Below are 45181 nucleotides of genomic sequence, written 5' to 3'. Positions count from 1 at the left end.
GCCGTCGAGCGGCTACTCGACGGCCCGGGTGGAAGCAGCATCACCTCGCCCAGTGGGCGAGTTTCACCGGCAACGCTCCTTCGAGGAGAGGACAGCACCTCATGCTGCGCTCACGCAAATCCGCAGTCGGCTGGGCCGTCGCCCTGGCCCTGACGGCCGCCGGCCTGACCCCGGCGAGCCCGGCCGCCGCCCGACCACAGCCCGCCCGGACGATCGACTGGCGGCCCTGCGCCACTGACACCAGCGCCGAGTGCGGCACCCTGTCGCTGCCGGTGGACTGGAACCGACCCGGGGGTGAGCGTTTCGACCTGTCGCTGGCCCGCCGGGTCGCCGACCCGGCCACCCGCGAAGGCGCGCTGGTCTTCGGCCCCGGCGGGCCGGGCGACAGCGGGGTCGACCGGGTGGTGGACGGCAGCTCCCGATTCAGCGCCGACCTGCGGGCCCGGTTCGACATCGTCAGCTTCGACCCACGCGGCACCGGCGGCAGCCACCCGGTGGTCTGCGCCCGGGACCTGCTCGCCCGGCAACCGCAACTGATCGCCGACCAGGCGCAGTTCGACGCCACACTGGCCGACAACGCGCTGCTGCGCGCCGACTGCCGGGCCCGCACCGGGGCGCTCTACGACCACGTCGACACCACCAGTGCCGCCCGCGACCTGGACGCGGTCCGCGCCGCGCTCGGCGAACGGCAGTTGACCTTCCACGGCAGCTCGTACGGCACCCTGCTCGGGCAGCGGTACGCCGAGCTGTACCCCGACCGGGTCCGGGCCATGGTGCTGGAGGCCACGATGGACCACAGCCTCGGCACCCGCGCCTTCCTGGACACCCAGGCCGCCACAGCGGAGGGCGCGTTCGACGAGTTCGCCGCCTGGTGTGAACGGTCCACGGCCTGTGCCCTGCACGGCCGGGACCTCCGGTCGATCTGGGCCGGGCTGCACGTGCGGGCCGAGCAGGGCCTGCTGACCGACCCGAAGCGGCCCGGGGTGGTGCTGACCCCGTTCGAATTGAGCCGGCTCACCCACAAGGAGTTCTACGACACCTGGCGGTGGCCGGGCCTGGCCGAGTGGCTGGGCAGGATGGATGCCGCCACCGCCATGCGAAGCGCCGGCCCATCGACCGCCGACGCCGTGGCTCCGTACCCCTTCGCGGTTTTCTGTCAGGACTGGAGCCTGCCGGTGCGCGACTACCGCGAGTACGTCGGACATTTGCGCCGGGCGGCCCGGCTCGCGCCGGACCTGCGCTACCCGCCGGCGCTGTTCGCCCTGGTCACCTGCCTGGGCGCCCCGACGCCGGTGGCCAACCCGCAGCATCGGCTACGGGTCCACACCGATGTGCCGCTGCTGCTCGCCGCCACAGTGCACGACCCGGCCACTGGCTACGACTGGGCGCGCAACGTGGCACGGCAGTTGGGCCGGCACGGCGCGGTGCTCACCTACCAGGGGTGGGGGCACGGCAGCTACAGCAGCAGCCAGTGCGTGCAACGAGCCGTCGACTCGTATCTGACCGATCGGGTGGTGCCCGCCCGGGGTGCCAGCTGCCCGGCCGTCGAACCCGAGGTGTGACCGCCGCTGCCGGCCGCCGGGCGCCCGGCGGCCGGCAGCGCTGTGCTCAGCGGCTGTGGTAATTGTTGCCAAAGCGGCAAGGCGACGTCGCTCAGCCCTGCCCGGTCAGCCGGGCCGCCCGCACCTCCAGGTAGCGCTGCTCTGGCCGGCTCGTGGTGCCCCGCGCCGCCACCAGGTACGCCTCCCGCGCCGCACCGACCTCCCCGGCCAGCTCCAACAGGTGAGCCCGGACGGCGGCCAGCCGGTGGTGCCCGGCCGTGCGTTCGTCGGCGTCCAACGGCGTGAGCAGGGCGAGGCCGGCCCGGGGCCCGTCGACCATGGCCACCGCCACCGCCTGGTTGAGGGTGACCATCGGGTTCGGCGCGATCCGGGCCAGCAGTCGGTAGAGCGCGACGATCTGCCGCCAGTCCGTCTCCACCGCCGTCGACGCCTCGGCGTGCACAGCGGCGATGGCCGCCTGGAGCTGGTACGGGCCCGGCGGCGACCAGGTCAGCGCCTCGGTGATCAGCGCTACCCCCTCCGCGATGGCGGCGGCGTCCCACCGGGAACGGTCCTGCTCCGCCAGCGGCACCAACTCCCCGTCCGGCCCCACCCGGGCCGCCCGGTGCGCATCGGTCAGCAGCATCAGCGCCAGCAGCCCGGTCACCTCGCCGTCGTCGGGCAGCAGCCCGCGCAGGATGCGAGCCAGCCGGATCGCCTCGCCGGTCAGCTCGGCCCGGCGCAGGTCCTGGCCACTGGACGCGGTGTAGCCCTCGTTGAAGATCAGGTAGAGCACCCGCAGCACCGTGCCCAGCCGCTCGCCCCGCTCGGCCGGCCCGGGCATCGTGAACCGTGCCCCGGCAGCCTCGATCCGCTGCTTGGCCCGTCGGATCCGTTGACTCATCGTCGCCTCGGGCACCAGGTGCGCCCGGGCGATCTGGGCGGTGCTGAGACCGCCGACCGCCCGCAGGGTGAGCGCCACCTGCGCCGAGCCGGGCAGCGCCGGGTGGCAGCAGAGGAACAGCAGCGTGAGGGTGTCGTCGTCGGCCGCAACGGTGGGCTCCGCGTCCGCCGCGGGCGCCACCCCGGCGTACGCCGGCTCGCGCCGCGCCACCGCCACCTCACGGTCCCGGCGCGCGCTCTCGCTGCGCCACTCGTCGGTGAGCCGGCGGGTGGCAACGGTGAGCAGCCAGGCGCGCGGGTTGTCCGGCACGCCCTGCCCGGGCCACTGCGTCGCGGCGGCGAGCAGCGCCTCCTGGACCGCGTCCTCGCACCTGTCGAACTGTCCGTGCCGACGGACCAGCAGGCCGAGGACCTGCGGCGCGAACGTGCGCAGCAGATCCTCGACCGTCCGGTCCTCGGTCACATCTCCGTCCCGGCCTCGTCCATGATCGGGCGGACCTCCATCGCGCCGCCGTACCGGACGTCCGGCCAGCGGGCCGCAATCTCGGCAGCCCGCTGCGGGGTGTCGCAGTCGACGGCCAGGTAGCCGGCGAACTGCTCCTTGCTCTCCATGAACGGGCCGTCGAGGACCTCGGGGCTGCCGTCCACGAGCCGCACCGTCAACGTCTGCGACGGATTCGCCAACGCCTGGCCGCCGATCAGCTCGCCGGTCTCGGTCAGCTCCTTCATGATCTCGTCGACCTCACCGAAGAGGGCGGTGCGCTCCTGCTCGCTCAGACTCTCGGTGAAGCCGGGCCGGTTCCAGATCAGCAGCATGTACTTCACGGCGATTGCTCCTCAGGCTCTGGTCACACCCCGATCGGGGCGCGACTCACCGGAGGGTCGGAGCCCATCCCCCGATCCCTACCGCGTACCGAAGAAAATCGCAGAAACATCCGCCGAGGGCGTTCCCACGCCGGACGGTTCAGCGCGGATCGGGTCGCCCGGGCACCTGTCGGGGCTTCCGGGCGCCCCCGACGTCCAGCGAGGCCCGGTCGGCGGCCGAGGTGCCGGACGACCAGCCCTCGGCGTCGCGCACGCTGAGCCGGTGCCGGGTGACGCCGGGGAAGAGCGAGTCCAACCGCTCCCGGACCGCCTCGCCCCGCGCCGCGAGCACCGGCAACAGTCGTTCCGCCCCCGCCGTCTCGGCCGCCGCCTCGTCCGCCGCGGTGGTCGCCGCCTCGGTGGCCGTGCGCAGCCGCTCGCCGATCCGCAGCGCGAACGCGTTGAGGAAGGACTCGTCCCAGACCTTCGTCCGCCGCCCCGACCCCGGCCGACGCTCGGCACGGCCACGCAGCATCGCCGCCGTGGCCTGGACCAGCAGCGACGTGTAGAGCAACTCGACCGCCACCAGATCGGCCGGCCAGCCCAGCACTGTGGCGAAGCCCAGATCGTCGGACCAGACCGCCTCGCACCGGTTCGCCGCCGCCACCTCCTGCACCAGCAGCGCCTTCGCGCCCGCGTACGGGGCGTCGGTGCTCAGACGTACCCCGCCGGGCAGGTCACCGCGCTCGGACCCGGCCGCCAGCAACGCCTCGTCGATGCTGTGCCGGGCGATCAGCTCCTGGGCCTTTCCCGTCAGTGCCTCCGCCTCCGCCGGGAAGGTCGTCGACTCGGCCTTCGCCAGCAGCGCCCGCACCCGATCCAGCATCGGCGACCCGCTGCGAGCCGTGCCCGCCGTGCGGGGCAGTGCCGCGCCGCTCGTGCCCGGCGGTGGGCGCAGCACCGCGATCGGCGGCAGGCTCTCCACCAGCGCGAGAGCGTCCACTGCCGAGCGGAGCGCGTCGGCCCGGTCCAGACCCTCCTGGCTGGCCCAGCCGGCCACCACGCTGCCGTCGGCCTTGGTAACCGCCAACTCGCGTAGCTGGTCGTCCCACCAGGCCGGGACCGGCTCGGCCTGGTCGCGCCGCTGGGCGGCCATCGCGGCACGGACCAGCCGCGCCGCGCGGCCGTCGAGCCGTCGACTGGTGATCCGGTCCACGTCGACCGGCTGCCAACCGCGCGGCCAGAGCCGACCCAGTGCGCGGACCAGGCGACGCAGCAGAGCGGCATCCACCGCCGTGCTGCCGTCCGCGGCGCCGGTGCCGACCATCAGTTGGTCCAGCTGCCGTTCGGCCTGCCGTACGTCAGTGCCGCGCACCGCCGCGAGCGCGTTGGCGACGAGTTCGTCCGCGTCCGGCACGGGCACCTCCTTCTCGGGATCTGGCTGTCGCTGCCCCTCCAGGCTCCATGATCATGCCGTCAGTGGTCCGGGAGCCACGAAACGGGGATGTACCCCGGCTCCTTGGGCCTTCCCACGGCTTCAGTCCGACATGTTTCATGTGGTTCGGGGTATTTACGGCCCGTTCCGAGCTGACTGCGAGGTGTGTGGTGGTCGAAGCGAGCCTGCCGAGGACCCGGACCGCCGACGTTCGTTCCTCCACCCTCGTCGGCGTCCTGATCGGCATCGCGATCATGGCCGCGGTGGACGAGATCGTCTTTCACCAACTCCTCGCCTGGCACCACTTCTACGACCGCTCCACCCCATCGGTGGCGCTGCTCTCGGACGGGCTGCTGCACGCCGCCGAGGTGATCGCCCTGGTCGGCGGGTTCTTCTGGTTCGCCGACCTGCGTCGACGGCGTGCCCTGTCGAGCCGGCTCGCCTGGGGTGGCTTCCTGCTCGGCGCCGGAGGATTCCAGCTCTTCGACGGGATCGTCGACCACAAGGTGCTGCGGCTGCACCAGATCCGCTACGGCGTACACCTGGTGCCGTACGACGTGGTCTGGAACGTGGCCGGCGCGGTGCTGCTGCTGGCCGGCGTGGCTGTCCTGTGGCGTGCCCGTTCCCGCCGGCCCGACGCCGGCCCCCGATGACGGCGGTCGGGCCGCTGGCGCACGCCGGACACGGTGTGGCCGGGCCGACCTGGTTCCCGCTGGTCCCGGTCGCGTTGTTGGCGGTCGCTTACGTGCTGGCCGCCGTGCGGGACCCGCGGGGGTGGGACCACCGGCGGACCGCCTCCTGGCTGGTCGGCTGCGCCCTGCTGGCGGTCGCCGTCGGGCCGCTCGCCCAGCTCCCCGACAATCCGAGCGGGCACATGGCGCAGCATCTGCTGCTCGGCATGCTGGCCCCGCTGGGGCTGGTGCTCGCCGCCCCGGTGACGCTGCTGCTGCGGGTCGCGCCGCCGCCGGCGCGCCGAGCGGTCGGCCGGCTGCTGCGTGCCCGCCCGCTGCATCTGCTCGCCCACCCGGCCACGGCCGCGCTGCTGACCACCGGCGGGTTGGCGTTGGTGCTGCTCACCCCGCTGTACGCGGCGGCCGAACGGCAACCAGTCCTGCACCACGCCGTGCACCTGCACTACCTGGCCGCCGGGTACCTCTTCGCCTGGTCGTTGGCCGGGCCGGACCCGGCGCCGCGTCGCCCCGGGCTGGCGGTACGGGTCGGCGCGTTGCTGGCCGCGTCGGCCGGCCACGCCGTGCTGGCCAAGTACCTGTACGCCCAGGCCGAAACCCTCCCGCCCGACCTCACCGACCGCGACCCGGAAGCGTTCCGCTCGGCCGCCCAACTCATGTACTACGGCGGCGACCTGGCCGAGCTGCTCCTGGCCGCAGCCCTCTTCGCCACCTGGTACCACTCCCGCCGCCAACCCCGCCCCCACCCTCGCCCCCGCCCCGCCCCGCCCCGTCCCGCCCCGCCCCCACCCCCGCCCGTCGCCGTTGATCAAGAGGTTTGCGTCACCGGAAGGCGATTTCCTGACGCAAACCTCTTGATCAACAAGGTGAGGGGGTCGGTCAGGGGCGCTGGGGCCAGTGGGTGAGGATCTCCTCGACGGGTAGGACGTCCTGCTCCGGGTTGGGTGCCGGGGTCGGCCGGTCGGTCGGGGTGCGGTCGAAGCGGGGTGCGGGGGCCGGCTGGATCTCGCCGCCCACCTCGACGAACGTGCCCCGGGCCGCGTTGTGCGGGTGCGCGTGCGCCTCGCCGGGGGCGAGCACCGGCGCGACGCAGGCGTCCAGGTCGGCGAAGACCGCCGTCCACTCGTCCCGGGTGCGCTCGGCGAACCGTTCGGTGAACCGGCGGCGCAGCTCGTCCCAGCCGCTCGGGTCGTACTGGGCGGGCAGGTCCGGGTCGTCGGCGAGGCCGAGGCCGGTGAGCAGTACGGCGTAGAAGGCCGGTTCCATCGCGCCGACCGCCATGAATCCACCGTCGGCGGTGGCGTACGTGTCGTAGAACGGGGCCCCGCCGTCGAACATGTTGCCCCCGCGTGGGGCGGCCCACAGGCCGGCGCCGAGCAGCCCGTGCAGGAACGAGGTGAGCAGCGCCGAGCCGTCCACCATCGCCGCGTCGACCACCTGGCCGACGCCGGAGCGCTCCCGCTCCAGCAGCGCGGCCAGCACCCCGACGGCGAGCAGCATCCCGCCGCCGCCGAAGTCGCCGAGCAGGTTCATCGGCGCGTACGGGCGTTCGCCGGCCCGTCCGAGCGGCTCCAACGCCCCGGCCACCGCGATGTAGTCGATGTCGTGCCCGGCTCGGGCTGCCAGCGGGCCGTCCTGACCCCAGCCGGTCATCCGCGCGTACACCAGTCGGGGGTTGCGGGCCTGGCACACCTCCGGCCCGATGCCGAGCCGCTCGGCCACCCCCGGCCGGTACGCCTCGACCAGCACGTCCGCGCGGTCGGCGAGGCGCAGCAGGTCCGCCACCCCGGCCGGGGACTTGAGGTCCAGCGCGGTGACCTGCCGGCCGCGTTGCAACGGCCCGCTGGTCGGTGCGGCCAGCCGGCCCGCTCCCGGTGCGCCCGGCCGGTCCACCCGCACCACGTCCGCGCCGAGGTCGGCGAGCACCATGCAGCCGAACGGCGCCGGGGCGAGGCTGGCCAGCTCGACCACGCGCACCCCGGCCAGCGGCCCGCCGCGGGCCGCCATCACGCGACGTCAGCCGGTTCGGCCCGAAGGGCGGCGAGCCGGTCGGCCAGGTCGGCGGGGGGCGTGAACCGGTCGCCGTAGCTGGCGGCCAGCTCGGTGGCACGGGCCGCGAAGCCGGCCGGGCCGCCCGTGTACTGCCGGACGTAGCGGATCACCCCGCCCGTCCACGCCGGGAAGCCGATGCCGAAGATCGAGCCGATGTTGGCGTCGGTCTCGGTGCGCAGCACCCCCTCGTCGAGGCAGCGCAGCGCGTCCAGCGCCTCGGCGAAGAGCATCCGCTCCTGAAGGTCGGTGAACGGCACCGCCCGACCCGCGTCGGTGATCAGGTCGGCGAGCCCGGACCACAGCCGGCCCCGGGCACCCTCGTCGTAGGAGTAGAAGCCGCGTCCGGCGGCGCGCCCCGGCCGGTCGTACGCGTCGACCAGCTCGTCCACCAGGCGGTGCGCCGGCAGCGGGCGGAACTCCTCGCTGGCCGCCTCGAACTGGCGGCGGATCCGTTGGATCAGCGTGAGACTGACCTCGTCGGCCAGCGCCAGCGGCCCGGTCGGGTAGCCGGCCTGGAGGGCGGCCTGCTCCACCGATGCGGTGGGGACACCCTCGGCGACCATGCCGACCGCCTCGTCGATGAACCTGCCGATCACCCGGCTGGTGAAGAAGCCCCGGCCGTCGTTGACCACGATCGGGGTCTTGCCGATCCGCCGGCCCAGGTCGAAGGCCCGGGCCAGCGCCACGTCCCCGGTCCGCTCGCCCACCACGATCTCCAGCAGCGGCATCCGGTCCACCGGAGAGAAGAAGTGCATGCCGATGAAGTCCGCCGGCCGGTCCACGCCGGCGGCCAGCCCGGTGATCGGCAGGGTGGAGGTGTTGGAGGCGAGCAACGCGTGGGGTGCCAGGACGGGTAGCACCTCGGCGAAGACCCGCTGTTTCAGCGCCGGGTCCTCGAAGACCGCCTCGATGACGGCGTCGCAGCCGGCGAGGGCGCCCGCCTGGTCGGTGGTGGTGATCCGATCCAGTACGGCGCGGGCGTCCGCCTCGGTCGTGCGGCCCTTGCGTACGGCGCGGGCCAGTAGGCGCTCGGCGTGTTCGCGGGCTCGGCCGGCGGCCTCCGGCGTGACGTCCTTGACCACGACGTCCAGCCCGGCTGTGGCGCAGGCGTACGCGATGCCCGCGCCCATCATGCCGGCCCCGAGCACCGCCACCCGGCGTACCGGTGCGGCGTCCACACCGGTCGGTCGGGCCGCGCCACCGTTGACGGCCTTCAGGTCGAAGAAGAACGCACCGATCATGTTCTTGGCGACCTGCCCGGTGAGCAGGCCGATCAGGTGCCGGGTCTCCACCGTCAGGGCGGTCTCCAGGTCGACCTGTGCGCCCTCGACGGCGGCGGCGAGGATCGCCTCGGGCGCGGGTAGCCGGGCACCCTTGAGCTGCTTGCGCAGCGTCGCCGGGAAGGCGGGCAGTTGTGCGGCCAGCGAGCGGCTCGCCGGGGTGCCACCCGGCATCCGATAGTCCGGCCGGTCCCACGGTTGCGCCGGGTGCGGGTTCGCCGCGATCCAGGCCCGTGCCCGGTCCAGCAGTTCGGCGGGCGTGGCGACCACCTCGTCGACCAGCCCGACCGACAGCGCCTCGGTCGGGCGCATCCGCCGGCCGGTGAGCAGCACCGTGGTCAGCGCGCCGGCCAGGCCGAGCATCCGCACGGTCCGGGTGACGCCACCCGCCCCGGGCAGCAGGCCCAGCGTCACCTCGGGCAGCCCGAGCCGGCTGCCGGGGGTGTCCAGCGCGATCCGGTGGTGGCAGGCGAGCGCGATCTCCAGGCCACCGCCGAGCGCGGAGCCGTTGACCGCGGCGACCACCGGTCGGCCCAGCGTCTCCAGCCGGCGCAGGTCCCGTTTGATGGCGCCGAGCAGGTCGGCCAGGTCGGGCGCGTCGGCACGGGTCGCCCGGATCATCTCGGGCAGGTCGCCGCCGGCGAAGAAAGTCGACTTCGCGCTGGTCACTATGACGCCGACGAGATCGCTCTCGGCCTCCAGCCGGTCCAGCACAGCGCTCATCGAGGCGGCGTACGCCCGGTTCATGGTGTTGGCGGACTGGGTGGGGTCGTCCAGGGTGAGCGTGACGATGCCGTCGGCGCCGCGGTCGTACCGGATGGTGTCTGTCATTGTCGTCCTCCGGGTCAGCAGCGCTCGAGAACTGTGGCGACGCCCATGCCGCCGCCGATGCACAGGGTCACCACGGCCCGGCGCAGGTCGCGGCGCTCCAACTCGTCCAACGCCGTACCGAGCAGCATCGCTCCGGTCGCGCCGAGCGGGTGGCCGAGCGCGATCGCGCCGCCGTTGACGTTCACCCGGTCCGGGTCGAGGCCCAAGTCGCGGACGTACTTGAGCACCACAGCGGCGAACGCCTCGTTGATCTCGAACAGGTCGATGTCGTCGACTGTCAGCCCGGCTACGGCCAGCGCCTTGTGGGTGGCCGGGATCGGGCCGGTCAACATCAGCGTCGGGTCCGCGCCGGTGACCGCAGCGCCGACGATCCGGGCGCGCGGGGTGAGGTTGAGATCCCGACCAACCTGTTCCGAACCGATCAGCGCCAACGCCGCGCCGTCCACGATGCCGGACGAGTTGCCCGCGTGGTGGACGTGCTCGATGGCCTCCAGCCAGTGGAACTTCTGCAACGCGACCGCGTCGAAGCCGGCCGCCTCACCCATCGTGGCGAACGACGGGGTGAGCTTGGCCAGCGCCTCCCGGGTCGTCTCCGGGCGCGGGTGCTCGTCGACGGTGAGGATGTCCAGGCCGTTGCCGTCGCGGACCGGCACCACCGAGCGGGCGAAGTATCCGCCGGCCCACGCCTTGGCGGCCCGCTCCTGCGACCGCAGCGCGTAGCCGTCCACGTCGTCGCGGGTGAAGCCCTCCAGGGTGGCGATCAGGTCCGCGCTGACGCCCTGCGGCACGAACGACGTGGCCAGCGCGGTCTGTGGATCGGTGGCCCAGGCCGCCCCGTCGGAGCCCATCGGCACCCGGGACATCGACTCGACCCCGCCGGCGAGCAGCAGATGCTCCCAGCCGGAGCGGATTCGCGCGGCGGCGGAGTTGACCGCCTCCAACCCGGAGGCGCAGAACCTGTTGAGCTGCACCCCGCCGACCTGGTCCGGCAGGCCGGCCAGCAGCGCGGCGGCCCGGGCCAGGTCGCCGCCCTGCTCGCCGACCGGGGTCACGATGCCGAGCAGCAGGTCCTCCAGCCGGCCGACGTCCAGGCCGGGGTTGCGCTCCCGCAACGCGTCGATCAGGCCGACCACGAGGGAGATGGGCTTGACCCCGTGCAGCGCGCCGGTGTCCCGGCCGCGTCCGCGCGGGGTGCGGACCGCGTCATAGACGTACGCCTCAGAGGGCACGGGCGATCAACTCCTTCATGATCTCGTTGGTGCCGCCGTAGATCTTCTGGACGCGGGCGTCGGCGTACATCCGGGCGATCGGGTACTCCGTCGTGTAGCCGTAGCCGCCGAAGAGCTGAAGGCATCTGTCGACGACCTCGCACTGCCCGTCGGTGAGCCACGACTTCGCCATCGCCGCTGTGGAGACGTCCAGGTCGCCACGGGTGTGTCGGACGATGCAGTCGTCCAGGAAGACGCGGCTGACCCGGGCGCGGGTGGCGCACTCGGCGAGCACCATCCGGGTGTTCTGGTGACCCATCAACGCCTTGCCGAAGGCGGTGCGCTCCTTGGCGTACGCGACGGTCAGCGCGACCGCCCGTTCCATGGCGGCGACCGCGCCCACACCGATGACCAGCCGTTCCTGCGGAAGCTGCTGCATGAGTTGGACGAAGCCCAGCCCTTCGGCGCCGCCGAGCAGGTTGGCCGCCGGCACCCGGAACTCGTCGAAGAACAACTCCGCCGTGTCGTTGGCGTGCAGGCCGATCTTGGACAGCAGCCGACCTCGCCGGAAGCCCTCCGGGTCACCGCCCACCTCGCAGACAAGCAGCGAGACGCCGGCCGCCCGCTGCTCGGGGTCGGTCTTCACGGCGACGATGATCAGGTCGGCCAGGCCACCGTTGGTGATGAACGTCTTCGCGCCGGTGACCAGGTAGTCGTCGCCGTCGCGGACCGCCCGGGTCCGCATCGCCTGAAGATCGGAGCCGCCGTCCGGTTCGGTCATCGCGATGGCACCGACCAGCTCGCCGCTGCACAGGCCGGGCAGCCAGCGCCGCTTCTGCTCCTCGCTGCCGTACGCCACCAGGTAGCCGGTGACGATGCCACTGTGGACGGCGAGGCCCAGACTGCTCTCCCCGGTGTACGCCTGCTCGTGCAGCAGCACCGCCTCGTGGGTGAACCCGCCGCCTCCACCGCCGAACTCCTCCGGGACCGACAGGCCGAGCAGCCCCAGCTCACCGGCGCGCCGGTAGTGCTCGCGGTCCGGGTGGCCCTGCGCGAGAAGGCGTTCGGCGTGCGGCAGCACCTCCTTGGTGAAGAAGGTGCGGGCCAGTTCGGCGAGGTCGTCGTGTTCCGGTTCGCGCCAGGGCGAGGGGGGATGGTCGGGCGTCGACATGTGCACACCCTCGCGCCCTGTTGGCACGCTGTCAATAAGCGGTGCTGGACGGCTGCGGCGGCGTCGGGGCGCGCGGTGATCAAGGTGAGGAACGGCTGCTGACCGGTGGGCTGTCGATAGGGTCGGGCAGATGAGTGTCGAGACGGCTCCGCGCCGCCGCCGTTTGGAGCCGGACGCCCGGCGTGGGCAGATCCTGGCCTGCGCGGTCCGGCTGTTCGGCGAGCGCCCGTACGCGGACGTGTCGACCACCGACGTGGCCCGCGAGGCAGGTGTCGCTCGCGGCCTGGTCAACCATTACTTCGGTGCGAAGAAGGACCTCTACCTGGAGGTCGTCCGGGTCATGGTGACCATCCCCGAGGTTGCAGTGGAGCGGCTGCCCAAGGGTGATCTCCGGACCCGGGTCGACGCCAGCGTCACCTGGTTCCTCGACGTGGTGTCCCGGCACAGCACCTCGTGGCTGGCGGCGGTCACCGCCCGGGGGATGGGCGGCGACGCCGACGTGGAGCGGGTGCTCGCCGAGGCCGAGGAGGTCGCCGCGGACCGGATGCTGGTCGCCGTCGGGCTGGCCGGCGAGGCGGAGCACCGCGAGGAGTTGCGCGGGATGGTCCGCGCGTACGGCGGGCTGGCGACGTCGACCGCCAGGGAATGGCTTCAGCGCGGCGCGCTGACCCGCGCCCAGGTGCACCTGCTGCTCACCGCCACCCTGCTGACCATCGTCGAGCAGGTCATCCCGCAGGCCCTCGCCGACGACGGTTCGCCCCGGCCGGCACAGCCGGCTGGACCTTCGGCGTAGGGCCTGACTCGGGGCGGGTGACGCAGGCCACGGGCGCGATGATTGCCGGTGAAATAGGCATAGGGGCTACGGTTATTTCAGCGGTCCACGGGTACCCACCCTCGACGTGCCGCCGACCGCGTCACCGGAGGAGGAGACATGACCACATCTGCCCTGTCCTACGAGGTGTTCGTCTCAGACGGCCCGATGCGAGCCGGTGATCGGCGCATGCCGGACGGGTCGCGGCTTTACGGAAGCCCGGTCGCGTCCACGTTGATCTTCGGGGCCGAGGAGGCCCTTCTCGTGGACCCACCCTTCACCCACGAGCAGATCGCGAAGGTGGGCGACTGGATCGCCCAGTCGGGTAAGCGGCTGACGTACATCTACGCCACCCACGGGCACGGCGACCACTGGTTCGGTGCGGCTGAGCTGGTCAAGCGCTTCCCCGGTGCCGTCACCTACGCGACGCCCGGCACCATCGAGGTCATGCACCAGCAGGCCACTGTTGGCCGGAGTGAGGTGTTCGACAGGGATTTCCCCGGCCTGATCCCGGAGTCGCCGGTGGACGCGGTGCCCGTGCCGGCCGACGGGTTCCTGCTGGAGGGTAATCTCATCCAACCCGTCGAAACCGGGCACACCGACACCGACCAGTCCACCGTGCTGCACGTTCCGTCGATCGGCCTGGTGGTCGCCGGTGACGTCGTCTACAACGGGGTTCACCAGTACATCTCGGAGAGCGCCAACGGGGGCCTGCGGCAATGGCTCGACGCCCTCGACCGCGTCGAGGCGCTCGCACCCCGCGCAGTCGTCGCCAGTCACAAGAACCGGGACCTCCCCGACGACCCGGCCAGCATCGACCAGACCCGGCAGTACCTGCTGAACGTGGAGCGGCTGTTGGCCGAGAAGCAGACCGCCAGTGAGTTCTTCGACGAGATCGTGCGACTCTACCCAGACCGGATCAATCCGGGACCGGCGTGGTACGGGGCGCTTGCCCTGCTCGGGAAGTGAGCTGATGGTGCCCTCGATCCCCCACCGCCCAGCAGATGTGGTGGTCGGGTCGTGGCCCGCCACCGCGAGGTACGACCTGGGCGCCGCCCCAGGTGGCCTCGGGCTCGTCCAGGATCTGCTCAACACGATCTCGGCCGGCGCTCCACGGCAACCGGACCTCCTGGACGAACTGGACAGCGCCACGGAGTGGGCCCACCTGGCCGTCGCGCAGTGGTCGACGGCCACCGGGCGCCCGGCGCCCGACGTCACGCTCGACGACGCAGGGCTCCGGGCGCTGCGCATCTTCCGCGAGGAATTGTCGGACGAGATCGATGCCAGGCTCCGCATCACGCCGGACCCCGGGCAACCCGTCGGAGCGTCGAACCGGGTTCCGACCGGATCTCGTACCACCGGTGCCACGCTCCGGCTCGATCGAGACGGCTCCGTCCACCTCGACCCCGCCGGGTTCGGTGTCGATCTGCTGATCTCACTCATCCTCGGCGTGCTGTTCGAGGCGCAGCTCGCCGACGTCGGGCGGAGGATCAAGACCTGCCGCAACCCCCGCTGCCGGGTGGCGTTCTACGACCGCTCCCGCAACAACAGCGGGGCCTGGCACTCCGTCCGCGCCTGCGGGCACCCCACCAACCTGCGCGCCCACCGCGCGCGCCAACGGCAGGCGGACTGACGATCAGGCGGCCCGGCGCTCGTCGCCCTGGCCGGTGCGGGGCCGACCGCTGTGCGCTGCCGGTGCGGCGAACCGGTCGGCCGCCTGCGCCGGATAGGACTCGGGGCGCACCACCCGCAGCGGCCGGTCCACCTCGTCGGCCCCGAAGCGCCAGCGGGACGGCGTCGGCTGCCGCTGCGGTGCCGGGCCACCGGGGCGCAGCCCGGGCCGGGACAGCGCCACGGTGATCAGGTAGCCGACCACCAGGAAGCCATGGCTGATCAGCCGTTCCCCGCCCACCGAACCGGTGGCCAGGTCGTTCACCGACAGCAGCAGCAACGTGCCGACGAACGCGCTGAGCATCGGCAGCAGCCCGGCGGGCGGGCTGCGGCGCAACGCCACGAACAGGAAGCCCGCGCCCACTGCCACGTTCCACGCCGCCGACTCGTGCCACAGGTGTTGGCCGGTGGGGTGCAGGTGGTCGGCGGTCGCGCCCCGGCCGACCTGGGCCAGGCCGAGCACCAGTTGCACCGCGCCGAGCAGCCCGAGCGCCGACCGCAGGCCGGCGACGAGCGGGCCACGTCCGAACGCCGCGCGCAACCCGGCGGCGAGCTGACCCCGTCCGGGCACCTTTCGCAGGCCGGCTACCAGCGGGCCACGCCGCCACCGTGACCGGCGGGCCGGGTCCGCGCTGGCGGCGGCAAGGATCGCCGCCGTCCGGTCGGGCACCTCGACCACCAATCGGGTACGAACCCGACGGGTCACCGCGGCCGCCGCCGTGAACCAGGCCCGACAATCGGCACACCCGTCGAGGTGCCCCTGCACCGCCGCCAGTTCGGCGGCGGTCTCCTCCCCGTCCAACTGCGCGGACAGGACCTCCCGCCACTGCTCACACCCCATGTATCGGTAGTCGCTCCGGCAGCCGCTCCGGTTCCCGGCGACCGTGACCCGTTGTGGAATACTCGCCGGATCATGACGCGTTACGGCCTGCTGATCCTGCCCGCCACCAACCGGGTGTACGCCCGCGCCGCAGTCGACCTCACCCGGGCCGAGCTGGAGATCTTCGGCCGCTCGGCGCTGGACGGCCGGATCGGCGAGCTGGACACCGAGGTCGTGGGAGGGGCGTCCTACATCACGTTCACCGGCGACGGGCTGACCGAGCGTGACCTGGCCGTCCTGGGCAACCTCTCCGCCGGGTACGCGTTGTTCGAGATCGTCGGTGAGCTGTTGCGGCCGATCGAGTGGAGCCGTCTGGACCGCTACGACGACGATCTGCTCACCATTCAGAAGTACCCGGGCAAGACCAATGAGCAGTTCACCAAGCTGCTGCTCAACGTCACACTGCTCGCCTCGGACTGGGCCGCCGAGATGACCAGCCGCCGGTTCCGGGTGCTCGACCCGCTCTGTGGTCGGGGCACCACCCTCAACCAGGCGCTGATGTACGGCTTCGACGCCGCCGGGATCGAGCGCGACCAGAAGGACGTCGAGGCGTACCGGGCGTTCGTCACCACCTGGCTGAAGCAGAAGCGGGTCAAGCACCGGGTGCTGGAGTCGGGGCCGGTGCGGCGGGAGCGCAAGGTGGTCGGCCGGCGGGTACGGATCGAGGTGGCGCCGACCCGTGAGGAGCACAAGGCCGGCCAGACGCAACTGCTGGACGTGGTCAACGCCGACACCACCCGCTCGGCGGAGTTCTTCCGCCCGGAGACCGTGGACCTGGTCGTCGCCGACGCGCCGTACGGCGTGCAGCACGGCAGCCGTACCGCCGGGCAGGGGTTGACCCGCGACCCGCTGGCGTTGCTCGCGGACGCCGCGCCGGTCTGGGCCCGGTTGTTGCGGCCCGGCGGTGCGCTCGGGATCTCCTGGAACACCCACGTCGCCAGTCGGGACGACGCGGCGGCGGCGTTGGCCGACGCCGGCCTGACGGTGGTCGACGACGAGCCCTACCGCGCGCTGCGGCACCGGGTGGACCAGTCGATCATGCGTGACGTGCTGGTGGCACGCCGCCCGGCCTGACCCCCGGCCTCGCCCCTCCGCCCCTCCGCCCCTCCGCCCCTGCGCCGCGCCGCCGCGCAGTGCGTCACCCCATCGGGGTCGCGCACGGTCTCGTGCGTCCTTTGCTCTGCACCCGCGGAGGCGACACTCACGGTCCGTAGCTGGTGCCTCCGCGGGTGCAGAGCAAAGGGGTGGACAACTGATCTCGACCCCCCGGACCACCGAGGGTTTGTGCCGCATTTCACCTGTTCAGTGGGCGGGCGTGAAAACCACGTCAAGAAAGGGTTCGCCCCCGTCATGGTCGCGTTATGACCCCTGCCGTTCGGCGGGTGGTGGGGCTTTGATTGCCCGGCGCGACCGGAAGGCGGTCGCGACGAACCTTTCCGGCTGAGGAGTCAGCGTGTCTGACGTGGTGTTCGTGGTCCTGACGGTGGTGCTGTTCGCAGTGCTCGCCCTGGTGGTCCGGGCGGTGGAGAAGCTGTGAACGCGGTAAACGCCGTCGGTCTGGTGCTCGCGGTCGTCCTGGGCGCGTTCCTGGTGTTCGCCCTGCTGTTTCCGGAGCGCTTCTGATGACCATGACAACAGCGGGCGTCATCTTCGTGTTGACGCTGGTGGCGGCCCTGGTCGCCGTATACAAGCCGTTCGGCGACTACATGTTCCGGGCGGTCTCCGCCACCAAGCAGTCCCGGGTCGAGCGGGGCATCTTCCGACTGGTCGGGGTCAACCCGGCAGCCGAGCAGACCTGGGGCGTGTACGCCCGCAGCGTGCTGGCGTTCTCCGCGGTCTCGATCCTGTTCCTGTACCTGTTCCAGCGGGTGCAGAACCACCTGTGGTTGTCGCTCGGGTTCGACCCGGTGGTGCCGCACGGCGCGTGGAACACGGCCGTGTCGTTCGTGACGAACACGAACTGGCAGTCGTACTCGGGTGAGTCGACGATGGGCCACCTGGTGCAGATGGCCGGTCTGGCCGTACAGAACTTCGTGTCGGCGGCGGTCGGCATCGCGGTGGCTGTCGCGTTGGTACGCGGCTTCGCCCGCAGCCGTACCGGGCAGCTCGGCAACTTCTGGGTCGACCTGACCCGGATCACGCTGCGGATCCTGCTGCCGATCGCGGTGCTCGGCGCCATCGCGTTGATGATCGGCGGGGCGGTGCAGAACCTGTCCGCCGGCACCGACGTGAGCACGCTGACCGGCGGCACCCAGACCATCACCGGTGGTCCGGTCGCCAGCCAGGAAGTGATCAAGGAGCTGGGCACCAACGGTGGCGGCTTCTACAACGTCAACAGCGCGCACCCGTTCGAGAACCCGACCACCTGGACGAACTGGCTGCAGATCTTCCTGATCTTCCTGATCCCGTTCAGCCTGCCCCGGGTCTTCGGCCGGATGGTCGGGCAGAACCGGCAGGGCTACGCCATCGCCGCGGTGATGGGCATCCTCGCGTTCCTCAGCGTCGCCATCACCAACATCTTCGAGCTGGCTGGCCACGGCACTGTGCCGCAGGCGGTCGGCGCAGCGATGGAGGGCAAGGAGGTCCGGTTCGACGTGTCGAACTCGGCCACCTTCGCCGCCGCCACCACGCTCACCTCGACCGGTGCGGTGAACTCGTTCCACGACTCGTTCACCTCGCTCGGCGGCATGATGACGATGGTCAACATGATGCTCGGCGAGGTTGCGCCGGGCGGCACCGGTTCGGGGCTCTACGGCCTGCTCATCCTCGCGGTGATCACGGTCTTCGTGGCCGGGCTGATGGTGGGTCGTACTCCCGAGTACCTGGGCAAGAAGATCGGGTCCCGCGAGATCAAGTTCGCCTCGCTCTACTTCCTGATCACGCCGATCCTGGTGCTCGTCGGTACGGCGGCGGCGTTCGGCACCGGCAACAACTCGACGGCGCTCAACGTCGGCCCGCACGGCCTCTCCGAGGTGCTGTACGCGTTCACCTCGGCCAGCAACAACAACGGCTCGGCGTTCGGCGGCATCACTGTCAACACCACCTGGTGGGACACCGCGCTCGGGTTGTGCATGCTGCTGGGCAGGTTCCTGCCGCTGATCTTCGTGCTCGCGTTGGCCGGCTCGCTGGCCCGCCAGGCACCCACCCCCGCGTCCGAGGGCACTCTGCCGACCCATCGACCGCTGTTCATCGGCATGGTCGTCGGCGTCACCGTGGTCCTCGTCGCGCTGACCTTCCTGCCCGCGCTCGCGCTCGGTCCGCTGGCAGAGGGGCTCTGACCATCATGAGGAACGAGGACATGTCCGTCACGTCCGCCCCAACAGAGCAACTCCCCGGTACGCCCGCCATTCAGGGCAACCGGATCGGTGGAGGGCTGCTCGACCCCAAGCAGTTGATCCGGTCCCTGCCGGACGCGGTACGCAAGCTGAACCCCGCCACGATGTGGCGCAACCCGGTGATGCTGATCGTGGAGGTCGGTGCGGCCTTCACCACCGTCCTGGCGGTGGCCGACCCGTCGGTGTTCGCCTGGGCGATCACCATCTGGCTCTGGCTGACGGTGGTCTTCGCCAACCTGGCCGAGGCGGTCGCCGAGGGTCGGGGCAAGGCCCAGGCCGCGACCCTGCGGCAGGCGAAGAAGGACACCATCGCCACCCGGCTGATCGACTGGAAGCCGGGCGCGCGGGCCAACACCTACCGCGACGAGGCGGTGCCGGCGCCGGACCTGCGTCAGGGCGACGTGGTGCTCGTCGAGGCGGGCGGCATCATTCCCGGTGACGGTGACATCGTCGAGGGCATCGCCAGCGTCGACGAGTCGGCCATCACCGGCGAGTCGGCCCCGGTCATCCGGGAGTCCGGCGGCGACCGCAGCGCGGTCACCGGTGGCACCAAGGTGCTCTCCGACCAGATCATCGTGAAGATCACCCAGAAGCCCGGGGAGAGCTTCATCGACCGGATGATCGCCCTGGTCGAGGGTGCCAACCGGCAGAAGACGCCGAACGAGATCGCGCTGAACATCCTGCTCGCCGCGCTCACTGTCATCTTCCTGCTGGCCGTCGTCACCCTCCAGCCGCTGGCCATCTTCTCCAAGGCGTACCAGGCGGCCGCTCCGGACAGCGGGGCGATCACCGGTTCCGGTGTCACCGGGGTCGTGCTGGTCTCGCTGCTGGTCTGCCTGATCCCCACCACCATCGGGGCGCTGCTCTCCGCCATCGGCATCGCCGGCATGGACCGCCTCGTCCAGCGCAACGTCCTGGCCATGAGCGGCCGGGCCGTCGAGGCGGCCGGCGACGTCAACACCCTGCTGCTGGACAAGACCGGCACCATCACGCTGGGCAACCGGCAGGCCGCCGAGTTCGTTCCGGTCGAGGGGGTCGACGCCGCGACGTTGGCCGACGCCGCGCAGATGTCCAGCCTGGCCGACGAGACCCCGGAGGGGCGCTCGGTGGTCGTCCTGGCGAAGAACGAGTTCGGGCTGCGCGAGCGCGAGCCCGGCGTGATGCCGCACGCCACCTTCGTACCGTTCACCGCGCAGACCCGGATGAGCGGCGTCGACCTCACCCCGGACGCCAGCGTGGACGCCGGCGCGGTGGGCACGGCCCGCCGGGTCCGCAAGGGCGCCGCGGCGGCGGTCATGAAGTGGGTACGCGAGAACGGCGGTCACCCGACCGAGCAGGTCGGCGAGATCGTGGACGCGATCAGCGGCACCGGCGGCACCCCGCTCGTGGTCGCCGAGCACGTCGACGGTCAGCCCGCCCGCGCGCTTGGCGTCATCCACCTCAAGGACGTCGTCAAGTCCGGCATGCGCGAACGGTTCGACGAGATGCGCCGGATGGGCATCCGCACCGTGATGATCACCGGCGACAACCCGCGTACCGCGAAGGCGATCGCCGACGAGGCCGGGGTGGACGACTTCCTGGCCGAGGCGACGCCGGAGGACAAGCTCGCGCTGATCAAGCGGGAGCAGGAGGGCGGTCGGCTGGTCGCGATGACCGGTGACGGCACCAACGACGCGCCGGCGCTCGCCCAGGCCGACGTCGGGGTGGCCATGAACACCGGCACGTCGGCCGCCAAGGAGGCCGGCAACATGGTCGACCTCGACTCCGACCCGACCAAGCTGATCGAGATCGTGGAGATCGGCAAGCAGTTGCTGATCACCCGTGGCGCGCTGACCACGTTCAGCATCTCGAACGACATCGCGAAGTACTTCGCGATCATCCCGGCCATGTTCGCCGGCCTCTACCCGAGCCTGGACGCGCTGAACATCATGCGGCTGGCCAGCCCGGAGTCGGCGATCCTGTCCGCTGTCATCTTCAACGCCCTGGTGATCATCGCGCTGATCCCGCTCGCCCTGCGGGGCGTGCGGTACCGGCCGGCCGCCGCGTCGAAGCTGCTCAGCCGCAACCTGCTGGTCTACGGACTGGGCGGCATCATCGTGCCGTTCATCGGGATCAAGATCATCGACCTGCTCATCCAGTTCATCCCGGGGATTTCGTGATGCGCCTACCCACCTGGATCGCCCAACACCTCGCCGCGCTGCGCGCCGTACTCGTCTTCACGGTGCTGCTCGGCCTGGTCTACCCGCTGGCCCTGGTAGCGCTCGGTCAGCTACCCGGCCTCAACCACAAGACCGACGGTTCGCTGATCTCCTCGGGCGGGACGGTTGTCGGCAGCGCGCTGATCGGCCAGTCCTTCACCGACGCGGACGGCAACCCGATCGCCCGGTACTTCCAGTCCCGCCCCTCCGCCGCCGGCGACGGCTACGACCCGACCTCCACCTCGGCCAGCAACCTGGGCCCGGAGAGCGTTGTCGACACCATCGCCACCGACCCGGAGGAATCCAGCGAGAGCCTGCTCACCCAGGTGTGTGGGCGCAGCAAGTCGGTCGGCGAACTCAACGGCGTCGACGGCCGGCGCCCGTACTGCACCGACGACGGGGTGGGCGCCGTGCTCGCGGTGTTCCGCGCCGACGGTCTGACTGGCCCGGTCACCCGGGTGGTCAGCGTCAACCAGGCAGCCCCGGCCACGCCGTTCGTCAGCGAGTACCAGGGCGTGACGGTGGAGCCGGCCCAGCCTGGCGAGGACTACGTGGCCGCCGGCGGGGTGGTCACCCCGATCCGGGGCGACGCGCCCGCTGACCCGGCGGTGCCGGCCGACGCGGTCACCGCCAGCGCCAGCGGCCTCGACCCGCAGATCAGCCCGGCGTACGCCGAGTTGCAGGTGAACCGGGTCGCGCGGGAGCGCGGCGCGGACCCGGCGGCGGTCCGCAAGCTGGTCAAGGAGCACACCGACGGGCGGGCGCTCGGCTTCATGGGTGAGCCCGGCGTGAACGTGCTGGAGCTCAACCTCGCGCTCGACAAGCAGTTCGCCGCACGCTGAGCACGCGCGCGGGGCGGGGCCGTGCCCACCGGGCGCGGCCCCGACCGCCAATCTGACCAGGGAGGATGGTCCCCGTGCCACGCGGAGAACTGCGCATCTATCTGGGGGCCGCCCCCGGCGTCGGTAAGACGTACGCCATGTTGGAGGAGGCCCAGCGGCGGGCCACGCGCGGCACCGACGTGGTGATCGGTTTTGTGGAGACCCACGGCCGTCAACACACCGCCGCGATGCTCGGTGATCTGGAGCAGGTGCCCCGCCGGACCATCGACTACCGCGGCGCGGAGTTCACCGAGATGGACCTGGACGCGGTGCTGGCCCGCCGACCACAGATCGCCGTGGTCGACGAGTTGGCGCACAGCAACGTGCCCGGTTCCCGGCACGACAAGCGCTGGCAGGACGTCCAGGAGCTGCTCGACGCGGGGATCGACGTGCTGTCCACCGTCAACGTGCAGCACCTGGAGTCGGTGAACGACGTCGTCGCGCAGATCACCGGCACCACCCAGCGCGAGACCGTGCCGGACGAGATCGTCCGCGCCGCCGAGCAGGTCGAGCTTGTCGACATGACCCCGGAGGCGCTGCGCCGGCGGATGGCGCACGGCAACATCTACCGACCCGACAAGATCGACGCCGCGTTGGGCAACTACTTCCGGGTCGGCAACCTCACCGCGCTGCGCGAGCTGGCGCTGCTCTGGCTGGCCGACAAGGTCGACGAGCAGCTCGACCGCTACCGCAGCCAGCAGGGCATCGCTGCCACCTGGGAGGCCCGGGAACGGGTGGTGGTCGCGCTGACCGGCGGCCCGGAGGGCGAGACGCTGATCCGCCGCGCCGCCCGGGTCGCGGCCCGCAGCAAGGGCGCCGACCTGCTCGCCGTGCACGTGGCCCGCAGCGACGGCCTGGCCGGGGCCGACCCGGCCCAGTTGGCCCGGCAACGGGTGCTGGTGGAGAGCCTGGGCGGCACGTACCACCAGGTGCTCGGCACCGACGTGCCGGCCGCGCTGCTGGACTTCGCCCAGGGCGTGAACGCCACCCAGTTGGTGCTGGGGGCCAGCCGGCGGGGTCGCCTCGCGCAGGTCTTCGCAAGGGGTGTCGGGGTGACCACCACAGCGCTCTCCGGCTCGATCGACGTGCACCTGGTCACCCACAAACAGGCCGGCAAGGGCCGGAGGGCGGCGGCCGTGCCGGCCGCGCTGTCCCGACGCCGCCGGCTGCTCGGCTTCGGTCTGGCGGTGCTGGGCATGCCGCTGCTCACAGTGCTGCTGAAGACCCTGCCCGACCTGACGTTGACGAACGACATCCTGCTGTTCCTCGCCGGGGTGGTCGGGGTCGCGCTGGTCGGCGGGGTGTGGCCGGCCCTGGTCGCCGCGCTCGGCGGCTCGCTGCTGCTCAACTGGTTCTTCACCCCGCCCTTCCGCACGCTCACCATCGCCGAGGCGGACAACCTGCTCGCCCTGGCCGTCTTCGTCGGGGTGGCCCTGGCCGTGAGCTGGATCGTCGACGTGGCCGCCCGGCGTACCCGGGAGGCCGCGCGGGCCGCCGCCGACGCGCAGACCCTCGCCGCCGTCGCCGGTGGTGTGCTGCGCGGCGAACGTCCGCTGCCCGCCCTGCTCGATCAGCTCCGGGAGACCTTCGGGCTCCGCGCGGTGAGCGTGCTGGAGTTGGCCGAGGAGGCCAGCGGGCGACCGGAGCGGGCCCGCGAGGAGCACGCCTGGTGCGTGGTGGCGAGCGTCGGCGAGCAGCCGGCGTGCACACCCGACGCCGGCGAGACGGCGGTCCCGGTCGACGAGCGGATCACTGTCGTGCTCAGCGGCCGGCGGTTGGAGGCGGCCGACCGGCGCATCGTCGAGGCGTTCGCCGCCCAGGCCGCCGTCGCGCTCCGCCAGGAACGGCTCGCCGAGGAGGCCGCCACCGCCCGGCCCCTCGCCGCCGCCGACCGGATGCGCACCGCGCTGCTCGCAGCGGTCAGCCACGATCTGCGTACCCCACTGGCGTCCGCGAAGGCGGCCGTGACCAGCCTGCGCAGCCACGACATCGAGTTCGACGAGTCCGACCGCGAGGAGTTGCTGGAGACCGCCGAGGAGTCGCTGGACCGGCTCGCCCGGCTGGTCGGCAACCTGCTGGACATGAGCCGGCTCCAGGCGGGCGTGCTGGGCATCTCGGCGACAGCGATCGGCCTGGAGGACGCCGTACCCCTGGCGCTTGACGAACTTGGCCCGGTGGCCGCGACGGTCGGCACTGACATTCCGGCCGACCTGCCGGCCGCCACCGCCGACCCGGGCCTGCTGGAACGGGTGCTTGTCAACATCGTCGCCAACGCGCTGCGGTACAGCCCGCCCGGTCAGCCGCCCACGATCACCGCGAGCGCCCACGCCGGCCAGGTTGAGCTGCGGGTGATCGATCGGGGGCCGGGCATCCCGGAGGACCAGTGGGAGCACGTCTTCCTGCCGTTCCAACGTCTCGGCGACCGGGACAACCAGACGGGTGTCGGTCTCGGTCTTGCGCTGTCCCGGGGGTTGGCCGAGGCGATGGGTGGCAGCATCACCCCGGAGACCACGCCCGGCGGTGGGCTCACCATGGTGCTGCGGCTGCCCGCCGCGCCGACCAGCTCGGAGGGGCCGCAGGAATGACGCGCATCCTGGTCGTCGACGACGAACCGCAGATCCTGCGTGCCCTGCACATCAACCTGCGCGCCCGCCGGTACGACGTGGACGTGGCCGGCACCGGGGCCGCCGCGTTGAAGGCCGCCGCCAGCCACCCGCCCGACCTGGTGGTGCTGGACCTCGGCCTGCCCGACATCGACGGCGTGGAGGTGATCCGGGGCCTGCGCGGGTGGACCACAGTGCCGATCATCGTGCTCTCCGGTCGGGCCGGCAGCGAGGACAAGGTCGCCGCGCTGGACGCGGGCGCGGACGACTACGTCACCAAGCCGTTCGGGGTGGAGGAGCTGCTGGCCCGCATCCGCGCGGTGACCCGCCGTCTCGGCGGGCCCAGCGAGGCGGTGCCGGCCCTGCGGATCGGCCAGCACACAGTCGACCTGGCCGACCACAGCGTGCGGCGCGACGACGGCACCGAGGTCAAGCTGACCCCCACCCAGTGGAGCGTGCTGGAGAAGCTGCTGCGTCACCCCGGCAAGCTGGTCAGCCAACGTCAGCTCCTCCAGGACGTGTGGGGGCCGGAATACCAGAACGAGACCAACTACCTGCGGCAGTACCTGGCCCAGCTGCGGCGCAAGCTGGAGGACGACCCGGCCCGCCCTCGCCACCTCATCACCGAGCCGGGAATGGGTTACCGCTACCGGCCCTGAACCGTTGACACCCGCCTGAAGAGATTGAAGAATTTCGCTCGCAGCGGCAGCGGCGTGCTTCTGTAACCGTCCCCTCCACCGGTTACCCCTCGGGAGCCCGCCGTGTCCGTGCCTCTGCCCCTGTCCCGTCGTCGGCTGCTGGTCGCCGGCGGTGCCGGCCTCGTCCTGGCCGGTCTCACCGACCCGTTCCGGGCCGCCCCCGCCCGAGCCGCCGTCACCACCGCCGACCTTGTCGTCTACGGCGCCACCTCCGGCGGGCTGGCCGCCGCGATCACCATGCGCCGGCTCGGCCGCACCGCAGTGGTGGTGGAGCCCACCGGTCACGTCGGCGGGTTGAGCACCGCCGGGCTGGGCGCCACCGACACCGGCGTCCAGGCGTCCATCGGCGGGCTCGCCGCCGAGTTCTACCGCCGGGTGTACGTGAAGTACCACGGCGGAACCCTCACGTCGACGTCGCCGCTGCGGATGACCTTCGAACCGCACGTCGCCACCGCCGTCTTCGCCGAGATGCTGGCCGAGGCGGGCGTGCCGGTGGTCGTCGACGCCCGGCTGGCCGGCCTGGGCCGAACCGGGAACCGGATCACCGAGTTGCGTACCGAGGACGGGTCGATCTACCGGGGCGGGGTGTTCGTCGACGCCACCTACGAGGGCGATCTGCTGGCCATGGCCGGCGTCGGGTTCACCGTCGGGCGGGAGCCAAACGACACCTACGGCGAGACGATCAACGGGGTGCAGTCACGCAACACCCACCAGTTCGCCTACCCCGTCGACCCGTACGTGACGGCCGGCTCGCCCACCAGCGGGCTGCTGCCGGGCATCTCCGCCACCCCGCTCGCCCCGCAGGGCAGCGGCGACGACAGGATCCAGGCGTACTGCTTCCGGATGTGCCTGACCCAGGCGGCCAACCGGATCCCGTTCGGCAAGCCGTCCGGCTACGACCCCGTCCGGTACGAGCTGCTCCTGCGGCACATCCAGGCCGGCTACGCGGGACCGTACTTCACCACCCACTCGGTCGGTGGCGGGAAGACCGACTCCAACAACAACGGTGCCGTGTCGACCGACAACATCGGCTTCAACTACGCGTACCCGACGGCGAGCTGGGCGACGCGCGAGAGCATCATCGCCGAGCACCGCACGTACCAGCAGGGGTTGATGTGGTTCCTGGCCAATGACAGCCGACTGCCGGCGTCGGTTCGCGACTCGACGGCCCGGTGGGGGCTGCCGGTGGACGAGTTCACCGCCACGGGCGGCTGGCCGCCGCTGCTCTACATCCGCGAGGCCCGCCGGATGGTCTCCGCGTACGTGATGACCGAGGCCGACTGCCGGGGCCGGGTACGCGCCACCGACTCGGTGGGCCTGGCCAGCTACACGATGGACTCGCACAACTGTCAGCGGGTGGTCGTCGACGGCAAGGCGCGCAACGAGGGCGATGTGCAGATCGGTGTGCCGGCGCCGTACCCGGTGAGCTACCGCGCGATCGTGCCGCACGAGGCGCACTGCGCCAACCTGCTGGTGCCGGTTTGCCTCTCGGCGAGTCACATCGCCTACGGCTCGATCCGGATGGAACCCGTGTTCATGATCCTCGGGCAGGCCGCGGCCACCGCGGCGTCCCTGGCCCTCGCCGGGAACTTCGCCGTGCAGGCCGTCTCCGTGCCGGCCCTCCAGACCCGGCTGCGCCAGGACGGCGCGGTGCTGGAGTGGGGCTCCACCAGCGAGGTGATCCTGGACAACGCGTCGACCAGCGGGATCACCCGGGCCGGAACGTGGCTGCGCAGCACCAGCATCGGTGGTTACTACGGCGGGGACTACGAGCACGACGGCAACACCGCCAAGGGCGTCAACCGGCTGCGGTTTCGCCCGACGCTACCGGTCTCCGGGTCGTGGACGGTGCAGTTGCGCTGGACCGCTGACCCCAACCGGGCGAGCAACGTGCCGGTGGACATCGCGTACTCCGGAGGGCTGGTCACCCGGACCGTCGACCAGCGGCAGTCCGGGGGTCAGTGGGTGCCGCTGGGCACCTACCCGTTCACGGCGGGCACGGAGGGGAGCGTGTTGATCCGCACCGAGGACACCGACGGCCACGTGATCGCCGACGCGGTGCGCTTCGTCCGGGCCTGACCGCTCGAAACGGCGGCGGTCTCCGGGCGGGCAGCGGTCTCCGGGCGGGCGGCGGTCCTCGGGTCGAGCGGCGGTGCCACCAGCAGCGGGTCGACCTGGATCACCTCGATCCCGAGCGGGCGCAGCATGCCCCGCAGTGCCGACTCGCACAGCTCCTCCCAGAGCTGCTCCGCGCCCATGGCGGCGACCAGCAGCTCGGGTCTGGTGAAGGCGATGCCCACCCGTTGCCCCTGTGGGGAGCGGCCGGTCCGCACCGTCCGCACCAGCCGTCCCGGCAGGTCGCGCACCGGAACGGCGAAGATTATCGGGGCCTCGTCCATTGTCGGGTTGGTCCTTCCCGTTCGTGCGGCGGTTGCGGCGGTTGCTGCCTGTGCCGCGGTTGCGGTGGTCATCGGCTGAATCGTTCGAGGTCGTGGGCGAAGCGGCGGATCGTCGCGGCCCGTGCCCAGGACGGCGCGGGAACCGCGACGACCGGCACGGACGCGCGCGTCACGCAGTACCGGGTGACGTTCCCGCGCGACCTACCGAACCGGCCGCGATCCGGGCTGCCGACGACGAGCAGGTCGGACTCCCGATCCGCGTGGTCGACGAGCACCTGCCCGGCGTACCCCTGGGTCGCCACCAGCCGCACTGTCACGTCCCGGGGCAGGCCGCCGAGCGCCGCGTCGAAGACGCCGCGCAGGTAGACCAGGGCCGCCCTGTCGCACTCGTCCTGCCAGCGCCAGGTCAGGGTGCCGGGCCGCCACGTCGGCGCGAAGACCCAGGCGCGGACGGCGTCCAGTTGCGCTCCGTCGCGGCGGGCCAACTGCATCGCGCGCCTCAATGCCTGCATTCCGGCGAACGACCTGTCGACTCCGACCACGATCCGGTGGGGCTGGGTTGGGCGGCTCATGCGGCGGACACCACCCAGGCCGGGGCGTCGGTCGCGGTACGCGGGTCGGTCGGCGTGATCAGGTCGAGCGCGCGCAGGATGTAGTTGGCCTCGACTACCTCCACCCCGGCGCGCAGGCGCAGGTCGGCCACGGCGCGGTGCAGCACTGTGATGCTGCCGGCGGAGAGACGGACCACGGCGTCGACGTCGGCGGCGATCCACCACGCCGCGACCGCGCACGGCTCGTGCCGCAGGTACTCCACCAGGTGACTGCCCGGCGCGGATGGACCGAGCCGGACGCTCACCAGCGCCTCGTGCCGCCGCTCGGGCTCGCTCGCCCCGGTCACGGTCTCACCGGGGTCGCCGTCTGTGCCGGGTGGCGGTCCTCCGCGTTCCCAGCGTGTCATCCGCCAAGGACTCATGGACCCATCGTCACCACCGGGCGACGGCGGTGCGCCAGTCGATACGCCGTTTCGACGGGCCACCGCCAAATCTTGACGCCGCGTTCACGCGGTGCGCTTTCCGGTCAGTTGCCGGAGAACCCGACGCCCACCAACCGTTCCGAGACGGCCCAGAGGCGGGCGGCGTCGTCGATGCTCCGGGCGGAACGGTAGACGGTCAACTCGGTCGGCGCTCCGGTGAACTGACCCAGCCCGTCCGGGCCGTAGAACCGGCCGCCCTGCGCCTGCGGGCTGGTGGCCGCGTACAGGGCGGGGCGCAGCCCGGCCTCCACCGAGTGCACCAGGAAGCCCCAACGGGCCAGCCGACTCATCACCGTGTGGTGCAGCGAGGGCCGGCTGCGGCCCAGGTTGGGACCGGACGCGTACAGGTTCGTCATCGTGGTCCCCGGGTGGGCGACGTTGCTGACGATTCCCCAGCCGCCGGCTCGACTGCGCCGGTCCAGTTCCAGCCCGAACAGCAGGGTGGCGAGCTTGGAGGCGTTGTAGGCGCGGATCGACGCGTACCTGCTGTCGCTCTGGAGGTCGTCCCAGTCCAGCCGGCCGGAGCGCGCGGCACTGCTCGACATGGTGGTGACCCGCGCCCGCCCGGCGCGAAGCAGCGGCAGAAGCCGTCCGGTCAGCGCGAAGTGGCCCAGGTGGTTGGTGCCGAGTTGCAGCTCGAAGCCCTCCGCTGTGACGTGCCGGGTGGGGGGTGTCATCACGCCCGCGTTATTGATCATGAGGCGGATCGGCCGGCCCTCGCCCAGCAGCGTGTCGGCCAGCGCGGCCACCGAGTCCAGCGAGGCGAGGTCCAGCTGCCGGGTCGACACGACGGCGCCCGGTGCGGCGGCCCGTACGGCGTCCAGCGCGGCGGCGCCTTTGGCAGGGTTGCGGACCGGCAGCACCACCTCGGCGCCGGCCTGCGCCAGCCGGGTGGCCAGGCCGAGGCCCAGCCCGTCGCTGCCGCCGGTCACGACGGCGAGTTTTCCAGTCAGGTCCGGAACGGTCAGGTCGAGCACGACATCCCCCAGGTCGACGGTGTCCTTCATCGGTCGTGGACAAGCCTGGATCGGTCGCCGGCCGGCACCCAGGGTGGCCTTGTCCAGGGATCACCGGTCCCTGGCTCGGGGAAGCTGCGGGCCGGGCGGACACGGGGAGTAACGTTCCAGGCGGACCAAGATCGGCGTACGAGGAGGCACAGTGCAGACGACGACGGTGGACATCCCGACCGGTGACGGAGTCGCGGACGCATCCCTGAGCCGGCCCGACGGAGACGGCCCGTTCCCCGCGGTGCTGCTCTTCATGGACGCCTTCGGGCCGCGCCCCCGCCTGGTCGAGATGGCCGAGCGGATCGCCGCCCGGGGCTACCTGGTGCTGACGCCCCACCTGTTCTACCGGGCCGGCCGGGCGCCGCTGTTCGACCTGTCCCGGCTCGCCGAGCCGGATCAGCGCGGCGCGCTCTTCGCGAAGATCGCGCCGCTGGCCCAGGCGCTGACTCCCGAGGCGATCAGCCGGGACACCGCCGCGTACACCGACTTCCTGGCCGCCCGCGACGACGTCCGGCCGGGCCCGGTCGCCATCACCGGCTACTGCCTGGGCGGCACGAACGCGCTACGGGCCATCGAGGCGCACCCGGACCGCATCGCGGCCATCGCCAGCTTCCACGGCGGGCACCTCGTCACCGACGCGCCGGACAGCCCCCACCTGGGCGTTGCCTCGATCATCGGCGAGGTGTACTTCGGGCACGCCGACGCCGACCAGTCGGCGACACCCGAGCAGATCGCCACGCTGGAGAAGGCGCTCGACGCCGCCGGTGTGCGCTACCGCTCCGAGGTGTACGAGGGCGCGCATCACGGCTTCACCATGGCCGACACCCCGATGTTCGACGAGCAGGCCACCGAGCGGCACTGGGCCGCGTTGTTCGACCTCCTGGACCGCACCCTGCCCGTCAGCTGACGGGCGTGCCGGCCCGATCAGCGGCGCAGCAGCACCGGGCCGGCGTCGATGCGGGTGCGGAACAGCGCGTACGGCTTGCGCCGTAGGTCCTTGCCCCGCTGGTACTGCGGCTGCCGGTGCAGTTGGTTGGCGGTGACGTAGAGGTACCCGTCGGTGGCGACCGACATGGTGTCCGGCCAGAGCAGCCGTGGGTCGTGCACCAGGGTCTCGTACTCGCCGTCGGGCAGTCGACGGAGCACCGCGTTGTGCTCGTACGAGGTGAGGTAGAGCCGCCCCGCGTCGTCGCTCTCCAACCCGTCCGAGGCGGTGCCCCGGTCGCCCTCGTCGACCACTGTGGCGGCGACCGCCTCCTGGGTGACGCCCGGGTCGGCCAGCGCCTCGGTGGACACGCTGTGCAGGCGTCGGGACGCCAACGGGCAGTAGTAGAGCCGTTCGCCGTCGGCGGAGATGGCGATGCCGTCGGAACCCATGCTCACCGGCTTCGGCGGGCCGTCGGCCGGCCGTTCGAGGAACGGTCGGCCCTCCACCACCGGCCGGAACGACGTCAGCGGTTCGGCCTTTGTGGACGGGTGGTCGTGCAGCCGCCGCCAGGAGGCCCCGCTGGCCAGGTCCACCACGATGATCCCGTTCGGCCCGGAGTCCGCCGAGTCGGTGATGTACGCGACCCCCGCCTCGCCCCGCCGCAGGTCGAAGCGGACGTCGTTGAGGTAGGTCGTCGGCAGCGCCACGTCCGCCGGGAAGGTGATCACTTGGGCGACGGTGTCCGTGTCCAGGTCGATCCGGACCAGCTTGGGGCCGCCGGGCTTGGTGGGCTGGAACATCGGGCTGCCGGTGTCCAGCACCCAGAGCCGGTCGGCCGGGTCCACCACGATGCTCTGCACCGAGACGAACGCGCCCGCGTCGTCGTCGCCGGACGGGTCGTTCCAGGCCTGGTCGGGGTAGGGCACCTCCTGACCGTCGCGCAGCTCGACGACAGTGGCCGGCACCTCGTCGCCCCATTTCGGGAAGTTGACGAAGATCCGGCCGGAGTGCGAGACGCTCACCCCGGTCGGCATCGGGCCGGTGAAGGTGTGCACCAGCTCCAGCTCGCCCATCGGCTCGTCGCCGACCGGCCCGTTCATGACGTCCGCTCCACGGTGCTCATCGCCCGCCCCTTCCGACCCGCCGGATGTCCCGCTCCACCGCTGCTATTCCCGCCCGGACGTCCGGTATGCGTCGCCGGTCAGCGGAGCCGGAAGGGACAGCGGAGCCGGAGGGCGGGCCGGTCCGGGTTCGGTCAGGCCACCGGCGCGGCGGCCCTGGCGGCGGGCAGGCCGGGGACGGGGACGTCCACCGCGAGTAGCGCTCCGTCTTCCGGGCCGGGCGTCTCCAGCCCCACCCGGGCGGTGCCGATGAAGAGTCGCCGCAGGTCGGGGCCGCCCAGGCAGATCCCGGCCGGCTGTTTCGCGGGCAGCCGGATCTCCTGCTCCAGGGTCCCGTCCGGGCGGTAGCGGCGGACCGCTGAACCGCCCCACAGCGCGATCCAGAGGTGACCGGCGGCGTCGACGGTCATGCCGTCCGGGCCGCCGTCCGCGGCGGGCAACCGGAGGAACGGCTCCCGCCCGTTCAGGGCCCCGGTCGCGGGGTCGACGGTGAACCGGTCGATCTCGCCGCGCGGCGTGTCGGCGAGGTACATGGTGGTGCCGGTGGCGTCGAACGCCGGTCCGTTCGGGATGGTCAGTCCGGTGACCGCGGGCACCGGTGCCGCGCCGGGGGTGAGCCGGAACAGCGTGCCCCCGCCGGGCGTCATCGCGTACGTCATGCTGCCGGCCCAGAAGTGGCCGTGCGGGTCGGCGACGGCGTCGTTCATCCGGGTGGGAACGGGTGCGTCAGCGACCAGGTCGGCGACCGGTCGGGGGTCACCGGTGGCGGGCAGCACTGTGAGACCGGTTCCGGCGGCGGCCAGCCAGTCACCGGGCCGGCCGGCCACCGGGGCTACCGCGCCGAGCGGGACGTCGAGACGGCGCACCTCCCGTAGGGCGGCGGGGGCGTCGCCGTCGGTTTCCAGCAGTCGTCCGGCCAGCAGATCGACGAGGATCAGGCGGTCGTCGACCCAGCGCAGCCCTTCGCCCAACTCCAACCGGTCGGTGCTCCAGACGGTCGGCTCGGTCAGCTCCATCTCGCTCCTCCAAACGATCTGCGGGGCGGCGGCGGGCGGTCCTGCCGATCAGCGGTGACCGCCCACAGCCCGGTCAGCGGACCGTACCGCCCGGCTCGTGGTCCAGCAGCGCCAGCTCCGCCCGGTCGGGCAGGCCCTCCCAGTCGCCCCGGGTGGCGACCGCGAACGCGCCGGTGGTGACGGCCCGGTCCAGTCGGGCCGACGCGTCGACGCCGTCGAGCCAGCCGGAGAGCAGACCGGCGACGAAGGCGTCGCCCGCGCCGACGGTGTCCACCACCGGCACCGTCCGGGCTGGACGGTGCAGTGTGCCGACAGCGCTGTGGCTTGTCGCTCCATCGGCACCGTGCTTGACCACGACCTCGGTGACGCCGGCCGAGAGCAGCGCCGAGGCCGGGTCGGTCGCATCGGTGAGCACCGCCAACTCGTCGTCGGAGGCGATCACCAGGTCGATCGAGGGCAGCAGCGGGCGCAGCGCGGCGGCGGCGTCGGCCACCGACCAGAGCCGGCTGCGGTGGTTGACGTCGAGGCAGATCGTGCTGCCGGCGGCGCGGGCGCGCCGCACGGCCTCCACCACCGCCTGGTACGGCTCGACGCCGAGCGCGCAGGTGATGCCGGTGACGTGCAGCAGCCGGGGTGGCGGCCCGGGCGCGTCGAAGGCCCGGGCCACGTCGGCCGGGCCCAACCGCGAGCCGGCCGACCCGGCCCGATGGTAGGTGACCCGGAAGATGTCGGCGACACGGTTCTCGAAGAGGATCAGGCCGGTGGGGGCGGTCGTGTCGACCCGGGACCAGGTCAGGTCGACACCCTCGGCGCGCAGCGTACGGCGGACCAGCTCGCCGGGCTCGTCGGCACCGGTGACACCGACCCAGGCCGCCCGGTGGCCGAGCCGGGCCACGCCGATCGCCACGTTCGACTCGGACCCGGCGACGGAGATGCCGGCGGTGCCGCCGAGTCGCAGTGGGCCGGTGGTGCGGAACGCCGCCATCGTCTCGCCGAGCGTGAGCAGGTCGGTCATGGCCGGACCGCCGCGAGGAAGGCGGCGGCGCGCTCGCGCAGCGCCGTCGCGTCGCCGCCTCGGACGGCGTCGCCGAGCAGCGGGGAACCGACGCCGACGGCTGTCGCGCCCCGGTCGAGGTAGCGCCGAGCGCCGTCCGCGTCGACACCACCGACCGGCACGAACGCGGTACCGGGGAACGGGTCGCGCAGCGCGCCGAGGTAGTCGGGCCCGCCGAGCGACGCCGGGAAGAGCTTGATCGCGGTGGCCCCGCCGTCGATGGCCTGGACCACCTCGGTGGGGGTGAGGGCGCCGGCGAGCACCGGCAGCCCGAGCCGGCCGCCTTCGGCGAGGCTCGGTGCGATCGCCGGGGTGACCAGGAAACCCGCGCCGGCGTCGGCTGCGGCGCGCGCGTCCTCGGCGCTGAGCACGGTGCCGGCGCCCAGGGCGAAGTCGGGCCCGAGGGCGGTCCGGGCGCGACGGATGACGCCGAGCGCGTCGGCGCTGGTCATCGAGACCTCGACCAGAACCACGCCGCTCTCGGCCAGGGTGAGCACGGCGGTCAGCGCGGCGGCCGGGTCCGGGCCGCGCACGATCGCCAACAGCCGGTGGGTACGCAGCTCGTCGAGCAGGTTCATCACGGTGTCCTCAGTGGTTGCGGTGGGCGGAGATGGTGAGTCGCCAGGTGACCTCGCCGGTGGCCGGGACGACCGCCGCGTCGGTGGGACCGGCGTCGACCAGGTCGAAGGCCGCGCCGAGCATCGGTTCGATGCCGACGCTGCGGTAAGGGCCGTTCGCCGGCCAGCCACCCAGGTTGCGCCAGAGCGCGGTGCTGCGGGGCTGGCCGGCGCACTCCAGCTCAAGAGTCAGCCGGTCGGCTCCGTCGATCACCTGCACCCGGGCGCAGTCGAGCAGCACCGCGCCGACCGCGGTCCCGTCGTCCGGGCCGAACGTGTCAAGGGTCAGCCCGGCCGGGGCCGGCCACCGCCCGGTCAACCACGGGTCGCCGGTGGGCCAGCCGCCCGGCGGCAGAAGCGCGGCGGCTTCCGGGTGCAGCCGGGTCGGGGTGCCGGCGGGCGCGTCGAGGCGGGCGGCGGGGGAGAGGTCGAGCAGGGCGTGCGCGGCCCAGACGAACCGGTGCCCGGGGTCGGCGGCCAGCCGGTAGTCGGCCACCACCACGCCGCCGGTGCCGGTGATCCGGCGGGTGAGGGTGAACGTCGGCCGTTCGATGACCGCGGTGCCGGGCCCGGCGCTGCGCCACGGCCGTGACCACACCTCGCCGTGGTCGGGCTCGCCGCGCACTGTGGGCAGGCACTCCTCCAGCCCACCGGCGTCGACGAACGCGTCGTCGGGGCGTACCTCGTGCCGGCCGGGTTCCGGGCCACGCCACAGCCACTCCCGGCCGCCGCCGCGCAGACTCGTCCACCGACCGCCGTGCGCGGCGTCGTACGCCACCCGCAGGGCCACCGGCCGCGCGCCGGTCACCACTCGGCGAAGGACCCGTCGGCGTGCTGCCAGACCGGGTTGCGCCAGGCGTGCGGCGTCTGGGCAGCCTTGCGGACTGCGGCCTCGTCGACGGTGATGCCCAGGCCGGGCCGGTCGAGGCGGGCGATGTGCCCGTCCACGAACCGGAACGGCTCCGGGTCGATCAGGTAGTCCAGCAACTCCGAGCCGGCGTTGTAGTGGATGCCGATGCTCTGCTCCTGGATCAGGAAGTTCGGCGTCGCGAAGGCCACCTGGAGGCTGGCCGCCAGGGAGATCGGGCCGAGCGGGCAGTGCGGGGCGAGCAGCGCGCCGTACGTCTCGGCCAGCGCGGCGATCCGGCGGACCTCGGAGATCCCGCCGGCGTGCGACAGGTCCGGTTGGACCACGGCGACCCCGGCCTGCAACGGGCCGAGGAACTCGTTGCGGCCGTAGAGCCGCTCGCCGGTGGCCACCGGGATCGGCGTGCTGGCGATGATGTCGCGCAGGTGGTGAGCCTGATCGGGCAGGACCGGCTCCTCCACGAAGAACGGACGCAGGGCGGCCAGCTCGGGCAGGACCCGGCGGACGGCGGCCATTCCGGCGCGACCGTGGAAGTCCACGGCGATGTCCCGGTCGGGGCCGAGCACCTCCCGGGCGGCGGCCACCCGGCCGACGACAGCGTCCACCTCGGCCGAGGTGGGGATCGGCGAGAGCCGCCCGCAGGCGTTCATCTTGACCCCGGTCAGGCCGGCGGCGACCTGGGCGGCGGCGGCGTCGGCCACCTCGCCGGGTTCGTCCCCGCCGATCCACGAGTAGATCCGTACCCGGTCGCGCACGTGCCCGCCGAGCAGCGCGTGCACGGGCGCGCCGTACGCCTGCCCTGCGATGTCCCAGAGCGCCTGGTCGAGGCCGGCGACCGCGCTGGAGAGGATCGGGCCGCCCCGGTAGAAGCCGCCCTTGGTGAGGACCTGCCAGTGCTGCTCGATGCGTAGCGGGTCCGCACCGATCAGATGTTCGGAGAGCACCTCGACCGCGCTGCGCACCACCTCGGCGCGGCCCTCGACCACCGGCTCACCCCACCCGACCAGCCCGTCGTCGGTCTCCACCCGGCAGAACAACCACCGTGGCGCGACCAGGAAGGTCTCGATCCGCTCGATCTTCACTGACTGCCCCTTCGTCCCCGTGCCTTCTCGACGTCGCGGACGGCCTTGTCCAGCAACTGACGCATCGCGGTCTCGGCCGCCGTCTCGTCCCGGTCGCGCAGCGCGTCGACCACCGCACGGTGGCTGGGCACCGGGTCGTCGTGCGCGGTGCCGCCGTGCACCAGCCGGTCCCGTTCGGCGAGCCCGGTCTCCATCACCACCTCCATCCGTTCCAGCAGTTCGTTGTGGGTGGCGGTGAGCAGCGCGCGGTGGAAGGCGAGGTCGGCGGCGATGGCGGCGGCGGGATCACCGTTGGCCTGGGCCATCTCGGCCAGTGCCTGGTCGAGGGCGGTCAGGTCGTCCTCGGTGGCACGGGTGGCGGCCAGCCGTGCGGCGGCCGGCTCGATGATGGCGCGCACCTCGTGCAGTTGATCGAGCAACCGCTGGTCGGTGCCCTCGGCGAACTGCCAACGGATCACGTCACCGTCGAGCAGGTTCCAGTCCGCACGGGGTCGGACGAAGGTGCCGCGCTTCTGTCGGGCGTCGACGATGCCCTTGGCCGAGAGGACCTTCAGCGCCTCGCGGAGCGCGGTGAGGCTGACGTCGAACTCCTCCTGCAACGCGACGATGTTCAGCGTCGCGCCGGCGGCGATCTCGCCGGTGAGGATGCGACGGGCGATCGCTTCGACGGTCTGCCCGTGGACGCCGCGGCGTGCGTACTGTGCCAATGCTCCTGGCCTTTTCGCTGGTCGGTATCGATCTCTCAGGCCGAGGCTTTCACCGCTGTCCAGCCACCGTCCACCACGAGGCTCGCCCCGGTGATGTAGGCGGCGTCCGGCGAGGCGAGGAAGGCGACAGTGGCGGCCACGTCGTCCGGTGTGCCGAAGCGCTTCGCGACGGTCTCCGCGATGCTGCGCTGACGGTCCTCTTCGGACACGTCCGCCCAGGCGGCGGTGAGGATCGGCCCGGGCAGCACGGTGTTGACCCGGACCTGCGGGCCGTACTCGACGGCGAGCTGGCGGCCGAGCGCGACCAGGCCGCCCTTGGCCGCTGCGTACGCGGGCCGGCCGGGCAGCCCGACCAGCGCGTGCACCGAGGAGATCAGCACCACCGCGCCGGAGCGTGCCCGCAGGTCGTCCAGGCAGGCGCGGACGCCGAGGAACGAGCCGGTGAGGCTGACGCCGAGCTGGTGGTCCCAGGACTGCCGGCTGGTCTCGTGCGCCGGGGCGACCCGCACTGCGTACGCGGTGTTGACCAGGATGTCGACCGGGCCGAGGCGGTCGCGTACTGCGCTCACGGCAGTCGTCCAGTCGGCCTCGTCGCTGACATCGCCCACTACGGACAGTGCGCGGTGACCGCGCGCGGTCAGTTCCTCGGCGAGGGGGGCCGGGTCGGCGACGTCGAGCAGCGCGACCGCTGCCCCCTCGGCGGCGAGTCGCCGGGCGATGGCCGTGCCGATCCCACCCATCGCACCGGTGACCAGCGCGTTCTTGCCCTCAAGCCGACGCATAGGCTGATCCACGTGACCCTCGCCTTGATCTCGTCTAATCATTAATTACGAAGATATCTTGACAGTCGGCGACGGCCGATGCAACCTTCTGGTCACAGCATTCACATGGACGACACATCACGTGGTGACGCTGAGTGTCGTAAAGGAAGGGATACCTCCGTGAGCGACTTCGACCCCGGTCGCCGGCGATTCCTTGGCCACCTTGGGCTCGCCGGCCTGGGCGCGCTCGGCGCCAGCTCGTTCCTCAGCGCGTGCGCCAGCTCCGCCAGCGGGCCGACCACGAGCAACGGCTCGGGCGCTGTCACCATCCAGTCCAACCTCTCCTCGCCGCAGGCCAAGGCGGCGATGGAGAAGCTGATCGAGACCTTCAACGCGCAGGGCAAGGGCACGGCGAGTCTCAACACGATCGCCTCGGAGACCTTCCGGACCCAGCTGCCGACCTACCTGACCTCGGCCAACCCGCCGGACCTCTACACCTGGTACGCGGGCTCGGTCGCCAACGACTACGCCAGCAAGAACCTGCTGCTGGACGTCTCCGAGGTGTGGAAGTCGCTGGGCGACTACCCCGAGTCGTTGCGCACCCTCTCCACCGACGCCAGCGGCAAGCAGATCTTCGTGCCCATGAACAACTACTGGTGGGGCTTCTTCTACCGCAAGTCCAACTTCGCCAAGTGGGGCGTGCAGGAGCCGAAGACCTGGACCGAGTTCCTGGCGCTGTGCGAGACGCTGAAGAGCAAGGGCATCCCGCCGATCGGCATCGGGCTCGGCGACACCCCGTGGGTGGCCTCGGCCTGGTTCGACTACCTGAACATCCGGATCAACGGCGCGCCGTTCCACCGCGAACTGCTCGCCGGCAAGCAGCGCTTCGACGACCCGAAGGTCAAGGCGGTCTTCACCCGCTGGCGCGAGGCCCTGCCCTACTTCGACCCCAAGGGCAAGGCGTACCCGTTCCAGGAGGCGACCACCGCGCTGCTGGCCGGCAAGACTGGCATGTTCCTGATCGGCACGTTCTTCGCCGACGCGGCGCCCAAGGACGCGCTCGGCGACCTGGACTTCTTCCGGTTCCCGATCATCGACCCGGCGGTGCCGCTGGCCGAGGAGGCCCCGACCGACGGCTTCTTCGCCAGCGCGAAGACCGCCAACCCGACCGGCACCAGGGCCCTGCTCAGCTACCTGGCCGGGGTCGAGGCCCAGGAGGCGTACGTCAAGGCCAGCTCCGGCATCGTGCTGCCGGCCAACCCCAAGGCCAAGGCGTCGGACTCGCCGCTGGTGGTCAAGGGCAAGGCGATGCTCGGCGAGGCCAAGGAGCTGACCCAGTTCTTCAACCGCGACTCCAGCGACGCACTCCAGCCGACCGCGGACACCGCGCTGACCAAGTTCATCGACAAGCCGGACCAGATCGACGCGATCCTGCGGGAGTGGCAGGCCGGCGCCGAGAAGGTCTTCAAGGGCTGACGTGACGGCAACGATCTCCACGACTTCGGTCACACCCACCCGGCGGCGGCGACGGTCGGCTCGACTGTCGCCGCTGCTGGTGGCGTTCGTCCTCGTGCCGTTCGCGGTCGAGAGCGTCTGGGTCTTCTGGCCGGCGATCCAGGGCTTCTGGTTCTCCCTCACCCGCTGGGACGGGATGACGCCGCCGACGTTCGTCGGCACCGACAACTACGTCGAGCTGGCCGGCGACGCCACCTTCCGGGGTGCATTGGTCAACACGGTGATCTGGTTGGTGCTCTTCGGCGGCCTCTCCGTGCTGGGCGGCTTCGGGATGGCGCTCGTCCTGCAGAAGGAGCGGCGCTGGGTCGGCTTCTACCGGGCCGCGTTGTTCACCCCTGTGGTGTTCTCGCTGGTGGTGACCGCGCTGGTCTGGCGGGTCTTCTACCAACCCGACGGGATCGCCGACACGCTGCTGCGGGCCGTCGGCCTGGAGCAGCTGATCCGGCCCTGGCTCGCCGACCCGCAGACCGCCCTGTACGCCGTGATCCTGCCCGCGCTGTGGCGGCAGATCGGGTACGTGATGGTGCTGTTCCTGGCCGGGTTGAAGGCGATCGACCCGGCGCTGCACGAGGCGGCCCGGATGGACGGCGCGAACGCCTGGCAGCGGCTACGGCACGTCACGATTCCCCAGCTCAAGGGGGTCAACGCCGTGGTGCTGTCGGTCATCGTGATCGACTCGCTGCGCTCGTTCGACATCGTCTGGTCGCTGACCAAAGGCGGGCCGTACCACTCGTCGGAGCTGCTCAGCACCTACATGTACTCGACAGCGTTCCAGAGCCTGCGGCTTGGCTACGCCTCGGCGATCGCTGTCGTGATCTTCGTGCTCGCGCTGGCCGTCATCCTCGGCTACCTGGTCCGCGCGTTCCGGGAGGAAGCGTCATGAACAAGCTCCGTACCGGGGCCTTCCACACCGGCATGATCCTGCTCTCGCTGCTCTGGCTGGGCCCGGTGCTCTGGGTGGTGGTGATGTCCACCCGGTCGTTCGACGACATCGCCGCGCACGGCGTGGGCAGCCTGCCCCGGTCGTTCACATTGGACACCTACCGGCAGGCGTGGACCGACGGCGGCGAGCTACGGGCGCTGATCAACAGCATGCTGGTCACCGTTCCGTCGGTGGCGCTGAGTCTGGGGTTGGCCGCGATGGCGGCGTTCGCGCTGAGTCGCTTCCGGATCCCCGGGCGGCGCACGATCCTGCTGCTGATGCTCGCCGGGAACCTGCTCCCACCGCAGATCCTGCTCATCCCGGTGGCAAAGTTCAGCGAGCTGACCGGCCTGTACGACACGCTCTGGGCGTTGATCGCGGTGCAGGTCGGCTTCGGGCTCGGCTTCTACACGTTCGTCCTGCACGGCTTCATGCGGGACCTGCCGGGCGAGATCCAGGAGGCGGCCACCATCGACGGTGCCGGCACCGCGCAGATCTTCACCAAGGTGATGCTGCCGCTGACCCGACCCGCGCTGGCCGCTCTCGGGGCGCTCTCCTTCACCTGGATCTTCAACGACCTGCTCTGGGCGATCACCGTGCTGCGTACCGATGACAACATGCCGGTCACCCCGGCGCTGCTCGCCCTCCAGGGCCAGTTCGTCTCGTCCTGGAACGTCATCGCCGCCGGTACGGTCATCGCGGCCGTGCCCACCGTCGCGGTGTTCCTCCGCTTCCAGCGGCACTTCGTCTCCGGCCTGGCCCTGGGAGCGGTCAAGTGACCGCCGAGGTCGGGCAGCGCTGGACGCTGCGCGGCACGCACACCGAGTACACAGTGACAGTGCCCGCGCACGGTCGCTGGCTGGAACTTGTCGCGTGGGGACCGCACGGCGTCTCCGACGGGCCCTCGCCGGTCGCCTACGACGGCCCGGTCCCCTTCCTCACGGCCGGGGACGCGGCCCCCATCGAGTACGCCACCGACGCCGACCGCCCGTTCACCGGCGTCGACCTGGTGATCGAAACCTCGAACGGGCAGCGCCGGGTGGGCTTCGTGCACACCGGCGCGCGGGCCGACGCCGACCAGCGGAAACTGGCCGTCGAGTTCGCCGACCCGGTCACCGGGCTGCGCGCCACGGTGCATTACCGGGTTCCCGTCGGCACCGACGTGGTGCAGCGGTGGGTCGAGCTGGCCAACGACGGCGCGGACGCGCTGCGGGTCGTCCGGGCCGGTTCGGGCGGCTTCTGCGTGCCGACGCCCCACGGCGCCCTGCTCAGCCACCAGTGGGGCCAGTGGGAGCAGGAATTCCAGCTCTCCCACGTCGAGCTGGGCCACGGGACGTTCCGCATCGGCAGCTCCCAGGGCGTACCCGGGCATCTGCACGTGCCCTGGCTGGCCGTGCGCGACACCGCCGAGCCGGCCGGTCCGGCGTGGGGGATGGCGCTGGCCTGGACCGGCTCGTGGGAGATCAGCGCCGAGCGGGACACCGGCGGCCTGACCCGGGTCCGGGTCGGCCGTCAGCTGGTCGACGGCCCGCTGGAACTGGCCGCGGGTGAGCGGTTGACCCTGCCGGTGGCCACCGGGGCCTACAGCCCGGACGGCCTGGACGGGCTGGCCCGGGTCTGGCACACCCACCAGCGGCTACTGGCCGGCGATCGGCTCACCCCCCGCCCGGTGCTCTACAACTCCTGGGAAGCGACCTACTTCGCCGTCGAGGCGCACAGTCAGCTCGCGCTCGCCCGGATCGCCGCCGACCTGGGCGTGGAGACGTTCGTCGTGGACGACGGCTGGTTCGTCGGCCGCGACGACGACACCGCCGGGCTGGGCGACTGGACGCCCGACCCGGCGAAGTTCCCGGCCGGGTTCGACGCCTTCATCGCCGACGTCCGCGCGCTCGGGCTGAACTTCGGGCTCTGGGTCGAGCCCGAGTGCGTCAACCCGAAGTCCTCCCTGTACGCCGAGCACCCGGACTGGGTCTACTCCGTCGACGGGCGACCGCTCACCCCGGTCCGCAACCAGTACCTGCTCGACCTGGGCCGGCCGGAGGTCGCCGAGTTCGTCCACTCGACCGTCGACGGCCTGCTGCGCCGGTACGACATCGACTACCTGAAGTGGGACTTCAACAGGCCGCGTACCGAGCCGGGTCGGTCCGGCGGGGTGGGCCCGCTCGACCTGGACGGCGCGCACGTCGCCAACCTGCACCGGATCTACGAGCGGTTGCGCACCGACCATCCCGGTGTGCTGATCGAGGCGTGCGCCGGCGGGGGCGCGCGGACCGATCTGGCGATGGCTGCCCGAGCCGACGTCTTCTGGCCCAGCGACAACACCGGCCCGCTGGACCGGCTGGCCATCCAGTACGGCTTCCTGCACGCCAACGCCCCACACCTGCTCAGCTCCTGGGTCACCGACGCGCCCGGCCTGTTCGACAACCGCCCCCGCTCGCTGGCGTTCCGATTCGTCCTGGCGATGGCCGGTGTGCTCGGCATCGGCGCGGACATCCGGGCGTGGACCCCCGCCGAGCGGGCCGAGGCGGCCGGCTGGATCGCCCGCTACAAGGAGATCCGGGACGTCGTCACGCACGGCGAGGTACAACTGATCGGTGGCCCTGACCAGGCCCGCTGTGCCGTGCAGTACTCAGCGCCGGACGAGAGCCGGGTGGTGGTGCTGGCCTGGCACACCGGCCGGCTCGACGGAGCCGGGCTGCTCCCGTCCCGCCCGGTCCGGTTGCCCCTGCGCGGCCTCGACCCGGTTGCCCGTTACTCGGACGGCGATCGGCACTACTCCGGCAGCCACCTCGCCACCGTCGGCCTGCCCGTGCAGTGGAGCGCGACCCACGACGCCGACCTCATCGTGCTGACCCGCGACTGAGATCGGAGCACCACCACCCCCACCCCCGAGGGACAGGAGTACCTCCATGCGCCTGAACCGACCGCTGACCGCTGCCCTGGCCGTGCTCGGCCTGGGCCTGGCCAGCCCGATGCCGGCGATGGCCGGCCCACCCCACGCCGACCCAGCACAGGCGGGCCATGGGCTGGGCCGCCCCGGTCACGCTCCGGCGGCCACCGGCGCCGAGGACCAGGGTGCGCCGACCTTCTTCAACAGCGGGCTCGCCCCGACGCCCTACCAGGGCTGGAACACCTACTTCGGCCTCGGTGGTGATCCCACCGAGGCCGAAGTACGGTCGGTCACCGACTACATGGTCCACAGTGGCCTACGGGACGCCGGCTACACCTACGTCTGGATCGACGGCAACTGGGCCGCACCCACCCCGCGCGACGAGGCCGGCAAACTGGTCGCCGACCCGGCCCGCTTCCCTGGCGGGATGGCCGCGCTCGCCGCGTACATCCACAGCAAGGGGATGAAGGCCGGTATATACACCGACGCCGGTCCGTACCTGCCGGGACAGTGTGGGCTCGGCAGCAACGGCCACTACCAGGCCGACGTCGCCCAGTTCGCCGGCTGGGGCTTCGACGCGCTGAAGGCCGACTGGCTCTGCGGCCGGGCCGCCGGCCTCGACCCGGAGACCACCTTCCGGGAGTTGGCCGAGGCGGTACGCCAGTCGCCCCGACCGATGCTGCTCAACATCTGCAACCCGGTCAGCTCGGACTGGGGAGGCGGCCCGTACACCCCGGAGCAGCTCTCCACCTGGAGCTACACGTACGCGCCCACCATCGCCGACTCCTGGCGGACCTATACGGACGTGGGGCTCACCGACCCGTCCCCGCAGTGGGCGTACCCGTGGGTGCTGCGCAACATGGACGTCAACGCGTACCACCCGGCGGCCACCGGGCCGGGGCACTACAACGACCCGGACTACCTGCTGCCGATGCGTCCGCTGCCCGACGGTGGGTACGAGTTGAGCCTGGACGAGTCCAAGACGCAGCTCGGCATGTGGGCCATCATGGCCGCGCCGCTGGTGATCGGCTCCGACCCGCGTGGCCTGCCGAAGGAGATGATCTCGGCGCTGACCAACCCGGAGATCATCGCGGTGGACCAGGACCCGCTGGTCCGGCAGGGCGTCAAGGTCGCCGACACCGGCACCGACGCGCAGGTGTGGAGCAAGGTGCTCGCCGGCTCCGGCAAGCGTGCGGTCGCGCTGCTCAACCGGCACGACACCGCCCAGCAGGTCACTGTGAACTTCGCCGACGTCGCCCTCGGCGGGTCGGTCAAGGTCCGTGACCTGTGGGCCCGAACCACTGTGGACGCTCAGCCGGGCAGCCCGGGTGTGCAGCCGTTCACCGGCTCGTACACCGTCGAGGTGCCGGCGCACGGGGTGGCCATGCTCGGTCTGACCGGCACCGACCAGGTCGCCGGCGCCGACCTCGGTGGCACTGCCAGCGCCAGCCCGGCCCTGGTCCGGGTGGACGACACCCACGCCACCGCCTTCGTCCGCGACGCTGCCGGCGCGCTGGCCGTCAACACCCGCACCGGTACGACGTGGGGCACGCACTGGACCTCCCTCGGCGGCCCGGTCGGCGGCCGGATCCTCGGCCAGCCGGCGGCGTACGGCTCCGCGGACGGGCGGCTCGACGTCTTCGTCCGCGGCACCGACAACGCCGCCTGGCAGCGCAGCTACGTGGCCGGCAGTTGGGGACCGTGGCGCAGCCTCGGTGGCACGCTGACCGACGCGCCGACGGTGGCCTGGACGAACCCGACGCAATGGACCCTCGTCGCCCGCGGCGCCGACGGCAAGCTCTGGTCGCGTACGCCGAACGCCGGCTGGACCGGCGTCGGGGCTCCCGGGAACCGGCCGTTCTACGGCCGGCCGAGCGCTGTCGTCGACGATGCCGGCGTGCTGCACGTGGCGGTCCGCAGCCGAACCGACGAGGTGTGGTGGAGCAGTCGTACCGGGACCACCTGGTCTGCCTGGACCAACCTGGGCGGCACCACCAGCGGCAGCCCGACCCTGCTCGCCACCTCCGGCCGGGTCTACCTGTTCGCGCTGGCCGCCGACAACCGGCTCTGGCAGCGCAACCTGGCCGACGGCGCCTGGGGCGGCTGGTTCCGACGCGGTGAGTTCGCCACCGACGCGTTCCGGGGCGCTCCCGGGTCCGCCGCCGGTGCCAACGGCAGCGCCTGGCTGGCGGTACGCGGCGTGGACGACCGGGTGCACCAGATCGTCCTCTGACGCGCAGGTGGCGGCGTTGTTTGAACGCTCGTCCGCG

Annotated in this window: 40 protein-coding genes; 20 read left to right on the top strand and 20 right to left on the bottom strand. The window is 72.1% G+C overall.

The window, feature by feature from the left end; genetic code table 11:
• The first annotated feature begins 101 nt into the window (after window positions 1-101).
• Entirely contained in the window at window positions 102-1562 is a 1461-nt protein-coding gene (locus AB0B48_RS07695; RefSeq protein WP_357197468.1) for an alpha/beta hydrolase, read from the top strand.
• Window positions 1563-1653: 91 nt separating this feature from the next.
• Here the strand turns inward: AB0B48_RS07695 and AB0B48_RS07690 are convergent, their stop codons facing one another.
• From AB0B48_RS07690 to AB0B48_RS07680, 3 genes are all read right to left on the bottom strand, one after another.
• Window positions 1654-2907, bottom strand: a complete 1254-nt coding sequence (locus tag AB0B48_RS07690) for a sigma-70 family RNA polymerase sigma factor (RefSeq protein ID WP_357197462.1) — start codon at window positions 2905-2907, stop codon at window positions 1654-1656.
• A complete protein-coding gene (locus AB0B48_RS07685; RefSeq protein WP_357197465.1) occupies window positions 2904-3260 on the bottom strand; it encodes a YciI family protein in 357 nt (118 codons plus the stop codon). The genes AB0B48_RS07690 and AB0B48_RS07685 overlap by 4 nt, the downstream gene beginning before the upstream one ends.
• 148 nt (window positions 3261-3408) lie before the next feature.
• Complete coding sequence (locus AB0B48_RS07680) at window positions 3409-4665, bottom strand: DUF2786 domain-containing protein (RefSeq protein ID WP_357197459.1); 1257 nt, start codon at window positions 4663-4665, stop codon at window positions 3409-3411.
• Between the two features lie 188 nt (window positions 4666-4853).
• Between AB0B48_RS07680 and AB0B48_RS07675 the strand changes: the two genes are divergently transcribed.
• Together AB0B48_RS07675 and AB0B48_RS07670 are read left to right on the top strand one after the other, a co-directional pair.
• On the top strand, window positions 4854-5336 hold the full coding sequence (locus tag AB0B48_RS07675) for a DUF2243 domain-containing protein (protein WP_357197456.1): 483 nt from the start codon (window positions 4854-4856) through the stop codon (window positions 5334-5336).
• Complete coding sequence (locus AB0B48_RS07670) at window positions 5333-6277, top strand: cytochrome c oxidase assembly protein (protein WP_357197453.1); 945 nt, start codon at window positions 5333-5335, stop codon at window positions 6275-6277. The genes AB0B48_RS07675 and AB0B48_RS07670 overlap by 4 nt, the downstream gene beginning before the upstream one ends.
• Here AB0B48_RS07670 and AB0B48_RS07665 read toward each other — a convergent pair.
• Genes AB0B48_RS07665 through AB0B48_RS07650 form a run of 4 tightly spaced genes read right to left on the bottom strand, consistent with a single transcriptional unit; the run spans window position 6252 to window position 11914 of the window.
• A complete protein-coding gene (locus AB0B48_RS07665; protein ID WP_357197450.1) occupies window positions 6252-7379 on the bottom strand; it encodes a CaiB/BaiF CoA-transferase family protein in 1128 nt (375 codons plus the stop codon). The two genes, AB0B48_RS07670 and AB0B48_RS07665, sit on opposite strands and share 26 nt — an antisense overlap.
• Window positions 7379-9535: a 3-hydroxyacyl-CoA dehydrogenase NAD-binding domain-containing protein gene (locus AB0B48_RS07660; RefSeq protein ID WP_357197447.1), complete on the bottom strand. Its 2157-nt coding sequence runs from the start codon at window positions 9533-9535 to the stop codon at window positions 7379-7381. The genes AB0B48_RS07665 and AB0B48_RS07660 overlap by 1 nt, the downstream gene beginning before the upstream one ends.
• 14 nt (window positions 9536-9549) lie before the next feature.
• Window positions 9550-10764: an acetyl-CoA C-acetyltransferase gene (locus AB0B48_RS07655; protein WP_357197443.1), complete on the bottom strand. Its 1215-nt coding sequence runs from the start codon at window positions 10762-10764 to the stop codon at window positions 9550-9552.
• The gene (locus AB0B48_RS07650) at window positions 10754-11914 is read right to left on the bottom strand and encodes an acyl-CoA dehydrogenase family protein (protein WP_357197440.1); all 1161 of its coding nucleotides are present in this window, start codon (window positions 11912-11914) and stop codon (window positions 10754-10756) included. Before AB0B48_RS07650 ends, AB0B48_RS07655 begins: the two co-directional genes overlap by 11 nt.
• Before the next feature lie 130 nt (window positions 11915-12044).
• Between AB0B48_RS07650 and AB0B48_RS07645 the strand changes: the two genes are divergently transcribed.
• The 3 genes from AB0B48_RS07645 to AB0B48_RS07635 all read left to right on the top strand — a co-directional run bounded on the left by AB0B48_RS07645 (window position 12045) and on the right by AB0B48_RS07635 (window position 14358).
• Window positions 12045-12707, top strand: coding sequence for a TetR/AcrR family transcriptional regulator (locus AB0B48_RS07645; RefSeq protein ID WP_357197437.1), 663 nt, complete (start codon window positions 12045-12047; stop codon window positions 12705-12707).
• A 138-nt stretch (window positions 12708-12845) separates the two neighbouring features.
• Window positions 12846-13694, top strand: coding sequence for an MBL fold metallo-hydrolase (locus AB0B48_RS07640; protein WP_357197434.1), 849 nt, complete (start codon window positions 12846-12848; stop codon window positions 13692-13694).
• Between the two features lie 4 nt (window positions 13695-13698).
• On the top strand, window positions 13699-14358 hold the full coding sequence (locus tag AB0B48_RS07635; RefSeq protein WP_357197431.1) for a CGNR zinc finger domain-containing protein: 660 nt from the start codon (window positions 13699-13701) through the stop codon (window positions 14356-14358).
• 3 nt (window positions 14359-14361) lie between these two features.
• Here AB0B48_RS07635 and AB0B48_RS07630 read toward each other — a convergent pair whose 3' ends face one another.
• Complete coding sequence (locus AB0B48_RS07630) at window positions 14362-15237, bottom strand: zf-HC2 domain-containing protein (protein WP_357197428.1); 876 nt, start codon at window positions 15235-15237, stop codon at window positions 14362-14364.
• A gap of 72 nt (window positions 15238-15309) precedes the next feature.
• On the opposite strand from AB0B48_RS07630, the gene AB0B48_RS07625 reads away from it, so the two are divergent.
• The 8 genes from AB0B48_RS07625 (at window position 15310) to AB0B48_RS07590 (ending at window position 27070) form a co-directional block, all read left to right on the top strand.
• Window positions 15310-16350 carry an SAM-dependent methyltransferase gene (locus AB0B48_RS07625; protein ID WP_357197426.1) on the top strand — a complete coding sequence of 347 codons (1041 nt, stop codon included), beginning with the start codon at window positions 15310-15312 and terminating at the stop codon, window positions 16348-16350.
• Between the two features lie 459 nt (window positions 16351-16809).
• Entirely contained in the window at window positions 16810-16899 is a 90-nt protein-coding gene (gene kdpF, locus AB0B48_RS07620) for a K(+)-transporting ATPase subunit F (protein ID WP_036410889.1), read from the top strand.
• Window positions 16899-18554: a potassium-transporting ATPase subunit KdpA gene (gene kdpA / locus AB0B48_RS07615; RefSeq protein ID WP_357197423.1), complete on the top strand. Its 1656-nt coding sequence runs from the start codon at window positions 16899-16901 to the stop codon at window positions 18552-18554. Before kdpF ends, kdpA begins: the two co-directional genes overlap by 1 nt.
• A gap of 20 nt (window positions 18555-18574) precedes the next feature.
• Window positions 18575-20770: a potassium-transporting ATPase subunit KdpB gene (gene kdpB, locus AB0B48_RS07610; RefSeq protein WP_357197420.1), complete on the top strand. Its 2196-nt coding sequence runs from the start codon at window positions 18575-18577 to the stop codon at window positions 20768-20770.
• Window positions 20770-21651 carry a potassium-transporting ATPase subunit C gene (locus tag AB0B48_RS07605; RefSeq protein ID WP_357197417.1) on the top strand — a complete coding sequence of 294 codons (882 nt, stop codon included), beginning with the start codon at window positions 20770-20772 and terminating at the stop codon, window positions 21649-21651. Before kdpB ends, AB0B48_RS07605 begins: the two co-directional genes overlap by 1 nt.
• Window positions 21652-21725: 74 nt before the next feature.
• Window positions 21726-24275 (top strand): DUF4118 domain-containing protein, encoded by a 2550-nt coding sequence (locus tag AB0B48_RS07600; protein ID WP_357197414.1) that lies wholly within the window; start codon window positions 21726-21728, stop codon window positions 24273-24275.
• Window positions 24272-24952 carry a response regulator gene (locus AB0B48_RS07595; protein ID WP_355005030.1) on the top strand — a complete coding sequence of 227 codons (681 nt, stop codon included), beginning with the start codon at window positions 24272-24274 and terminating at the stop codon, window positions 24950-24952. Before AB0B48_RS07600 ends, AB0B48_RS07595 begins: the two co-directional genes overlap by 4 nt.
• Before the next feature lie 102 nt (window positions 24953-25054).
• Window positions 25055-27070, top strand: coding sequence for an FAD-dependent oxidoreductase (locus AB0B48_RS07590; protein WP_357197410.1), 2016 nt, complete (start codon window positions 25055-25057; stop codon window positions 27068-27070).
• On the opposite strand, the gene AB0B48_RS07585 is transcribed toward AB0B48_RS07590, so the two are convergent.
• The 4 genes from AB0B48_RS07585 to AB0B48_RS07570 form a co-directional block, all read right to left on the bottom strand.
• Complete coding sequence (locus AB0B48_RS07585; RefSeq protein WP_357197406.1) at window positions 26971-27462, bottom strand: SAV_915 family protein; 492 nt, start codon at window positions 27460-27462, stop codon at window positions 26971-26973. The two genes, AB0B48_RS07590 and AB0B48_RS07585, sit on opposite strands and share 100 nt — an antisense overlap.
• Entirely contained in the window at window positions 27459-27962 is a 504-nt protein-coding gene (locus AB0B48_RS07580) for a universal stress protein (RefSeq protein WP_357197403.1), read from the bottom strand. The genes AB0B48_RS07585 and AB0B48_RS07580 overlap by 4 nt, the downstream gene beginning before the upstream one ends.
• Window positions 27959-28288 (bottom strand): hypothetical protein, encoded by a 330-nt coding sequence (locus AB0B48_RS07575; protein ID WP_355005034.1) that lies wholly within the window; start codon window positions 28286-28288, stop codon window positions 27959-27961. The genes AB0B48_RS07580 and AB0B48_RS07575 overlap by 4 nt, the downstream gene beginning before the upstream one ends.
• Window positions 28289-28467: 179 nt before the next feature.
• Window positions 28468-29430 (bottom strand): SDR family oxidoreductase, encoded by a 963-nt coding sequence (locus AB0B48_RS07570; protein WP_357197399.1) that lies wholly within the window; start codon window positions 29428-29430, stop codon window positions 28468-28470.
• Between the two features lie 151 nt (window positions 29431-29581).
• On the opposite strand from AB0B48_RS07570, the gene AB0B48_RS07565 reads away from it, so the two are divergent.
• Window positions 29582-30337, top strand: coding sequence for a dienelactone hydrolase family protein (locus AB0B48_RS07565; protein ID WP_357197396.1), 756 nt, complete (start codon window positions 29582-29584; stop codon window positions 30335-30337).
• Window positions 30338-30354: 17 nt separating this feature from the next.
• On the opposite strand, the gene AB0B48_RS07560 is transcribed toward AB0B48_RS07565, so the two are convergent.
• From AB0B48_RS07560 to AB0B48_RS07525, 8 genes are all read right to left on the bottom strand, one after another.
• A complete protein-coding gene (locus AB0B48_RS07560; protein ID WP_357197392.1) occupies window positions 30355-31458 on the bottom strand; it encodes an L-dopachrome tautomerase-related protein in 1104 nt (367 codons plus the stop codon).
• A 155-nt stretch (window positions 31459-31613) separates the two neighbouring features.
• The gene (locus AB0B48_RS07555) at window positions 31614-32495 is read right to left on the bottom strand and encodes an SMP-30/gluconolactonase/LRE family protein (protein WP_357197389.1); all 882 of its coding nucleotides are present in this window, start codon (window positions 32493-32495) and stop codon (window positions 31614-31616) included.
• Window positions 32496-32568: 73 nt separating this feature from the next.
• The gene (locus AB0B48_RS07550; RefSeq protein ID WP_357197386.1) at window positions 32569-33510 is read right to left on the bottom strand and encodes a sugar kinase; all 942 of its coding nucleotides are present in this window, start codon (window positions 33508-33510) and stop codon (window positions 32569-32571) included.
• Entirely contained in the window at window positions 33507-34127 is a 621-nt protein-coding gene (locus tag AB0B48_RS07545) for a bifunctional 4-hydroxy-2-oxoglutarate aldolase/2-dehydro-3-deoxy-phosphogluconate aldolase (RefSeq protein WP_357197383.1), read from the bottom strand. Before AB0B48_RS07545 ends, AB0B48_RS07550 begins: the two co-directional genes overlap by 4 nt.
• A 10-nt stretch (window positions 34128-34137) precedes the next feature.
• Entirely contained in the window at window positions 34138-34977 is an 840-nt protein-coding gene (locus AB0B48_RS07540) for a hypothetical protein (protein ID WP_357197380.1), read from the bottom strand.
• Complete coding sequence (gene dgoD / locus AB0B48_RS07535) at window positions 34971-36116, bottom strand: galactonate dehydratase (protein WP_357197377.1); 1146 nt, start codon at window positions 36114-36116, stop codon at window positions 34971-34973. Before dgoD ends, AB0B48_RS07540 begins: the two co-directional genes overlap by 7 nt.
• Window positions 36113-36823: a FadR/GntR family transcriptional regulator gene (locus tag AB0B48_RS07530; protein ID WP_357197375.1), complete on the bottom strand. Its 711-nt coding sequence runs from the start codon at window positions 36821-36823 to the stop codon at window positions 36113-36115. The genes dgoD and AB0B48_RS07530 overlap by 4 nt, the downstream gene beginning before the upstream one ends.
• Before the next feature lie 35 nt (window positions 36824-36858).
• Window positions 36859-37605: an SDR family oxidoreductase gene (locus AB0B48_RS07525; protein ID WP_357197373.1), complete on the bottom strand. Its 747-nt coding sequence runs from the start codon at window positions 37603-37605 to the stop codon at window positions 36859-36861.
• Window positions 37606-37764: 159 nt separating this feature from the next.
• Here AB0B48_RS07525 and AB0B48_RS07520 point away from each other — a divergent pair, with 159 nt between their 5' ends.
• From AB0B48_RS07520 to AB0B48_RS07500, 5 genes are read left to right on the top strand one after another with little or no spacing between them, the layout of a single operon-like run.
• A complete protein-coding gene (locus AB0B48_RS07520) occupies window positions 37765-39060 on the top strand; it encodes an extracellular solute-binding protein (protein WP_357197370.1) in 1296 nt (431 codons plus the stop codon).
• Window position 39061: 1 nt separating this feature from the next.
• On the top strand, window positions 39062-39982 hold the full coding sequence (locus AB0B48_RS07515) for a sugar ABC transporter permease (protein WP_091395034.1): 921 nt from the start codon (window positions 39062-39064) through the stop codon (window positions 39980-39982).
• A complete protein-coding gene (locus AB0B48_RS07510; RefSeq protein WP_196920834.1) occupies window positions 39979-40800 on the top strand; it encodes a carbohydrate ABC transporter permease in 822 nt (273 codons plus the stop codon). The genes AB0B48_RS07515 and AB0B48_RS07510 overlap by 4 nt, the downstream gene beginning before the upstream one ends.
• Entirely contained in the window at window positions 40797-42884 is a 2088-nt protein-coding gene (locus AB0B48_RS07505) for an alpha-galactosidase (protein WP_357197367.1), read from the top strand. Before AB0B48_RS07510 ends, AB0B48_RS07505 begins: the two co-directional genes overlap by 4 nt.
• Before the next feature lie 46 nt (window positions 42885-42930).
• Window positions 42931-45144, top strand: coding sequence for a glycoside hydrolase family 27 protein (locus tag AB0B48_RS07500; RefSeq protein WP_357197364.1), 2214 nt, complete (start codon window positions 42931-42933; stop codon window positions 45142-45144).
• Window positions 45145-45181: the final 37 nt, after the last annotated feature.

It is taken from the genome of Micromonospora sp. NPDC049089 (assembly GCF_040648775.1).
In the GTDB taxonomy this organism is placed as follows: Bacteria; Actinomycetota; Actinomycetes; order Mycobacteriales; family Micromonosporaceae; genus Micromonospora.
The sequence above is the reverse complement of the archived record's forward strand: the minus strand, read 5'-3'. Positions and strand labels throughout refer to the sequence as shown.

Excerpts from the sequence above, each read along its gene's own strand:
- AB0B48_RS07525 (WP_357197373.1), bottom strand. The coding sequence starts at position 37,605 with ATGCGTCGGCTTGAGGGCAAGAACGCGCTGGTCACCGGTGCGATGGGT.
- AB0B48_RS07650 (WP_357197440.1), bottom strand. The coding sequence starts at position 11,914 with ATGTCGACGCCCGACCATCCCCCCTCGCCCTGGCGCGAACCGGAACAC.
- kdpA (WP_357197423.1), top strand. The coding sequence starts at position 16,899 with ATGACCATGACAACAGCGGGCGTCATCTTCGTGTTGACGCTGGTGGCG.
- AB0B48_RS07670 (WP_357197453.1), top strand. The coding sequence starts at position 5,333 with ATGACGGCGGTCGGGCCGCTGGCGCACGCCGGACACGGTGTGGCCGGG.
- AB0B48_RS07560 (WP_357197392.1), bottom strand. The coding sequence starts at position 31,458 with ATGAACGGGCCGGTCGGCGACGAGCCGATGGGCGAGCTGGAGCTGGTG.
- AB0B48_RS07595 (WP_355005030.1), top strand. The coding sequence starts at position 24,272 with ATGACGCGCATCCTGGTCGTCGACGACGAACCGCAGATCCTGCGTGCC.
- AB0B48_RS07510 (WP_196920834.1), top strand. The coding sequence starts at position 39,979 with ATGAACAAGCTCCGTACCGGGGCCTTCCACACCGGCATGATCCTGCTC.
- AB0B48_RS07645 (WP_357197437.1), top strand. The coding sequence starts at position 12,045 with ATGAGTGTCGAGACGGCTCCGCGCCGCCGCCGTTTGGAGCCGGACGCC.
- kdpB (WP_357197420.1), top strand. The coding sequence starts at position 18,575 with ATGTCCGTCACGTCCGCCCCAACAGAGCAACTCCCCGGTACGCCCGCC.
- AB0B48_RS07570 (WP_357197399.1), bottom strand. The coding sequence starts at position 29,430 with ATGAAGGACACCGTCGACCTGGGGGATGTCGTGCTCGACCTGACCGTT.
- AB0B48_RS07695 (WP_357197468.1), top strand. The coding sequence starts at position 102 with ATGCTGCGCTCACGCAAATCCGCAGTCGGCTGGGCCGTCGCCCTGGCC.
- AB0B48_RS07580 (WP_357197403.1), bottom strand. The coding sequence starts at position 27,962 with ATGAGCCGCCCAACCCAGCCCCACCGGATCGTGGTCGGAGTCGACAGG.
- AB0B48_RS07635 (WP_357197431.1), top strand. The coding sequence starts at position 13,699 with ATGGTGCCCTCGATCCCCCACCGCCCAGCAGATGTGGTGGTCGGGTCG.
- AB0B48_RS07605 (WP_357197417.1), top strand. The coding sequence starts at position 20,770 with ATGCGCCTACCCACCTGGATCGCCCAACACCTCGCCGCGCTGCGCGCC.
- AB0B48_RS07660 (WP_357197447.1), bottom strand. The coding sequence starts at position 9,535 with ATGACAGACACCATCCGGTACGACCGCGGCGCCGACGGCATCGTCACG.
- AB0B48_RS07545 (WP_357197383.1), bottom strand. The coding sequence starts at position 34,127 with ATGAACCTGCTCGACGAGCTGCGTACCCACCGGCTGTTGGCGATCGTG.
- AB0B48_RS07550 (WP_357197386.1), bottom strand. The coding sequence starts at position 33,510 with ATGACCGACCTGCTCACGCTCGGCGAGACGATGGCGGCGTTCCGCACC.
- AB0B48_RS07625 (WP_357197426.1), top strand. The coding sequence starts at position 15,310 with ATGACGCGTTACGGCCTGCTGATCCTGCCCGCCACCAACCGGGTGTAC.
- AB0B48_RS07630 (WP_357197428.1), bottom strand. The coding sequence starts at position 15,237 with ATGGGGTGTGAGCAGTGGCGGGAGGTCCTGTCCGCGCAGTTGGACGGG.
- AB0B48_RS07500 (WP_357197364.1), top strand. The coding sequence starts at position 42,931 with ATGCGCCTGAACCGACCGCTGACCGCTGCCCTGGCCGTGCTCGGCCTG.
- AB0B48_RS07685 (WP_357197465.1), bottom strand. The coding sequence starts at position 3,260 with ATGCTGCTGATCTGGAACCGGCCCGGCTTCACCGAGAGTCTGAGCGAG.
- AB0B48_RS07555 (WP_357197389.1), bottom strand. The coding sequence starts at position 32,495 with ATGGAGCTGACCGAGCCGACCGTCTGGAGCACCGACCGGTTGGAGTTG.
- AB0B48_RS07585 (WP_357197406.1), bottom strand. The coding sequence starts at position 27,462 with ATGACCACCGCAACCGCGGCACAGGCAGCAACCGCCGCAACCGCCGCA.
- AB0B48_RS07640 (WP_357197434.1), top strand. The coding sequence starts at position 12,846 with ATGACCACATCTGCCCTGTCCTACGAGGTGTTCGTCTCAGACGGCCCG.
- AB0B48_RS07665 (WP_357197450.1), bottom strand. The coding sequence starts at position 7,379 with ATGGCGGCCCGCGGCGGGCCGCTGGCCGGGGTGCGCGTGGTCGAGCTG.